Here is a 57,425-nt window from a genome sequence, read left to right on the forward strand (position 1 = left end):
GCGCGTCGACCGGCTCGTCGGTGCTGGCGTCAGTCGAACTCTGCCCGTGAAGTTGATCGTGGCTCCGTGGCGGGCGGCTCCGTGGCGGGCGGCTGGGTGGCAGGCGGCCGGGTGGTGCGCGGCCGGTCGGGGGTCAGCGCGCCGAGCGCGGCGTCTGTCACCCACTCGCGGTAGGCGTCGTGGGACCACCCGCGCTCGCGGACCAGTAGGCCGTAGACATCCGGGGAGAAGATCGTCCAGAGCGTGTCGCGGATGCGCTCGACGTCGTCCGCGGCGGCTGTGCCCAGGCGATCGGCGACGGTCGCCGCGACGATGCCCGCTCCGGTCAGGCGCTGGTGTTCGAGGTCGCGCGCGAGCTCGCCGGCCTGTGGATCGACGTCCGCGGCCCGGCGCAGTGCCGACAGCAGCGGGAAGGCGCGCTGCGCGATCTCCGTCGCGGCCACCGCGAACGCGCCGAGCACCTCGCCGGCCGTGGCGCCGTCGTGGACGGCCCGCATGGCCGGCCGCTCGTGCAGGGCGACCGGTTCGTCGTCGCCCGCGACCGCCTCGTCGACGGCCACCCTGAGAAGGTTGATCTTCGAGGAGAAGTAGGCGAAGACGGTCGGCGTGGAGACTCCGGCAGCCGCGGCTATCTGGGCCATCGAGGTCGCCGCGAAGCCCTGCCGGACGAACAGCTCGGTGGCCGCACCGATCGCCCGGGCGCGGTTCTCCCGGGCCTGGGCCTGGCGGCCGGTGGCGTCGTACCGGCGTCGCGGCTGTCGGCTGACCGTCATTCGCTTACTCTAGCCAGTATTGGATATAGCTTCGATAAAACCAAAGGAGGCGGCTGTGATCAGACTGGCCTACGAGATCTTCGGGGACGGCCCGACGATCCTGCTCGTGCACGGCGGGGCCGAAGACGCGGCGATGCTCGCCCCACAGGCCCTGGCGCTGGCGGCCGCCGCCCACGCGGAGATCATGAAGCCGATCGAGGAGTACACGGCGCGCCGCCCGGGGGACTGGACGGGCGCCTACCACCGGGCGCTCGATGTGCTCTCCGGGGGCACGGCCGATCTGACGGATCCGGCTGTGATCCGCTCGGCGGTCAACGCCGAGGCGTTTGTGCGTGACGACGCCCGGCTGATCACGTCGCACCCCTTCGCCGCGGCGGACCTCCCGCCCGACCGGATCACCGTGGCCGTCGGGGCGGGGACGAGTCCGCTCCACCGGCTGATCGCCGATCGGCTGGCCGAATGGGCCGATCTGCCCGTGACCACCGTGGCGGGCGCCGACGATCACGAGGTCTACCTGTCGCGCCCCGAGGTGCTCGCGACCCACCTTGCGGAGCGGGCGGCGCGCGCCGGCGGTCCGGTGTCGTGACGGTCATGAGGACCACCCGCGCGCCGTGGACCGGGGATGCCGCGAACAGCCTGGCCGCCGGGGACACCCGCACGACACGTCCCCACCCTGGTGGACCGGCCGGCCCGGGACGGGTGCTGTGGGTGCTGTGGCCGCTGGGGCTGGCGTTGACCGGGGCACATGCCGGGGCCGGCGCGCTCGCCACGCCGCTGTTCGTCCCGCTCGACGCGGCCTATCTCGTGCTCGCGGCGGTGCTGGTCGGACGGGCGCTGCGCGCGCGTGCCGGCGCCCACGGCGGGGGACCGGACGCCCCGGCGGTACTGCTGCCCGCGGCCGGTGTCTCGGTCTTCGCCCTGGCCGCCCTCACCGGCATACCGACCGCACAGCATCCCGGCGCGATGCTGGCGAACACCGCCGTCCTCATGCTTGCCGCGGCCCTGATCGCGGTGGGTGTCGTGCTGGCGGCGGCCCGGCTGTGGGATGGGCCCGGGCGCGCGCCGGCCGCGATGGCCTGCGCCGTGCTCCTCCTCGGTGGCGCCGGCTACCTCGCCAACCTGGTCGCGCGGGTGGGGGTGGTGCTGGCCGGGGCGGCACCCGCTCAGGCCCGGGTCGAGACGAGCGCCTGGGAGGCCCGGTCCTACCTGCTGGGACTGCCGGCCGAGCCGTCCGCGGTCGTGCTGCTGCTGGTCTGGCTCGACCTGCTGCAGCTTGGCTACGTCGTGCTCACCCAGGTGGCGGTGGTGCTGCTCGCCGTCAGTCTGGGCCGGCACGGGTGGCTGGACGCGTCGATCGCGCGGGTCGCGGCCGTCGGGGGCTCGGCTCTGGCCGGGGTGACGGTCCTCGCCGTGGGGCTCGCGGTGTCAGGTGGCGCGTTCGACGTGCCGGGCCTGGAACGGGTGAGCGCGCCAGCGGCCTGGACGGCCTATCTCCTGACCGTTCCGTTCATGTCGACGCTACCGGCGTTCCTGGTCGGGGCCGGCCTGCTTGCTCCGAGCCGGGCACCGGAGGCGCGCTAGGTTCGGTGGCGCGACGATGCTGTGCGCGGCGAGCTCCATGACCTCCCTGTCGAAGCTGGTCCAGGTGGTCAGCTCGTTCTAAGAGCGCCCGTCGACGAAACTGAAGCGGCCGTCGCCGACCGTCGCCGCACCCGGGTACAAAATGCCATGGCGGTACTAGCGGAAGTACTCGACGCCGGAGCCCGTCATCCGCCGGGGCAGCGACTCGGGATCGGTTCCCGGCGGGAGCAGGCGGACGCCGGCATGCAGTAGGACCACGCCGGGCCGGCCGACGAGCACCGGATCCAGGAGCACCTCGGCGACCGCCGGCACCTCCTCGGCGAGCCGGGCCAGCCGGTGCAGCACGTCCTCCAGGGCGGCCGTGTCCGCCGCCGGGGTGCCGGCGCCGCCGACCAGCAGCACCGCGCCGCGGATGCCCCGCACCATCTCGGCGGCGTCCCGGTCGGTGATCGGCAGCGCCCGGGCCAGCGGGTCGACCAACAGGTCCGCGACGGCCCCGCCGAGGCGCAGCGACAGCAGCGGCCCGATCGCCGGGTCCTGGGTCATCCGGATCACGGTCGACACCCCGGCCGGCGCCATCGGCTGGACGACCATGTCGCCCGGCCCGACCGCGGCGCGGATCGTGCGCCAGGCCTCCGCGAGCGCGCCGGGCCCTTCGACGCCCAGCCGGACGGCTCCGACGTCCAGCCGCCCGCGGAAGCGTTCGTCGGCGATCTTCAGGGCGACGGGCCAGCCGAGCCGTTCGGCCGTGTCCAGGGCCTGGGCGGCGGTCGTCACCGGCTCACCGGGCCAGACCGCCAGCCCCACCCCGCCCAGGATGTCGCCGACCAGCTCCTGGGGCAGCCACGTCCCGTCCGTCGGGCCGGCGGCCGCCGCGCGGCGCGCGCGGTCCAGGTCGAGCCGGTCGAGAGTGGGGACGGCGCCCTGCTCGCGGCTGCGCCACGCCGCGTGGCCCGCCGCCCGGGCGAGCGCGAGCGCGGCCGACTCCGGGGAGGCGAACGACGGCACGGAGCCGGGTGCGGGCGTCACGGTGCCGTCGCCCGGGGCGGCCAGCGCGGACGGCATCCCGTCGTACCCGAGGTAGGAGGCCACCACGGGCACCCGGCCGGAGCCCGCCACGGCCCGCACGGCCCGCGCGAGCTCCTCGACGGCCGGGTGTGGGGTGATCAGCGCCAGCACGGCGTCGACATCCGCGCTGGCGGCGACCGCGCGCAGCGCGCGCTCGAACCGTTCGGGTGCGGCCATCGCGCCCAGGTCCACCGGGTTGGCCGGCTCCGGGCGGCCGAGCGTGTCGCTCAACGCCTCCGCCGTGGCGGTGGAGAAGGGCGGTACCTCCAGGCCGGCCGTCCGGCAGGCGTCCGTGGCCAGGGCGGCGAGCGCGCTGGACGTCCCCACGACGCCGACGCGTCGCCCGGCGGGCAGCGGCTGGGACGCCAGCAGCGCGGCCAGGTCGAACAGTTGGCTCAACGTGTCCACCCGGATGACCCCGGCGCTGGTGAACAGGGCGTCCAGGGCCGGGTCGGCGGCGCTGCGCCCGCTCTTCAGCGCGATCACCGGCTTGCGTCGACCCACCCGCCGGGCGATCCGGGCGAACTTGCGCGGGTTGCCGAACCCCTGCAGGTGCAGCATGATCACATCGGTGCGCGGGTCCGACTGCCAGTACTGCAGCACGTCGTTGGCCGAGACGTCCGAGCGGTCACCGGTGGAGACGAACGTGGACAGGCCGATCGCGCGCCGCGACGCCTCGGTGAGGAACGTCCCGGCCAGCGCCCCCGACTGGGTGAACGCGCCGACCCGTCCCACCGGCGGGTCGCCGGCCGCGAAGGTGGCGTGCAGGCGGACGGCCGGGTCCGTGTTGATCAGGCCCATCGCGTTCGGGCCGATCAGCCGCATGCCGGACTCCCGGGCCAGCCGGGTGACCTCGGCGAGCCGGGCCCGCCCGTCGGGCCCGGCCTCCGCGAACCCGGCCGAGACGACGATCAGGCCACGGACGTCCTTCTCCGCGCAGGCCCGCACCGCGTCGGCCACGGCCGGCGCCGGGACGGCGATCACGGCGAGGTCGACCGCGTCCGGGATCTCGCGGACGTCCGGGTAGGCGTAGACCGAGGCGACCTGGCGCGCCGCCGGGTTGACCGGGTAGACCGGGCCATGGAAATCGCTGGCCAGCAGCCGGCGGAAGACCTCGTGGCCGGCGCTGCCGGGCTGCCGGCTCGCGCCGACGACCGCGACCGCGCGCGGTGTGAGCAGCCGCGCGATGCTCCGCGCCTCCGCCCGCTGTTCCAGCGCCCGGGAGATGCCCCGGGTGTGCGGAGTCTGCGCCGTCGGGAACACCACCCGCACGCCACCAGCACCGTCCTGACCGGCGCCGTCCTGCCGGGGGGTGTGCGGGCGGGTCTCGGCGCCGGCGAAGCCCGCGGCGTGGAAGACCCGCAGCGCCCGGTCGTCGCCCGCGCGCAGATCGGCGACGAGGTGGCTCACCCCGCGCTCGCGGGCGGCGGCGATCAGGTGCTCGAGCAGCAGCAGTCCGAGCCCACGGCCGCGGTGCGCAGCCTCGACGACCAGGGCGACCACCGCGTCGTCGGAGCCGGCGATCCGTTCGTAGTCCGCCGTGCCGACCAGACGTCCGCGCAGCACGGCCGCGACGGCGAGCCGCCCGCTGTCACCGGTGGTGGGGTGACCGGTGATGGTGGGGTGACCTGCGGCGGCCGGGTCGCCGGCCGCGGTCAGGTGCCCGGCGAGCTCTTCCGGGGAGCGCTGCGCCCACCGCGCGGGCAGGCGCGCGACGTCCGCCGTGGACAGGCCAGACCGCAGCTCGGCCAGGCCCGGCGCGTCGGTGCCCAGCACGGGGCGCAGCTGAACGGGCGCGCCGTCGGCGAGAACGCCGTCCGCCGCCCAGTGCGCCGGGTAGCGAGATTTGACATCCTCCCCGGCCTGACGGCTGGGGATTCCCGCACCTTGCGATACGGGTTCCTGCTTCATCAACGGACGCCTCCTCGCTCTAGGAGCGAGGTGGTCTCACTCCGTCTCCACAGGCAGACACCGCGAGCCCCGCGGCCAGAATGCTCTTCGCAGCGTTGACATCCCGGTCGTGGTGCGCACCGCAGCGGCACTCCCACTCCCGTACGTGCAACGGCAGCCTTTCGATGATCGACCCACAGGCCGAGCAGGTCCTGCTGCTCGGGTAGAAACGGTCGATCGCGATCACCGTGCGGCCATACCAGTCGGCCTTGTACTCCAACATCCGCCGCAGCTCCGACCAGGAAGCGTCGGAGATCGCCCGTGCCAGCGAATGGTTGCGGACCATGGTGCGGACCGCCAGGTCCTCGATGACCACCGTTTGGTTCTCGCGGATGATCCTCGTGGACAGCTTGTGCAGATGATCCCGGCGCCGGTCGGCGATCCGCCCGTGGACACGTGCCACGGTGAGCCGGGCCCTGGCCCGGTTCGCCGAACCCTTCCGTTTGCGGGACAGTTCCCGCTGCGCGCGGGCGAGCCGGGCACGGTCGGCCCGCTCGTGCCGCGGGTTGGTCACCTTCTCGCCCGTCGACAAGGTGACCAGGGACGTGACGCCCGCATCGACCCCCACCTGTTGCGGCGACGGGGGCAGGCTGGTGATGGTCTCCTCGACCAGGATCGAGATGTGGTACTGGCCGCGGGCGTTGCGCGACACCGTCACCTGGGACGGCGCCGCACCCTCGGGCAGCGGACGTGACCAGGCGATGTCCAGCGGCTGGTCCTGTTTCGCGAGCCTGACCTGCCCGTCGCGGAAACCGAAGCAGTTGCGGAAGTAGGTCGCCGAGTCGAGGGTCCTGCCCTTCTTCTTGAAGGACGGGTAACCGGCCCGCTTCTCCCAGAAGTTCACATAGGCGGTCTGCAGATGCCGCAGCGTCGCCTGCAACGGCCCCTTCGACGGCTCGGCCAGCCACGCTGTTTCCGGGTCGCGTTTCCACGCCGTCAGCATCGTGTCCGTCTCGGCATGCGTGACCCGGCGCTGGTCGGAAAACCACGCCCGGTGCCGCTCCGCCAACGCCCGGTTGTACACGTAGCGCGCACAGCCGAACGTTTTCGCCAACTGCTCGGCCTGCTCGGCGTTCGGGTAGAAACGGTACCTGTAGGCCCGCTTCACAACCCGACTCCCCACGACCGGCAGAATACATCATTCGACTGTCACCCTGACGGCGGAGCTGACGCGCTAACCCCGCCCTGAAGGACGGGGCCTGCGCGCTACGTTTCATGGGTCACCCTGTGGACGCTATTCCGCGCCGGACCGCGCCGCCTCGGTCGCCGGCGCCCGGTCCCCGCCACCGGCCCGCGGCGCCCCCGCCGTGGTGCGACGACCCGCCGCGCCCGATGCGAGCCTGTCGCTCGCCCCGTATCGGTCGCCGTCCGGCATCGGACTGCACAATGGTGCAGACCTGGCGGCGGCCGGCGGATGCCGCGGGGGTGTCCGACGAGCAGGTTGTCGACACACGCGGTGGTCGCGGCGGGGTGCGTCCGGACGCGCCGTGCCCGGCATGGGTTGAACCGACGACGGGAGCGTCACATGGCTGGACGGCGGGCGGCGGCCCTGCGGGAACCGCGCAGGTCGGCCGACAGCTACCTCGACTTCGTCCAGGGTCTGGACGAGGCAGCCCTCACCGCCGTCCTGCGGGCCCGCCCGGACGTCCTCGAGGACCCGCCGCGCGGAGTCGGTGAGCTCGTGCGCCGGCTCGGGGACGCGGACTCGATGCTCGCCGCCGTCAACGACCTGGACCGCGACGGGCTCCTGCTGTGCGACGCGGTCATGATGCTGGGCCCGCCCGTCCCGCTGGACCGGCTGGTGATGCTGCTCGGCGGGTCCAGGGACGGGATCCGCGCGGCGCTGCGCCCGGTCACCCGGCGGGCGCTGCTCTGGGAGAGCGACGGCGTCGTCCACGCCTTCGAGCCGTTCCGGCGGCTGTGGGACGACGAGGTCGCGGTGTGGCATCCGGCTGCGGAGCTCATCCCGGCCATCGCCGTCACCGACCTGCGCCGTGCCGCCCGCGGGCTCGTTCCCGGGGCCCGGGTCACCTCGTCCACGACCTGGGAGCGGTCCGCCCGCGTCGTCGGGGAGCTGATGGCCGACCCGGACGGCGTCGCCGCCGCGGTGCAACGGCTGCCCCGGCCGGCCCGCGACCTGCTGGCCGAACTGGTCCGCGACCCGACGGGTCTGATGACCGGCGACGAGCCCGACGACGCCCTCGGTACAGGTGCCCTCGGTACAGGTGCCTTCGGTACGAACGGCTTCGATGGCGGGGCCCGTGGGCGGCTCCCGGCCGGGTCGAACCGGGAGGAAACGGCCGGGATACTTGTCGAGTCCGGGCTGCTCCTGCTCGTCGGCGGTGAGATCGAGGTGCCCCGGGAGGTCGTGACCGTCCTGTGGGCGGCAGACCCGGAGGTCCGGCTGACCGGGCCGCCGAGCCTCGGCCCGGCGGGCGCGGACCGCGCGGACGAGACGTTCGCCGCCGGGATCCAGGCCGCCGCCGGGCACGCCCTGCGGTCGGTGGCGGCGCTGCTCGCCGAGGCGGAGCGGGCGCCCCTCGCCGCGCTGAAGAAGGGCGGCATCGGCACCCGGGAACGCGCCCGGCTGGCCCGGACCCTCGCGCTCGCGGAGGACGAGCTCCCGCTCTGGATCGACGTCGCCCACGCCGCGGGGCTGCTGGCCCGCGAGGAGGGCGGCTACGCGCCGACCGGCGAGTACCCCGGCTGGCGCGGGTCGGACGTCGGACGTCGCTGGGCGGTGCTCGCCCTGGCCTGGTTCCTCCTCGACCAGTCCCCGACACACCGTGAGATCGACAGCGGCCGGGACCAGCCGCCGCCGCTCCCGCTCGCCTCCGGCGCGGGCCGGGTGCGCCGGACGCTGCTCACCACGGCCAGCCCCGGCCGGTCGCTGGCCGCCGCGGGCAGCCACCTCGAGTGGTTCCTGCCGCTGCACGGCTACGACCGGCCCCAGCTGGCGAACAAGCGCCAGGCCGCCGTCCGGGAGGCCGAGCTGCTCGGCGTCGCCGCCGAGGACACCGTCTCCGATCTCGGTGTCGCGGTCTGCGAGGTCCTCGCGGCGGCGCCGCTCGACCCGACCGGGCAGATGCGGGCCCACCAGTACGGTTTCCCGACGCCCACGCTGGCCGGGTTCGTCACCGAAACCCTCGGGCCGCTGGTGGACGAGCTGGCCCGCCGGTGCGGCCCCGCCCTGCCGGGCGACGCGTCCACCATGATCCTGCAGTCCGACCTGACCGCGACCGTGGCCGGCCAGCCCAACCACGCGATCGCCCGCCTGCTCGCCGACGCGGCCGTGTCGGAGTCGCGCGGCGCCGCCGGGATGTGGCGGTTCACCTCCGCGAGCATCCGCGGCGCGCTGGACGTCGGCTGGAGCGCGCAGGAGCTGCTCGACGAGCTGCGCGCCGGCGCGGCGCACGAGGTGCCCCAAGGGCTCGAGTACCTCGTGGCGGACGTCGCCCGCCGCCACGGCCACATCCGCGCGCGGGCGGTGCGGGCCGCGGTCGTCGCGGACGAGGCGACGATCAACGAGATCCTGGCGACCCGGGCGCTGCGGTCGCTGGACCTGCGGCGACTGGCACCGACCGTCGCGGCGTGCGGCGCGGACGCCGAGGACGTGGCCGAACGCCTGCGCGCCGCGGGCATGGCTCCGGTGGTCGAGGACGAGCACGGCACCGTCGTCATCCGCGGGCGGCCGGGCGGCCCGCCGGCCTCGGGCCGCGCCGCCGCCGCGGGGGCGGCTTCGGAGCGTGGCAGCGCGGGGAGCACGGGGAGCGCGGGCGAGTCCGGAACGTGGGCGGCTCCGGCGGATGTGGCGCGGCGCATCCTCGCGAACCGGGCCGGCGCCGGCGACGCCGCCCGGGCCGACCCGCGCGTCGTACGCCAGCTCGGCCGGCTGAACCCGCGGCTCACCCTCGCCGAGCGCCAGCTCCTCGCCGCCGCGCTCGACCACGGCGAGATCGTGACGATCATCTACCGGGACCGGTTCGAACGGCGGACCAGCCGTCTGATCGCCCCGGTGGAGCTGCTCGGCGGGCGTCTCGACTCCTGGTGCCACCTCCGCGAGGCGCGGCGCGAGTTCGCCGTCGCCCGCATCGAGGGGGTCACACCCGGCTGAGCGGGTCAGGGGCGGTGGCGCAGGCTTCCCGCCGGGCGCCCGCCGGCCTCGTCCTCGGACTGGTAGTCGAGGGCGCCGTCCGCCGCGAGGCGCAGCCTCGTCGTGCCGCCGCTCGTGCACACCGGCAGACCCAGCAGGGTGGGGTTGTCGCCCGAGCCCCCGATGTCACGCAGGACCACCTCGGGCCCGGAACCCGCCGCGGTGCTGATGCCCACGAGCTGCTGGTCACCGACGCACCGGATCGGCGCGTCACCTCCCAACGCCCCCAGCCCGACCAGGGTGACCTCGGAGTGGCCGACCGTCTGACCGCTCTCGCCGGGCCGCAGCGTGATCACGACGTCCTGCGCGACCCCCAGCCGCGAGATGATGCGTCCCTCCCAGGTGCCGGCGTACCCGGCCGGCAGGGCCCCCGGCACCGTGGGACCCGACCCGCCCGAGGGCGCCGAACCCGAGCTCGCCGGCGGCCCGCCGACGGTCGGCCTCGAGGTCGGCTGGTCGAGGAGGTCGGTCAGGGAGCCGATCCCGGCGGTGGCCTTGGGGCTCGCGCCGGCGTCCGCGCCGCCGCCGTCCGAGCCGCCGTCCGAGCCGCGCAGGGCGACCAGCAGGACGGCCGTCACGATCACGGCGAGGCACACGACACCCAGGGCGGCCACGGTCACGAGGGCGCGCAGCCCACCGGCCGGCGGGGCGTCGGGCCCGGCCGGGGTGCCCGATGGTGCGGCCGGTGCGCCCGGTGGTGCGGCCCACGATACGTCCGATGGTGCGGCCGCTGCGGCTGGCGGTGCGGCCGGCTCCGGCGGCCATGGCAGTGCCCGGTTGTTATCTTCCGATGTGGCGTGGTCGTTCGTCACGGTGGTGGTGGCGGGAACGTCCAGGTCGAGGAGCGCGACGGCCTGCCGGCTCAGCCCGGTGACCAGGTCCTGCGGCAGCCATCCGGCGGTGATCAGTTCGGCGGCGCCGCCGCCCGGGACGAGCTCCGCGAGCACGTCAAGCGGCCCCGGGCGCTCACCCGCCGCCTTGCGCAGGCAGGCGTCCACGATGCCGCGCAGCTCGGCAGGGACGGCGTCGAGCCGTGGCTCGCCCGCCAGGATGCCGTACATCACCGCGGGCATCCCGCTGCCCGAGAACGGGCCTGATCCCGTCGCGGCGAAGGCGAGCACCGAGCCGAGGGCGAAGACGTCGCTGGCCGGCCCCACCTCCTGCCCGCCGATCTGCTCGGGTGACATGAAGGCCGGCGAGCCGATCGCGGACCCGGAATGGGTGAGCACGGTGGCGTCGAACGCGCGGGAGATCCCGAAGTCGATGACCCGTGGCCCGTCCAGGCCGAGCAGCACGTTCGAGGGCTTGAGATCGCGGTGCACCAGGCCGGCGGCGTGCACGGCGCTCAGCGCCTCGGCGAGGCCGGCACCCAGCGCCCGCGCGGTCGGTACCGGAAGCGGGCCGCGCCGGCGCACCGCCTCCAGCAGGGACGGTCCCGGGACGTACCCGGTGACCAGGTAGGGCTGCTCGGCGTCCGGGTCGGCGTCGATCACCGGCGCGGTCCAGGCGCCGCCGACCCGGCGGGCGGCCTCGACCTCGCGGCGGAACCGGGCGCGGAACGTCGGATCGCCGGCGAACTCCGGCCGGATCACCTTGACGGCGACGGTGCGCCCGCCCGGGCCGCGGGCCAGGTACACCCGGCCCATCCCGCCGGCGCCGAGCAGGCCGAGCAGCCGGTATCCGCCGGTGGTCCGGGGATCATCCGCGCGGAGGGGTTCCATCCGGGACGACTCCTCCCGCCCGTCGCGGACTGCCGGTCGGGGCCGCCGGCCGTCCCGCGCGGCCGGCCCCGTCCCGCCGCCGCGCGACTCAGGCGACCTGGAACGATCGTTTGGGCAGTCCCATCATGTAACCCTCGGCCGGGACGATGAGCGGCGCCTCGGGCCGCGGCGGGTCCGGCTCCGGCCCGGGCCTGCGGTGGCCGATCCCCGGAGTGTCGCAGGTCATCCGGAAGCGGCGGCGGTCCGAACCCGCTGAAGTCGTAGACAAGGGGGCGGCGGACGTCCGCGACGCCGGCCGGCACGCAGGCCCGGCCCGCCGTCCACCGGTCGGTACATCAAGTCGGAAGGCACAGGCAGACAGCTTGAACGCGCACGCAGGTCACGGGTCGGATGGCGCGGGGGGCCGGGGAGCGGGCCACGACCCCGGCCAGGGTGCCGGTCGCGAGCACGACCACGGGAGCGGCCGAGCGGGGGAGACCGCCGCCGAGCCCCGCTGGCTCGACGCCGACGAACGGGCGGCCTGGCGCGGTCTGATCGGTGTGATGACCCGGCTGCCCGCCGCCCTCGACACCCAGCTCCGCCGGGACGCCGGACTGAGCCACTTCGAGTACTCGGTGCTGGTCGGGCTCTCGGAGGCACCGAACCGGACGCTCGCGATGGCTCGGCTCGCCCAGTTCACCTGCGGCTCGCTGTCCAGGCTCTCGCACGCGGTCAAGCGTCTCGAGGACAAGGGCTGGGTGCGCCGCGCCCCGTGCGCGGCCGACGGACGAGTCACGAACGCCACGCTGACCGACACCGGTTTCGCGAAGCTGGCCGACTCCGCTCCCGGCCATGTGGAGACCGTTCGCGACCTGGTCGTCGAGGCGCTCGCGCGCGACCAGCTCGACCAGCTCGCGGCCATCTGCGGCCAGATCCTCGACCGCCTCGACACCGCGCCGCCGCCCCGGCCCCGCTGAACCGCCGGCCCGGGCCGGGTCAGACGCCTGTGGTCGACCCCGGACGGGCGATCATCAGCACCGTGACCACGGCCCACAGCAGGCTGAACATGCCGGTGGTCATCGCGAGCCGCTTCGTCCGTGCGGCGACGGCCGCCGGGTTCGCGTGCCCGGCGCCGGCCGGCCCGGTGGCCCCGCCTGGGGCGATCTCCTCCAGAAGCTGCCGCTGCCACGGGAGGACCACCGCCGCCAGCAGCACCGCGGCCAGCCCCGTCAGGATGATCGAGGTGACGAGCCACGGGTCGCCGAGGACGTCCATGCTCGCGGCGGTGGCGAAACCGAAGATCGGCACGGTGATGCCGATCGCCGCGTAGACGTTGCAGATGCGGTGCAGCGTGCCGACCACTCCCGCCGTCCTGACGTCGCCCGGGTCACGCAGCGCCGCCCGCACCGCCGGCGCGTACATGCTCGCCGCGACCGTCACCGGGCCGATGGCGATGATCGCTACGAGAACGTGGACGCTCAACAGGAATGTGGTCACGGGTCCGTCCTGGGAGTGCGGAGGCAGCCGGAGGATGCGGCAACCGCCACGGTAGGCGCCGAACCGCCGCTTTCGTGAGTGGCAGGAGTGCCATCTACCGACGGATTCCCGCCACGGGGACTCCTCCCCTTCGGCCCTTGACACCCACAGCTGTCGGCGGTGAACAGTTCCTGTTCATGGCGTAATACCCCCGTGAGCTGGGCTCAGGTCAGGGGTGGGACCGGCGGGATCGCCCGTTGGCGGGAAACAGTTGCCTGGTTATCGTCCTGCCATGCACACCGTGGCGGTTCTCGCCCTCGAGGGCGTGGTCCCCTTCGATCTCGCGGTGCCCGTCGACACCTTCGGCCGTGCCCGGCTCCCCGACGGCCGGGCGGCCTATCGGGTGAAGATCTGCGCTGGTAGGAGCATCAGCGGCACCGTCGAGGCCGACGGCGGGGCGTTCTCCCTGCGGGCCCCCTGGGGGCTGGACGCGCTCGCCGAGGCCGACACGATCGTCGTCCCCGGCGTCGGCGAGCAGGCCGGACCCCTGCCCCCGGAGTCCGTCACCGCGCTGCGGGCCGCCGCCGCGCGCGGCACCCGTATCGCCTCCGTCTGCGTCGGCGCGTTCCTGCTCGCGCAGACCGGCCTGCTGGACGGCCTGCGCGCGACCACGCACTGGATCGCCGCCGAGGAGCTCGCCCGCCGTCATCCCGCCGTGCAAGTGGACCCGAACGTGCTGTTCGTCGACAACGGGCAGATCCTGACCTCGGCCGGCGCCGCGGCCGGCCTCGACCTGTGCCTGCACATGATCCGCTCCGACCATGGGGTCGCCGTGGCCGCGGACGTCGCCCGGCTGTCGGTCGTCCCGCTGGCCAGGGAAGGAGGCCAGGCCCAGTTCATCGTCCGCGACCGCCCGCCGCCGGACGGCTCCGTCCTCGAACCACTGCTGCGGTGGATGGAGGCGAACTGCCACCGCCCGTTGACGGTGGACGACCTCGCCGCCCAGGCGATGACGAGCCCACGCACGCTCAACCGCCGCTTCCGCGAACAGACGGGCACGACCCCGTCCCAGTGGCTGCACCGGGTGCGCCTGCGGCAGGCGCAGTACCTGCTTGAGACCACCGGGCACTCGGTGGAGCGGATCGCCGCGCAGGTCGGCTTCGGATCGCCCACCGCCTTCCGGGACGGGTTCCGCCGGCTGGTCGGCACCAGCCCCCAGGCCTACCGCCGGGCCTTCCGTGACGCTGTCACGCCTCCCGGGTAGGGAGCGCGTCGAAGACGGCGGGCCGCTTCTCCGTGCGCGCGGTCAGCGCCTCCGCGAGCCCTGGGCCCTCGAAGGCGATGTCCATCCGGCGGAGCGTGTCGGTCAGCGCGTCGTCCTGAGAACGATCGAGGTCCAGGTAGACCTGTTCCTTGATCATTGCCAGCGAGAACGGCGAGCAGTTCTCGACCAGGTCCTTCGCGTAGGCGACCGCGGCCTCCAGAACGGTCCCGTCGGGGACGACCTGCTGGACGAGCCCGAGCTTCGCAGCCTCCTGGGCGCCGATGGTCCGCCCGGTGAGAAGCAGGTCCAGCGCCGGCTGGAGGCCGATGGCCCGTGGCAGCAGCCAGGAGACGCCGTACTCCGCCGCGAGACCGAGCCGGGAGAACGCGGTCGCGATCTTGGCTGACTCGGCGGCGATCCGGATGTCGCTGCCCATCATGTAGGCGAAACCGATGCCCACCGCGGCGCCGTTCACCGCGGCGATCACCGGCTTGCGCAGGCGCATCGTGAGGGCCGGCAGGTCCTCGCGAGCCGGTACGAACTTCTTGATCGCTTCGGCGCCGTCGCGCAGCACCGCGAGATCGGCTCCGGCGCAGAAGCCCGCGCCGGCACCAGTGACCACGATTGCCCGGACCTGCGGGTCGTCATCCGCCGCACGCAGGGCGGCCGCATAGGCGAGCGCCATCGTGCTGGTCACCGCGTTGCGTGCCTGCGGCCGGTTGAACGTGATGACGCAGACGCCGTCGCGGATCTCGGTCAGGATCTCCTTCTCATCGGTCTCCGCCGTCACCGTGCCCGCCTCCGTCACCGTGCCCGCCTCCGTCATCGTTTGTCGTCGTCCGTGAGCGTAGGCGACCGCGGGCAGGCGATGCGCCCGCTTGTGACATGCCTTGTTCGTGGCGGCCGGGAAACCCCGACCGCCACTTTCTGCTTCTGATCAATTACGTTCCACTCGGTTACCTTCCACCGCGAACCCGGGTGTCACCGCGTGCCTGCGACCGCGCGGACTCGGCGGTGGCGCGTCCGCTGAAGCCGCTCTCGGCCAGCGTGTCCACCCCCTGCTCGTCGGCCCGACCACTGGACCGGAACGCCGCGGCCACCTTCGTCAGACCGGTGACGAGCGCGGCCAGCGCGACCCACAGGACGACGAACGAGTAGGTCGGGTAGTGGTGCGCCGCCGCCCAGAAGGCGATGCCGATCGAGAAGGCACCGATCGCCAGCGGCGCCCACCACGGAGCCCCACCACGCAGGTTCCCGGCAGCCGTGCCGAAGGTCGGGCCACCGCGGTCGACGCGCCGATGCGCGAACGCCGTCGCGATGGCGTGGATGCCCGCGACCAGCAGATACCACGCCACCATGCGGGCCACCACGGTGAGCGTGGGCGCCGGCCATGCGAGCGCGACGATGCCGCCGATGACGAACAGCAGCGCCAGCAACGCATGCGTGGGGCGCCAGTCCGCCGCGGCCGTCATCGCGGCGGCGAGCTCACTGACCGCTGCGACCAGCAGCATGATCCCGAGCAGGATGGCGATCGACTTCCCGGTGGTGAGGCCGAACATCGGTATGGCCAGCGCGAACAGGATCCATCCGATCCCGAGCATCAGCAGCGCGGGACCAGCCTTGGCCGCCAGTCCCGGGCCACCGAGGGCGCCGCTGCCGCCAGCGCCCGTCCGGCCGCCGTGCGCGTGCTCACCACGCAGGTGGTCAGGCTGGTTCTGGTAGGTGCGGTCGGGCGTCCGGGAGCGATCGGCGAAGATCGTCTGGTCGTCCGTACCCGCGTTCGGATGCTCTGCGCTCCCCCTACCCGATGCGGAATCTCCACCTGATCGGGTGGATCGGGTGGAGAAGTCGTCGGGCAGCTCCGGATCGGCGCGCCCGCCGCGTCGTTCACGCCGCGGACCGCCGGCGCCAGTAGATGCACTCATGAAGTCATCCCTCCAGTGGAGTGGTGGTTGTGCCGCCTGTCCTCCTTCGCGCGTGCTCCTCACGTGTCCTCCGGTCTCTCACGTGCCCTGGGTACGGGCATGTCATACCGTGCGTGACGAGATCGGTCCGATCGGTGCACATGACGGACGTGGTGGCAGGATCGGTTGCCTGCGTCGGTCCGCTGGCACCAACCTGATGACCGGCGGCGTGCCCGGGACTGCAACGAGGAGACGCGATGAAGATCGATTTCACTCTGTCTGACGACATCGCCTCGACCTCGACCACTGCCGCCCGCGTCGAGAAGGAGGGGTACGCCGGCACCTGGGTCGGGGAGACCCGGCACGACCCGTTCATGCAGTGTCTTCAGGCCGCGACCGCGACCAGTTCCCTGACGGTCGGGACATCGATCGCGATCGCGTTTGGCCGCACGCCGATGACACTGGCGAATCTGGGATACGACCTGGCGCAGTACAGCGAGGGCCGGTTTGTCCTCGGCCTCGGATCGCAGATCAAGCCGCACATCGAGAAGCGCTTCTCGATGCCGTGGTCGCACCCCGCCGCCCGCATGCGTGAGCTCATCCTGGCGATCCGGGCAATCTGGGACTGCTGGCAGAACGGCACAAAGCTGGACTTCCGCGGTGATTTCTACACCCACACGCTCATGACCCCGTTCTTCACCCCCAAGCCGCACTCCTTCGGCCCGCCCCCGATCTACCTCGCCGGGGTGGGACCCGGCATGACCGAGGTCGCCGGCGAGGTCGCGGACGGGTTCCTCGTCCATCCCTTCAGCACCATGCGCTACGTCGAGGAGGTGACGATTCCCGCACTGCTGCGCGGCCGGGCCAAGGCCGGCAAGACCGACCTGGAGGACTTCACGATCTGCGGGCCTTCCTTCGTCACCATCGGCCGGACCGCACAGGAGATGGACCGCGCGGTGGCCGCCACCAAGAAGCAGATCGCCTTCTACGGCTCCACCCCCGCCTACCGCGCCGTCTTCGACATGCACGGCTGGGGCGAGGTGCAGCCCGAGCTGACGGCCATCTCCAAGCAGGGCCGCTGGGATGACATGGCCGACCTGGTGACCGACGAGATGATGGCCGAGTTCTCCGTCGTAGGCACCCCCGAGGAGGTCGGCCGCGCACTCGGTGAGAAGATCGGCGACGTCTACGCCCGGACAACGCTCTACGACTCGGGCGGCTCCGACCCGGCGCACTGGCCCGCGGTGCTCGACGCGGCCCGCTGACCCGCCCGGCACGCCCCATCGGGAATGGGTAGCCGTCGCCAGGTGTCCTCCTAGGCGAGCCCCGAGTGACAAAGGGGGATGAGGATGGCCTCGAACTGGGAGCTTGTGCCCCCACCGCCTGCGGAGCCGCCACTGCACCCGCGGCGCGGCATACACGAGCCGACCGCAGGCAGCCCCCCGCGCCGTCCCGGTTCGGTGCGGCGAACGATCACACTCGACTCGCTGCGCCCGGACGGCCCGACCGGAAACCTGATCCTGATCGGCCGCGGTCGGGACCTGGCCACCGGCCCCGAGGGCGCCGCCTCCGTGATCGCCGAGGCGATGTTCCGCTTCGAGATCGCCTTCCAGAGCCGTCGCGAAATCCTGCGCGTCGAGACTGCTCCAGAGGTCCCCGAACTGGCCGGCCTCATCGGCGTGAGCTCCACATCCGGCTTCCGTCGTCACCTGGCCGAGATCGTGCCGGAGCTCCGGGCCACCCATCCGCTGCTTGCCGCGTTGTTCGACGATGCCCCGGTGACCTCGCTCGTCTCCGGCTACGCGACAGCTCGCATGGGCCTCGTTCACGGCGATGGACGGATCATGCTGGCGCAGGCCGACCAATGCGCAGGCTGGGCGCGCGGCGCGACGATCATCAACTCGATCGAGGACGGGAACGGCCCACCCATGGTCACCGGCCCACGGGCGCCGTCCCTGCTGGTGCCCGATGATCCGATGGCATGGCATGCGCTGACCGGACTGCCTCCGCACGGCATGCGGCGGGCCCGCCGCCTTGACCTGCTGCCCGCCGGCGTCGACGCACTGCAGGTGGACGTGCTTTTCCGGGACAGCTACCAGTCCGACAGCGGACCTGAGGCCGTCATCCACGAGTACACGGTGAACGCGCTGCTCGACCCGGAGACAATGACGTTCACCGAGATCGAGTCGACTCCGCGCGCGCTGCCGTGGGTCGAGTGCCCGAGCGCGGCCGCGAGCGCCACCCGGCTGGCTGGCGCCGCAGCCGCAGACGTCCGGCAGGTCGTGGGCACAACCTTCCGCGGTACGTCTACCTGCACGCACCTGAACGACACACTGCGATCGCTCGGCGATGTCCCCGCCCTGGCGGCCATGCTGCCAGGGCGCTCGGCACCGTAGGCGTGATCTTGCGGCGAGTGTGTCGATGGGAGAAGGTGGACGGATTCGGACGGGACACAGTTTCTTCGGGAGTCTTTCGTGGGTAGCCGCAGTTTCGAGATAGACGTGGTCGACAAGGTCGCATGGCTCGTTCTCTCCAGGCCGGAAGAACTCAACACGCTTCAACCGGATTTCTGGCGAGATCTCCCCCTGGCCGTTTCGAAGATTGACCAGGACGGAGGCGTCCGGGTGCTCGTGATCTCGTCGACCGGTCGACACTTCACCGCGGGCCTGGACCTGAATGTCTTCGGCGGCACGGAGCTTTTTCCGGACGGAGAGCCGGCTCGTGTCAACATGACCCGCCGCTCGCTTATTCTTCGCATGCAGGGCGCTCTCACTGCGCTGGAACGGGTGCGCTTCCCCGTTCTCGCGGCGGTGCAGGGCGGTTGTGTCGGGGGCGGCCTCGACCTTGTGACGGCCTGCGACATGCGTTATGCCACCGCGGACGCGTTTTTCGTTGTTCAGGAGACAAAGATCGGAATTACCGCCGATCTCGGCACACTGCAGCGACTCCCCAAGATAATTCCGGACGGAGTTGCGCGTGAGCTCGTCTACACCGGTCGTCGACTTCCCGCCGACCGTGCGCTCGCCGTCGGCCTGGTGAACGAGGTCTACCCGGATCAGGAAGCGATGCTGCGCGGTGTACGCGAGGTTGCGGAGGAAATTGCCGCCAACAGCCCAATGGCGGTCTGGGGGAGCAAGGAGATGCTGCTCTACTCGCGCGATCACCCCGTCGCCGACGCCCTGGCACACACGGCAACCTGGCAGGCGGGGGCACTCCAGCCAGTAGACGTTACCGAGTCGATTCAGGCCCGGATGGAGAAGCGCGTCCCGAACTACCCGGATCTCCCGTCGACCTCGGATACCTGACGGCGCCGTCGTCCGAATCCGAGTGTCCTGTCGAAGCCCGTCCTGTACGAGACCGAATCCCTCCTCGTGGTTCGCCTCGGGAGGGTGGGTTGTCCCTGTCGTCGGGTCGGTTGGTGTTGGGTGATGGGTTGGGGTGGTGGTAGGGGTCTGGGTTGATGGTGACGGTGTGGCCGAGGGCGGTGGTCCAGTGGAAGATACCGGGTTCTGGTTGGTGGATTTTCCATTTTCCTTTACGTCGGCGCGGATCTGGTCGGTGGTTCTGTTGTCGGCTGTGGTGTTCTGGGTGGAGATTCGGCGGGCGAGTTGGTCAATGCGCTGGTAGCAGGCATGGGCTTCGTCGGCGGGGAGGAAGGCGGTCAGCCTGCTGGCGTTGTCTTCGCTGGTGAGGATCCGAACCCGGCGTTCGGCTTTTCGTGCTTGGGTGCGTGCGGTGGAACCGTCGGGGTCGAGGGTGTGTACGGCGCGTCGGGTGGCGTCGGTGAAGGCTTCTCTGGTGCGGCGGGGGCCGCCGTGGAGTACGTGTTTTTCGACGGCTGCCACGAGGTCGTCGTCCAGGGGTCGTGTGGCGCGTGCGAGGGTGTGGAGTCGTGGGAGGTCGATGCGGCCTTTTCTCAGTTCGTGGAGTGCGTGGGGGAGGCGGTTGGTGATGGTGCGGGCGTGGGACATGTCGCGGGCGGCGGTGATGGGGGAGACGCTGATCTCGATGGCGACGTCCTCGGGTGCGAGCTCGCTGGGCGCTGCGGTGGTTGTGGTGTTGTCAGGTGAGCAGATCCGGGCGAGTGCGGCGAGGTCCTCGATCATTTCTGCCTGGATCCAGCCCAGGAGCATGGCCTTGCTCTGGTAGTTGTCGAGGTGATGGCGGAATTGTTCGGCAGCCGACCCGCTGCCGGAGATCTGGTTGGCCTCCTCGGTTTGTGTGATGGCGATTTCCTGCGCCGTTGTGAAGGTCGGTCTGGTGTCTCCGGTCAGTTCGGCGTGTGCGGCTGCGAGCACGTTGAGGAGGAGTTTCGGGTGCCGCTTTGGCTGCTCTGTATTCGTCTCCGACGTCTGGGGCGGGGTGTGGCTGGGTGTGTGCATGGGGATGACCGCCTGCCAACGCGAGACCGTTTCGAACGTGCGTTCGATTCTAGGTGAGGTTGGTGCGGTCAGGCAAGCGTGCTCGTTGACGAGACCACAAATGTGTCTCCTGTGCTCGCGGGGAGGTCCCCGGGCTGTGTGAGCGCGCCGGCGAGATGGTTCTCGCCCGTCTCATCGCACCCCGCTATTGGTGCCCCGACCAGGTATTTTTCCCGGCGGAGGGACCGGCCCGGACGCGGTGCGCGAAGGTTGTCGGTCGGCCCGGCAAGGCGGTTGACCGGATTGGGTGGTCCGCGTAGCGTCGTCGCGGACGGTGATTGTCGGCGGGTGTCACCGTCACATTGACGGCAGGGCTAAATGTCGTCGAATCTATAAATGAATTCGAGGGTTATCAAATAAACAGTGCCTGGATGGTTGGGTGGGTTCCGGTGTCGCGGGATTCTCTGCGCCACGTCGGGTTCGTGGGCCGGCCAGAGTTGAGGGCGGAGTGGTCGGTGCGACTTTTCGGGCCGAGTCACACCGCCGTCGCCTGCGATCACACCCGCACTTCGGCCATCCAGGAGATCATGCCCTGGGTGGCCGCGCGGTGATCGCGGCTGGGTCGGCCGATGGCGGCCCAGCCGCGATGCACCCCAGCTGCTGGGAACGGCGACTTACCCGGTCAGCACCGTCCGCCGTTACTGCAGGTCGGTCCGTCCGGCTGCGGCTCGAGGTCCTCGAGGTCCTCGAGGGCGCGGGTCGGGGCGGGCAGATCGTGCCTCACCGTCACACGCGATCCGTCGAAGCTCAGCAGGCCGGAGATCGGGATACTTTCGGGGAGCGGATCCTCGTACGACCAGGCGACGTCCTCCACGACGACGTCCCCGACGATCGCCGACCAGTAGGACGCGGCTCCCTTGTAGGGGCAGTAGGTCGTCGTCGTGCTCGGGCGGAGAAGTCCCATGTCGACCTGCTGGCGGCGAACGTACAGCCGTGGTGCGAGCGCGGACTCGTACAGGGCAACGGTGTCCGAGGTGTCGACGAGGACCGCGTCGCCGACCTCGACGCGCAGGCGCCGAGTCGAGCGAAGGCAGTCGACCCGGTGGTAGGGGTTGCGCGGATGCCCGAGCATCCGTTCCTCTTCTTCCCACCATTCGTCGACAGCGTCCCATGGAACCCGTACGTGTCCTGCGACGGCGGGCTCGGGTTCGGATGCCACAGTCACCTGGACATCCTCGGAGGGGAACGCATAGGTCGGAGGTTGTCCCGGTGCATGAACCAGCAGCACTCGCTCGCTGTCGATCACGGTCCGACCGTCGGAACGGCCGCGTACCCGACGTTGGAAGGGCTCGACGTAGACAAGCGGTGTCGGGAGAGACGCGCTGAAGCGGCCGGCTGGCCGCGTGGACAGGGGGCCTCGTCCAGTCGTGAGACTCATAGCGCGGTCCTGTCGTCGACCGCGCGCCCGTCATTCCTGAAGCCCCGCATCATGGCGTCGACGGTGAACGACGAGATCAGTGCATCGGCCTCGTCGTAGACCCGGCATTCGGAATGGGTCATTCCGTCGCCGGCGAAGGTCGACAGATGGTGATAGCGCATCCAGTGGTCGGCCCGGACATTGGAGTGAAAGGAGATGCCAATCGCGTTGATCCCCATCGACAGCGTGCGATGGGCCTGGTTCTGGCCGACCCCCTCATGCGGGCGCAGGGCGGCGGCGATGGAGATGTGCCCGGTGAACTGGGCGAGCAGCCCGGCCTGTAGGCACGGGTCGTCCGGCACCGTGCGGAACCGGACCCATGTGTCGATGACCGGAGGACCCACGGGCGCGGCCGGGTCGTCGGTGTACGCCGCGTCGACCATGCGGATGTCGCGTCCGGTCACGGACATGTCGTAGGGCTTGCTGTCGTAGGGGCCTGCGGATGGCGGCGGGGCCGCGGAGTGGCGGACGACGTCCGGTGCGGTGACATCGAGCAGCAGGGTGCCGCTGGCGCGCCGCTTTCCGCGCTGGGAGACGTGTACTGCCAGCGTTGTGAAGCTCCGGCCGGAGCTGAGCTCGTCCACCTCGAACTCGAGAGGTTCGCGCGTGTCCGCTGCCCGGTAGAACACCATGTGCGCCGAGACAACCCGCCGCCCGGGCGCGTGGCGGCCGCCGGCCACCACGGCCTGCCCGAGCATCTGGCTGCCTTCGACGACAGGCCGCCGGGGATCAGCAAGGGCCACGCTGACGTATCTGCGGTCGCCGGCCTGGCGGACATTCATGATGTCGATGAGATCTGAGGCGTCGCCCCAGGTGGGGAAGCGTTTGATCGTGCTGTCGCGGGGCTGCTCGCCGGGGAGCTCGTCGACGATCTCCACCCGGACCCGGTCGTGGTCGAAGGCGGCGAAGTCGGTCAGCCACTCCAGGCCGGAAGCCGGCTGGGTGAAGGCCCACAGCGCGTCCCGGCCGTCGACCGTCGTCGTGCTGGCGGGGTCGTGCCAGTCGACGGCGTCGGCGTCGACCTTCCCCTCGAGGGACCACAAGCGTGCCGTGCCCTTCACCGGGCACGACACCGTCCGGCCCTCGTCTCCGAAGGAGTCGAACCGGATGTCGGAGCGTGGAAAGTAAAGGACGGGGACCTGCCCCGGTTCCTGTACCCGGACGGCGGCTGTCGACTCCGCGACCAGGGTGTCACCCCACCACGCTCGGGCGGGGTAGGGGCATGGCTGCCGAGTTAAAGCCGGATCGCTTGCCGACGTCGCGTCGGCCGTTACAGGCTGCACGTCACAGGAAGCTAACACTGTGCCCAGGGTTGGGACGAGGAATCCGGAGTCGAGGGGCATCGGACCCGACTGTTTCGAGCCGTCGGTGGCCGCTCAGTGGGTGCCCGCCGTCGAGGACAGGCGGGTCAGCCACCCGAGGACCAGTGAGTTGAACACCTCGGGGTGCTCCTGATGCAGCCAGTGGCCGCCCGGCAGCACGTGAACCTCGTCGGACGGGCCCGCGGACAAGTCGCGTTCCCATTCGGCCTGGTCGGCGCGCCGTTCCCCGTACACGGACAGCACGGGGCAGGTCCGCTTGGCCAGGTAGTCGTCGCTCTGCTCCCGGCGGCCGAACTGGTCGACATCCAGCCACATGCCGGCGAAGGCCGCCTGGGCCACGTCGACAGGTACGCCCAGCGCGCGTCGTCGGTGCCAGGTCGTCAGGTGCTCGGGGGCGTCGGGGCCAGCCAGCGCCGCGAGATACCTCAGCAGGCGCTTGACCCCGCCCGGCTCGCCGAGGTTCGCCAGCGACCGTGCGGATCTCTCAACGTCAGCTTCGGGCAGGCCGTAGGCGGGCTCCACCGCGACGACGGCGCGGACGAGATCGGGATGTTCCACGGCCAGCGCACTGGCGACCATCGCGCCCAGCGAGTGTCCGACGGCGACCACCCCGCCGTTGCTCGCGGTCACCCCCAACTCGCGAAGCAGGGCCGCGATGTCGGCGGCCAGGATCCGCGGCCGCAGCCCCTTCGAACCGGTGGACCGACCGTGGCCACGCAGATCGACGGCGATCACGCGGTGGCGCCGGAGGAATGCTGGGATCTGGAAGTTCCAGTCGTGCGAGTCGCAACACCAGCCGTGGACGAGCACCAGGGGCGGGGGTGCGCTGGGCGCTCTCGTCCCGTTCAGGCTCACCGGGCCTGGGCTCTCACCGAGGATCGCGGTCCCGTCCCGGGCCGGATCGTCGGTGAAGAACAGCCTGGTCTCGACCCCGAGGTCGAAGTACGGCATCGGTAGCCCCCGTTCGCTAGACGACGTTCGTTGACAATGGACTCGGGTGAGGACGCCGCGTCCGGCCCTGGAGGGCCTGCGCATGGCACGGACGAAGTCCTGCCAGACCGACGATCCGTGTCCGTCCGATGTTCCCGTGATTCCGCGGTTGTCTCGTCCGCGGGGCCTGCGGCGGCGGGCTGGCATCCTGGGGTGCGTGGACGCTGCCCCGAGGGATTCGACTGTCTCGCGTCGAGCCTCTGCCCGCAGGTACCTCATGTGTCCACCGGAGTACTTCGACGTCACCTATGCCATCAACCCGTGGATGCGCCCCGAGGTACCGACGGACCTCGCCCGGGTACACGCCCAGTGGGAGGCGCTGCGGGCCGTGTATCTGGGGCTGGGCCACCAGGTCGAGTTGGTCGAGCCGGTTCCCGGGCTACCGGACATGGTCTACGCGGCCAACGGCGGCCTGGTCGTCGACGGCGTCGCGGTCGGGGCGCGTTTCCGGTACCCGCAGCGGCGGGCCGAGGCTGACCACTACCTCGACTGGTTCCGCGGGGCTGGAATGCGGCGGGTGCACGCCCCGTCGTACGTCAACGAGGGCGAAGGAGATTTCCTGCCGGTCGGCGGCGTTGTCCTGGCCGGGACGGGTTTCCGTACCGAGCCACGTGCGCACGCCGAGGTGGCGGGTGTTCTCGGCCGCAGGGTGCTGACCCTGGAGCTGGTCGATCCACGTTTCTACCATCTCGACACCGCGCTCTGTGTCCTCACCGAGGACCTTGTCGCGTACTACCCGGCGGCATTCAGCGCGCGTAGCAACGCCCTGCTCCAGGAGACGTTTCCGGGGGCTCTCACGGTGTCCGAGCGGGAGGCGGTCGCGTTCGCGCTGAACGCGGTCAGTGATGGGCTGCACGTGGTGATCTCGGCCGATGCTGTCGGGTTCGCGAGCGCTCTGCGTGACCATGGATTCATCCCGGTCGGCGTGGCCACGGATGAGATCCGGCGGGGTGGCGGCGGCGCGAAATGCTGCACGCTGGAACTGCGTCCGGCCGGCTGAGCCTGGCCGACTGAGCTCGGGAGTGCTCACCAAGCGAGACCGCCGCGCCGTTTCGGCGAAGATCGTGCACGTTCCGTGGGCGCGCCGGGCGTGGCAATCAGGACAACTTTCGCCTGATGCGTTGTGGAGGTACTTTCTATCGCGGCATGAAGTACTCTGGAGCGGATCATCGGGACGACGTCGGACAACCTATGACTAAAATTGTTACGATGGTCGCGGCCGTGGACGGCCTGCCGACCATAGAAGAAACAGATGCAATGCTGGTCGAGCTGAACCGGCTTCCACGGGATCCGGTGGTGACCGATCTGATCGACGAGCTGCTGGATTTCCGGTCGCTCCTCGCCGCCGCCGTCTGAGCGGCTGCTCCGAAGCGACCGGAACCCGGCTACGCCGGACGGTGTTTCCGCCCTACCGGGCAGGTGACGCCGTCCGGTGAGACCTCATCGGGTCACTGCTGCGCCCCGAACGGCTGGCCCTGCTGCTGGCTGCCCTGGCCGCCCTGGCCGAACTGGTTGTACTGGCTGGAACCGAGCCGGTCGCGCGAGGCGCCGCCCAGGGCCGAGCCGGCTCCGACAAGCTCCTGGATACGGTTCTCGACGTACCGCTCGCTGTGGTTCGTCTTGTCCGCGATCCGCGCAACGAGGTCGTTGACGCTGGTCGACGCGTCCAGGTCGGCGGTGCTCACCTGACCGAACTGGTCCAGGATGCGGTAGCGGATCTGGCGCCAGTTCTGCCGAAGCTGCTGCTCCACCTGCTGTGCCTGCTGCTGCTCCATGGTTCGGGAGACTCCTTTCAGTCGGGCTTTTTATTTCCCGCTAGGCGGCGCCCATGACGCTACCCCAGAAGCGCTTCCCGGCAAAGTCGAGGACTAATTATGTGGGCTGGTGGCAGGGTGGGTGTGGCGTCCATCTCCGTCGGGCGAATCCTGAATTTCGAGCTGTTCTAAATAGTTCGGATTCTGCGGTCTGGTCGGCGGGTCGCGGGATGTTCGACGGCTTTGTTGCGGCGCGGGCGCGTGCGTCGGCATTGCCGCTCGCCGCCGATCGCGGGAGCGCCGGTCGCGGATGGGGCGGCGGGCGGGCGAACCCGGCGCGATCCCGCACACCGACCGGCGCGGGCGAAACTGCCCGGGCGAAACTGCCCGGGCGGAACGGTCCCGGCTGAACGATCCGGGTGGAACGCGGGCCGGCAGAGTGGTCAGGGGGCTGGACAGCGTGCGGCGACAGCCATATCTTCACTAATTGACTGAACAAAGTGGGGTTACTGACGGTGGTCGAAGGGCGGTGGCTTCCCATGCCCCCAGCAGGCTCAGTCCCGCTGTCGGTGCTCGACCTGGCCCCCCTCCCCTCGGGATCCTCGGCGGCCGACGCGCTGCGCAACACGCTCGATCTGGCCCGGCAGGCCGAGCGGTTCGGCTACGCCCGCTACTGGCTCGCCGAGCATCACCTGACCCCGGGGGTCGCCTCCGCCGCACCCGCCGTTCTGATCGCCCTGGTCGCAGCGGCGACGGAGAGGATCAGGGTCGGCTCCGGGGCGGTCCAGACCGGGCATGACACGGCGGTGGTCGTCGCCGAGCAGTTCGGCACGATCGCGCACCTTCACCCCGGGCGGGTCGACCTGGGGCTTGGTCGATCCAACCTGGGCCGCTTGGTCGACCGGGCCGCCAAGCCCACGCCGAACGGCACAGTGCAGCCCCTGAACGGCACAGCGCAGCCCCTGAACGGCACAGCGCAGCCCCTGAACGGCACAGCGCAGCCGCCGCCTCGACCCTCGGCGCGGGTGGTCGACGGCCTGCTCCTCCCTGAGTCGCCGGCGGTCACCTTCGACGTGGAGCGCCTCGGCCGGCAGTTGCGGCTGGTCGGTTTCCGGGACGGACCCGAGGAGGACTACACCGCGCTGGTCCGCGACATCCAGGCGTTCGTCGGTGGTACCTACCGTGCGCCTGACGGTACGGCGCTGTCCGCGCCGGCCGCGGAGGGCGCAGATCTGGAGATCTGGATCCTGGCGGCGACCGCGGGCGGGAGCGCGCTCACGGCCGCGGCCCTCGGCCTGCCGCTCGGCGCGAATTACCACATCGTCCCGTCCACGGTGCTCGAGACGATCGCGGCGTACCGGGCCGCGTTCCGGCCCGGCGTGCTGAACGAGCCGCGGGTGATGGTCTCCGCCGACGTCGTCGTCGCGTCGGACGACGAGACCGCCCGCCGGCTCGCCAGCGGCTACGGTCCGTGGGTGGCCAGCATCCGCGCGGGCGGTGGCGCCATCCCGTACCCGAGCCCCGGGGAGGTGGCGGCGCGCGGGCTGAGCGACGCCGAGCGGGCACTGGTCGCCGACCGGGTGGACACCCAGTTCGTCGGCTCGCCCGAGACGGTCGTGCGGGGGCTGCGGGTCCTGCGGGACGCCACCGGCGCCGACGAGCTGCTGATCACCACGATCACCCACGATCACGCCGATCGCGTGCGGTCCTACGAGCTGCTCGCCGAGGCCTGGTCCCGGTCGAGCGCGGTGGGCTGACATCGATGACCGGTCCCACCGCCCCGGGCGAGCTGCGGCTCGCCGTCGCGCTCGACGGCTGCGGCTGGCACCCCGCCGCCTGGCGGGAGCCCGACGCCCGTCCCCGCGAGCTGTTCTCCGGCCGTTACTGGACGGAGCTCGTCCAGGAGGCCGAGCGTGGCCGGCTCGACTTCGTGACGATCGAGGACACGCTGGCGCTGCAGTCGTCCCGGTATGACGGCCCGGACGGCCGGGTCGACCAGGTCCGCGGCCGGCTCGACGCTGTCCTGGTGGCGGCCCGCGCCGCGCCGCGCACGCGGGCCATCGGCCTCGTCCCGACGGTGGTCGTGACGCACACCGAGCCGTTCCACGTGGCCAAGGCCGTCGCCACTCTCGACCATGTCAGTTCCGGGCGGGCCGGGGTGCGGGTCAGGGTCCGCGCGGGGCGGGACGAGGCCGCCCATTTCGGCCGTCGTGACCTGCCGCCGGCGCGGCCCGCGGACCTGTTCGACGAGGCCGCGGACTACGTCGAGGTCATGCGCCGGCTGTGGGACAGCTGGGAGGACGACGCCGAGATCCGCAACGTGGCCACGGGGCGGTTCATCGACCGCGACAAGCTGCACCACATCGACTTCGCGGGCCGGTGGTTCAGCGTGCGGGGTCCGTCGATCGTGCCGCGCCCGCCGCAGGGGCAGCCGCTGGTCACCGCGCTCGCGCACGCGGCCGTCCCGTACCGTTTCGCCGCGGGTTCGGTGGACCTCGTCCACGTGACACCGCGCGACGCCGCCGACGCGGCGCGGATCCTGCGCGACCTGCGGGCCGAGCAGGCCGCGGCCGGGCGGCTCGCGGAGTCCCTGCGGGTGTTCGCCGACCTGGTGGTGTTCCTCGACGAGGCTGAGGGCCGGGCCGCCGCGCGCAGGGCCCGCCTGGACGAGCTCGCGGGCCGGGAGTTCCGGTCGGACGCCGCCGTCTTCGCCGGCACGCCGGCCGGCCTCGCCGACGTCCTCGAGGAGTGGGCGGGGGCGGGTATCGACGGATTTCAGCTGCGCCCGGCGGGGGTTCCCACCGATCTGACCGCGATCACCCGCGGGCTGGTGCCGGAGCTCCGGCGTCGTGGCCTGGTTCCGCCCGAGTACGGCGCGGGCACGCTGCGAGGCCTGCTCGGGTTCCCCCGGGCGGCCAACCGCTACGCCGCCGCCCCACCCGAACCCGCCGCCACCTGACGCGTCCGTCCTGACCGGGAGGAACCGGATGAGCAGTCCGACCAGGCAGATCCACCTCGCCGCGCACTTCCCGGGCGTGAACAACACGACCGTGTGGAGCGACCCGCGCTCGGGCAGCCACATCGCGTTCGAGTCGTTCGTCCATTTCGCCCGGACGGCGGAACGGGCGAAGTTCGACTTCCTGTTCCTGGCGGAGGGGCTGCGGCTGCGGGAGCAGCGCGGGCGCATCCACGACCTGGACGTCGTCGGGCGTCCAGACACGTTCACCGTGCTCGCGGCGCTGGCGGCGGTGACCGACCGGCTGGGTCTGGCCGGGACCATCAACTCGACGTTCAACGAGCCGTACGAGGTGGCCCGCCAGTTCGCCAGTCTCGACCATCTCTCCGACGGGCGCGCCGCGTGGAACGTCGTCACCTCCTGGGACGCGTTCACCGGGGAGAACTTCCGCCGCGGTGGCTTCCTGGCCGAGGAGCAGCGCTACGAGCGCGCCGAGCTGTTCCTGCGGACGGCCAGCGAGCTGTTCGACTCCTGGCGGGGGGACGAGATCGTCGCGGACAAGGAGTCCGGCGTCTTCCTGGCCGATGCCAAGGCGGGGGCGTTCGAGCACCACGACGCCCACTTCGACATCAGCGGGCAGTTCACGGTGCCGCGCAGCCCGCAGGGCCGGCCGGTGATCTTCCAGGCCGGTGACTCCGACGCGGGCCGGGAGTTCGCCGCCCGGTCCGCTGACGCGATCTTCAGCCGGCACAGCACGTTCGACGCCGGGCAGGCGTTCCACGCGGACGTCAAGCGCCGCCTCGCCCGCTACGGCCGCGCGCCCGAGGATCTCCTCGTCCTGCCGGCGGCGACGTTCGTCCTGGGCGACACCGACGCGCAGGCGCGGGAACGGGCCGAGGAGGTCCGCCGCCAGCAGGTCAGCGGCGCCACCGCGATCCAGTTCCTCGAGCAGGTGTGGAACCGCGACCTCGGTGACCACGATCCGGACGGGCCGCTGCCCGAGGTCGACCCCCAGCCCGGGGAGAACACCGTCGCCCAGGGCAGGGCGAGCGTGCGGATGTACGAGGACCGGCTGGCCACCGCCCGCCGCTGGCGCGAGATCGCCGAGGCGGGGAAGCTCACCACCCGCGAGCTGGTCATCGAGGTCAGCGGGCGGCAGGCGTTCGTCGGCAGCCCGGCGACCGTCGCGGACACGATCAACCGGTTCGTACAGGCCCGCGCGGCGGACGGGTTCATCCTCGTCCCGCACATCACCCCCGCCGGCCTGGACGAGTTCGTGGACACGGTCGTCCCGCTGCTCCAGGAACGCGGCGTGTTCCGGGCCGACTACACGGGGACGACGCTGCGCGACCATCTCGGTCTCGCCCCGGTACCAGGATGGCCGGTTCACGCGGTCTGAGGCTTTCCTGCGGCAGACCCGGGTAGTGGCCAACAGAGGACGGTCGCTGCCCGAGATCGAGGCCGACCTCGCCGACCTCGGGATGGCGGTGGATCCGGTCACAGGCCGCGACCGGGCGAGAGGATCCCGGTCGGGTCGAACAGGCGCCGCAGCCGCTGCTGCAGGGAGTGGTTCGCCGTCCCGAGCTCCGCGCCGAGCCAGCGGCGCTTGAGCGCGCCGATCCCGTGCTCGCCGGTCACGGTGCCGCCCAGGTCGAGTGCGGTCTGGAAGATCAGGTCGGCGGCCTTCCGCGCCTCGGCCGGGATCTCGTCCGTCTCCCCGGCGGGGCCGCCCGCGCCGCCCGTGCGGTCCACGACGATGATCGGGTGCAGGTTGCCGTCGGCCGCGTGGGCGATGGTGAAGATCTGGACACCGGTATCGGCGCCGATCTCGGCGATCCGGGCCGCCGCCCGCGCCAGCCGCGACCGGGGGACGGCGATGTCCTCGATCAGCACCCGGCCGATCCGTTCGAGGGCCGGCAGCGCCGCCCGGCGCGCCGCCAGCAGCTCCGCCGCCGCCGGGTCCGTGGTGTCCGCGGAGCGGCGCACCGCGCGGGCGCGGCCGCGCAGCACCGCCTCGACGGCGTCGGCCTCGTCGCCGGCTCCGGCGCCGTCGGTCTGGACGAGCAGGAAGGCCTGTCCCGAGGTGGCGAGGTCGCTGCCCGTCGCCGCGTCCACGGCCCGCATGGTCGGCCCGTCGAGCAGCTCCGCCATGGCCACCACGATCCCGGTGGCCATGATCTCGGTGACCGCGTCCACGGCGGCGCCGAAGGAGTCGAAGAACGCCGCCAGGGTGACCGTGCGTCGCGGCGCGGGCCGCAGCCGCAGGGTGGCTCCGACGACGACGCCGAGCGTGCCCTCCGAGCCGACGAACAGCCCGGTCAGGTCGTAGCCGGCGACGCCTTTGACGGTGCGCCGCCCGGTGCTGACCAGCTCGCCGTCGGCGAGGACCACGTCCAGGCCGAGCACGGACTCCCGGGTCACGCCGTACTTGGCGCACCGCAGGCCGCCCGCGTTGGTGGCGATGTTCCCGCCGACGGTGGAGATCGCGGAGCTGGCCGGGTCGGGGGAGTAGGTCAGGCCCACCGCCCGCGCGGCCCGGTCCAGGTCGTCGGTGATCACCCCGGGCTCGACGACGGCGACCGCGTCCGCCACCGACAGCTCGCGGATGCGGTTCATGCCGCCGAGGTCGAGGATCACGGCCCCGTCCGGGGCCGCGGCGCCGCCGGCCAGACCTGTTCCGGCGCCCCGTACCGTCACCGGGACCCCCCGGGCGACCGCCTCGCGCAGCACCGCCCGCACGTCGTCGACGGTGTGCGCGAACGCGACGCCGAGCGGCCGCCCCGGCGGATGCCATCCGGAGCGGTCGAGCCGGTGGGCGTCGACGACCGCGTCGTCCTGGCTCCACCGCCCGCCCGGCAGTACGGCCGTGAACGCCTCTCCTGCCGTGAGCCGCCGGTCCGTCATGGCCCGGTGGCGACGGGCCGCTGCGGGTCCGAGGACCAGGCGGACCACGAGCCCGGGTAGAGCGCGGCCTCGATGCCGGCGGCGGCCAGCGCCGCGATCTCGTGCGCCGCGGTCACCCCGGAGCCGCAGTAGACACCGACCGGTTCGCCCGCGCCGGTCGTCCCCAGTGCGGCGAAGCGCTCCCGCAGCCGTTCCGGGGAGAGGAACCGGCCGTGCTCGTCCAGGTTGTCGCCGGTGGACGCGCTGACCGCGCCGGGGATGTGGCCGGCGCGCGGGTCGACCGGTTCGATCTCGCCGCGGAAGCGCTCCGCGGCGCGGGCGTCCAGCAGCACGCCGTCGCGGGCGACCCGGGCCGCCTCGTCCGCGTCGAGGGTGGGCAGGTGACCGGCGTCGAGGACGACGTCACCCGGCTCGGGGACGACGTCGCCGGTCGCCAGCTCGAATCCGGCCTCCCGCCAGGCGCCGAGCGCGCCGTCGAGGATGCGGACGTCCGTCAGACCGGCCCAGCGCAGCAGCCACCAGGCCCGCGCGGCGGCCAGCCCGCCGTTGTCGTCGTACACGACGACTCCCCGGCCGGTCGCCACCCCCCAGCGTCGGGCCGCCCGCTGCAGGTCCTCGACGGCGGGCAGCGGATGGCGTCCCGCGGTCCCGCCCGGCGGGGCGGCCAGCTCGGTGTCCAGGTCGACGTACACCGCGCCCGGCAGGTGGCCGGCCAGGTAGTGGTCCCGCCCGTGCGGGTCGCCCAGCGCCCAGCGGACGTCGAGCAGCACCGGCGCGCGGGCCGTCGTGAGCTCGTCGTGCAGTCGCTTCGCGTCGACGAGGACGTCACCGGCGCGCGGCGCGGAGGCGAGCAGTTCGGCGATGTCGCTCTCGCCCAGGCCACCCGGCCCCAGCCCGCCCCGGGCGGCGAGGGCGATGTGTCGCTGCACGCCCGCGTTCAGCGGGGCGGACGTCCCGTGCAGGCGGGCGAGCAGCGCGATCTCGCCGTTGAGGAAGTCCGATTCCACCGAGGCACCGCGGGCCAGGCTCTGCCACGTCGAGCTGCCCTGGCGCGGATGGCCGGGGATGTCGTGCAGGACGAAGCCGGACAGGTCCAGCCCGGTGTCGCCGGAGAGCAGGTCGGTCACCTCGACCCCGGCGTTGGTCAGCACCTCGCGGGCCTCGGTGACGAGGGCCGCGCCCAGCGTCTCGCGGGCCTTGCCGGGCGGGTAGACCGCGTCGAGGTTGTAGGCGAGGTTCCCGAGCAGTTTCCCGGCCTTCCACCGTTCGACGTCCGGGACGACCTTCACGCCGAACTGCGCGCGGCGCAGGTCGGCGGCGATCCGCGTCGCCGCCGCACTCTCGCCCCGCGGTGCGCGCCCCAGGTAGAAGGCGCCGGCCAGGGGAGCGGCCGGCGAGACCACCTCGCCGGGCGTCGAGTAGGACGAGGGGATGATCACGACCGCGTCGATGACGGTGTCGAACCTGCGCAGCGCGGTGCGGGCGTTCTCCACCCCGTTCTGCAGGAGCAGGATGGGCAGCTGCTCGGCGGCGGTGCCACCCGGGCGTACCGGCTGCCACGCCCACTGGGCGACCAGGGCCTCGGTGTCCTGGGACTTGGTGGCCAGGACCAGCACGTCGCCGGGGAGCAGGTCGATCTCGTCCGGACCGCCGACGGTGGGGAGGGGGAGGCGCCGGTCGGAGTCGGGCCGGATGTAACGCAGGCCGCCGGCGCGCAGCGCCTCCAGGTTCGCCCCGCGGGCGACCAGGACGGCGTCGATGCCCGCGCCGTGCAGCTGGGCGGCGACGGTTGCCCCGACGGCACCCGCTCCGATGATGACGTATCTGCTGGTCATTCCGTCTCCTCAGGTCGAGGTGCCGCGAGCGCGGCGGCGAATCGCTGGCCGGGGATCGCGCCGAGCAGTTCCCGGGTGTGGTCCTGAGCCGGTGCGGCGAAGACGTCGGCGGCGGGGCCCTGCTCGACGACCCGTCCGGCGCGCAGCACCGCCACGTGGTGCGCGAGCCGGGCGACGACGGCCAGGTCGTGCGAGATGAAGAAGTAGCTCACGCCCAGGTCCTGCTGCAGCTGGCTGAGCAGCCGCAGGATCTGGTCCTGCACCGACACGTCGAGCGCCGAGACCGGCTCGTCGAGGAACACCAGTTCGGGTGCCAGCGCGAGCGCCCGGGCGATCGCCACCCGCTGGCGCTGGCCGCCGGAGAGCTCGGTCGGGCGGCGGTCGCGGAAGTCCCGCGGCAGCGCCACCTGGTCGAGCAGTTCGCTCACCCGCGCCTGGCGGCTCGCCCGGGTGCCCACCCGGAACGACACGAGCGGTTCGGCGATCGACTCGGCGACGGTGAAGCGCGGGTCGAGGGAGGAGAACGGGTTCTGGTGGACGAGCTGGAACCGCCGCCGCAGCGGGCGCAGCGCGGACCAGCCGGCCTCGGTGATGTCCGTGCCGTCGAGCAGGACCCGACCGGTCGTCGGGGCCTCCAGCCGCATCGCGATCCGCAGCGCGGTGGTCTTGCCGGATCCGGACTCGCCGACGAGGCCGAGGGTCTGCCCGCGGCGCACGGTCAGGCTCACGTCCTCCAGCGCCCGGAAGGTGCGCGCGCCCCCTCTCGTCCGGGGCAGGGTGAAGTCCTTGGTGACCCCGTCGAGGCGCAGGATCTCCGGCGCGGTCCGCGGCGACACCGAGGTCGTGGGTGATGATCAGCAGGGCGGTGCGGGTCTCGCTGACCAGCCGGGCGAGATGGTCGAGGATCCGGCGCTGGACGGTCACGTCGAGTGCACTGGTCGGCTCGTCGGCGACGATCAGCCGCGGACGGCCCGCCAGCGCGATGGCGATCAGCACCCGCTGGCGCATGCCGCCGGAGAGCTGGTGCGGGTACTGCCGCGCGCGCAGGACGGGTTCGTCGAGGCCGGCGCGTTCGAGTGCCTCGACCACCGCGGCGGACAGCAGCCGGCGGTCGACGCCGCGTCGGCGCGCCGCCTCGGCGACCTGTCCGCCGACGCGCATCGTCGGGTTCAGCCCCACCATCGGGTCCTGGGGGATGAGACCGACGACCGGGCCGCGCAGTGCCCGCAGAGTGCGCTCGCCGGCCCGGGTGACGTCGGCGCCGCCGATCCGGATCGTGCCCGCGGTGATCCGCCCGTTGGCGGGCAGCAGGCCGAGGACGGCGTTGGCCGTGGTGGTCTTGCCCGATCCCGACTCACCCACCATCGCGACGGTCTCACCGGGGGCGATGACGAGGTCGAGGTCGGTCACCGCGGGATGGGCGACACCGGAGCGGTCGAGGTAGGCGACGCCCAGCCCGGCCAGCTCCACGACGAACCCGCCGTCCGTGCCTGCCACCGGTACCGGCGTTGGGGTCGGGTCGGGGTGGGCGGGTTCACTGCCACCGTCGCACCTCCTCCAGGGTCCGGGCGATGTGGTTCAGGCTGAACACGACCAGCCCGACGAACAGGCCCGGCAGCAGCGACAGCCAGGGGCTGGTGATGAGGTAGTTGCGCCCGCTGGATATCAGCGTGCCCCATTCGGCGGCGGGAGGCGCCGCCCCGAAACCGAGGAAGCTCAGCGCGGAGATCGCCAGCACCGCGGTGCCGAAGTCGAGGACGGCGAGTACGGCCACCGGACCCCACGAGTTCGGCAGCACGTGCCGCAGCAGCACCCGCCCCCAGGACGCCCCGCCGGTCCGGGCGGCCTCCACGTAGGCCTGACCGCGGACCCGGAAGACCTCTGCTCTGGTGGTGCGGGCGAAACCGGGTGCGATGCCGACACCGACCGCGATCGCGACGGGCAGGGTGCCGAACCCGATCGCGGTGACGATCGACAGCGCGAGCAGCAGCGCCGGGATCGCGAGCAGCACGTCGACGAGGCGCATGAGCACGCTGTCGACCCAGCCACCGGCGAACCCGGCGACGACCCCGATCGCCAGACCCGCCACGGCGGCGACGAGCACCGCGCCGCCGGTGGCCCTGATCGTGAGCGTCGAGCCGTGCACGACCCTGGAGAACAGGTCGCGGCCGAGTTCGTCGGTGCCGAAGAGGTGGTCCAGCCCCGGGCCGCGCAGCTTCTCGGCCGGCGAGGTGGCCGTCGGGCTGTGCCAGGTGAACAGGCCCGGCAGCAGCCCCGAGACGACGACCAGCACGACGAACACCAGCGCCAGCAGGAATCCGGGCCGGCGCAGGTAGGGCCGTGCCGCCTGGAACAGCGCGGCGCGGCGCACGGCGGCGGACGACCCGGACCGGCTCCCACCGGCGACGAGAGTGTTGTCAGTCATCGGTACCGCCTAGACGACCCGCGGCGTGTGCGCCACCCGCGGGTCGAGCAACGAGTAGAGCAGGTCGACGAGCAGGTTCACAGCGACGAAGATCGCGGCCGCGACGATGACGACCGCCTGGACCACCGGCACGTCCTGGGCGAGGACCGACTGCTGCGCCAGCCGGCCCACCCCGTCCCGGGAGAACACCGTCTCGACCACCACGGAGGAGGTGACCGTGTAGCCGACGAGCAGGCCGAACAGGGTCAGGCCCGGCAGCAGCGCGTTGCGGAACGCGTGCCGGAGCTGGATGCCCGCGCGGCTGAGCCCCTTCGCCCGGGCCGTCACGATGTAGGGCTCCTGCCAGATGTCGCCGAGGCTCTTGATGAGCACCTGGGCGAGGATCGACGCCCCGGGCAGCGCCATCGTGATCCCGGGCAGGACCAGGGTGCGCCAGCCGTCGGTGCCGGTCGCCGGGAACCAGCCGAGGGAGAAGGCGAACACCTGGATGGCGAGCAGCCCGACGAAGAACGTCGGCAGCGACACCCCGACGGCCGGCAGCCGGGTCAGCAGCGACCGCGCTGGGCGCCACTGGACGTAGGTCGCCAGGTAGGCCAGGCCCACCCCACCGACCAGCACGATCGCGATCGAGAACGCGGTGAGCGCCAGGGTCGAGGGGAGCTGGTCGGCCAGCAGGCTGCTCACCGTGACGTTCTGGGTGAGCGAGTCCCCGAAGTCCAGGCGCAGGGCCCCCCACATCCCCTGGAAGTACTGGGTGATCACGGGATCGTCCAGCCCGTACCGGGCCTTGAGCGCCGCGAGCTGCTCGGGTGGGACCTGGTCGGCCTCCACGCCGCCGGCGGACAGCTGCAGGGCGATCGGATCGCTGGGCAGGACGTGCAGGATGACGAAGGTGACCGTGTAGGCCGCCCAGAGCACCACCAGTGCCTGGGCGACCCGTCCGGCGAGATATCTCGGCATCGTCGTGGCCGACGCTAGCTGGTCAGCCAGAGGTCGTTGGCCCGCAGGAAGCCCTCCGACGTCCAGGCGAAACCGTGCACGGTGTCGGACAGCCCGACCACCTGCAGCCGGTCGTAGAGCGGGAACACGACTCCCTCGTCGATCAGCAGCGTCTGCAGCTCCTCGTAGGCGGCGCCGCGCTCCTCCGGGTCGGCGGTGGTCAGCCCGCGGGCGAACAGTTCGCTGATCTTCGTCGCGGTCTGCGGCTCCTCGCCGTACCTGGAGGCGTAGTGCGGTGCCGCCGCGCTGTCGAGCATGGCGCCCAGGACGCTGGGGTCGCCCCGGGTCAGGTAGCCGGGCGTCAGGTCGTAGTCACCGGCGGTCGCCTGTGGGATGGCCTGTGCCTGCGTGACGACCTTGATCTGCAGGTCGATGCCGACCTTCTTGAGCTGGTCCTGCAGCAGCTGGTCACCGGCGCTCGCCGCGGGGGTGAGGTAGGTGAGGGTCAGCTTGCGGTCGCCGGAGTGGCGGTAGCCGTCCGAGCCGGGCTTCCAGCCGGCCTCGTCCAGCAGCTTCGCCGCGCCGTCCGGGTCGTGGCCGAGCTTCGCCGAGAGGTTCGCCGCGTACGGGGTCGTCGCGTCGTAGGGGCCCTGGACGACCGGGTAGCCCTCCCAGAAGACGGTGGAGGCGTAGCTCCCGCGGTCGATCGCCTTGTTCAGCGCCTGGCGCACCAACGGGTCGGACAGCGGGCGGTCACCGGTGATGTTGGGGAACAGCAGGCCGGAGATCCCGGGCAGGGAGCGGGTCTCGATGGTGCCGCCCGCGGCCTTGACGACCTCCTGGTCGGCGGAGCTGATCGGCAGCCGCGGCCAGGCGATGTCGATGGCCTTGCTGGTCAGGCTGCCGACCCGGACGCTGTCCTCGGCGATGTAGCTGACCTCGATGCCGTCGACGTGGGCCGCGCCGGTGTTCTCGACCAGCTCGCTGGGCCAGGCGTAGCCGTCCCGCCGGTGCAGCTTGATCTCCTTGCCGGCGGTGTAGCTGTCGAGCTCGAACAGGCCCGAGCCCACCACCTTCCCGGTGCAGCGGTCCTCGGGGGTCTCCTTGTATGTCTGCGGCGAGAGGATCGCCAGGGTCGTGGTGGACGTCGCCTGCAGGAAGGCGGCGTTCGGCGTCGAGAGCTTCACGGTGACGGTGTGCGGGTCGACCACCGTCGTCGACTCGTAGCCGGCCAGGAGGGAGAGCCCGAGCGGCGACCTGGCGCCCAGCTCGTGCACCCCGTCGTAGGCGGTCTTGACCGCGTTCGCGTCGAGCGGGGTGCCGTCGCTGAACGTCACGCCGTCGCGCAGGACGAAGGTGTACTCGGTGGCGTCCGGGTTCACCTTCCAGCTCTTCGCCAGCCAGGGCACGATCTTCCCGGTCTCGGGGTCCTGGTCGGTGAGCGAGTCGGCGAAGTTCCGGTTGATGCTGCGGGTCTCGATCACGTAGACCTGGTTCGGGTCGAAGCAGCTCTGCAGGCTGCTCCAGAACGCGATCTTCAGGGTGCCGCCCGGTACCGGGGTCCCGGTGTCCGTGCCGCCGCCGTCTCCACCGGACCCGCCGCCCCCGCACGCCGCCAGGGTGGCGGAGGCGAGGACGGCTGCCGCGGTGAGTCGCCGCGTGGATCGGCGGCGGCGCGAGGTGCTCATGGTCAGGGTGCTCCTCTAGCGATGAGCTCAGGTAGTGGTGATCTCAGGACGTTGGGGATCCTCGGAACCTGTGCAGGGCGGGAGGAACCGGTCGGCGTGACCGGACGGTCGTTCAGCGCGCGAGCGCGTGGCGGCCGGCGACCAGCAGCGCGGTGTCCTCCTGCGGCGGGTGGACCCGGGCGCACAGCACGTCCCGAAGGTGGCGCTCGAGTGGGTTGTGCCTGGTCAGCGCGGGATTGCCGATCGCGGCGACGGCTGTCTGCACCGCCGTGACGGCGGCCCGGACGATGAGCGGCTTCGCGAGCACCAGACGCTGCGGGGGGATCGACTCACCGGCGTCGATGCGGCGGCCCAGCCCGAAGGCGAGCTCCTCGGCCAGGACGAGCTGGGCCTCGATCTCCCCGGCCACGGCCTGGATGCGTTCGGTGGTGGCGATCGGACGTCCCAGCCCGGTCGGGACGCGCTCCTGGGCGAACCGGGCGAAGAAGTCCCGCGCGGCCCGGGCGACCCCGACGTACAGGGCGGACGCTCCCAGCGCCACGCCGGCGAACGCCGCGTCGCCCCGGTGCTCCGACGCCGGCGCCCCCTGGAAGTTCTCGGCCGGGATCTCCACGTCGGTGTAGATCGCGTCGTGGGTGCTGCTGGCCCGCAGGCCGAGATGGTCCCAGGTGCGCTCGATCCTGATCCCGGGGGAGTCCCCGGGGACGATCGCGTGGCCCTGCAGCGGATCGGCGTCGTCGGTCGCCGCCCACACCAGGTGGTAGCTCAGCCCCTCCGAACCCGTCGCATAGCCCTTGTGCCCGTTGAGGACCCAGCCGGACGCCGTCCGCCGGATCGTCGTGGCCGGCAGCCCGCCGCGGACCGGCGCGCCCAGCTCGTGCTCGGCGCGGATCGCGTTGATCAGCACCGGCTGCTCGAGGGAGTCGCGGACGACCTTGCGGTAGAGCTCGTCGGGCCACCACGGGTCCTTGCTCTGCAGGGCGTGCTGGAACACGGTCATCGCGGTGATCAGGGCGACGGACGGGTCGCCCTGCCCCAACGCCCCGAACACCCGGATGCTGTCGACGGAGCTCAGGTCGGCGCCGCCGTAGCGCGGGGCGATGCCGAGGCGCAGCAGGCCCGCGTCGTGGACCACCCGAAGGCCCCGCCAGGGGAACTCGGCCGAGCGGTCGTGTTCCTCCGCGGTGGCGGCGAGCTGGGCGGTCACCGCGGCGAGGGCGTCGTCGGTGACGTCCACCGGCGGGAGTGCCGACCGCGCGTCGACGGTCGGCGTCGTCGTACCGAGCTCGATGGTCATGGCGTTCCTCCGCGGCGCGGGACGGGCATCGTCGGCGTGGACGTGGGAGTCGTCATGCCCAGCTCGTCCACTCGGCGATCCGGGGGAGCGCGGCGGCCGGGGCGGCGAGCCCGGCCGGGCCACTCTCCGTCTGGGGAAGGGCCCGAAGCCGCTCGAGGAACAGGACGATGACGGCCGCGGCGGTGCGGTGCGTGGCGTCGTTGAGCGCGTCGTGTCGGCCGCAGGCGATGGTCACGAACTCCGCGGACGGCGCCTTCGCGACGCTCGCCCTGGCCGCCCGCACCGGGCTGACCAGGTCGGCGTCACCATGGACGGCGAGCACCGGCACCCGTACCAGGCCCAGGTCGGCGGCGGCGAGCCAGCCGGCGGGCACCGGGTCCAGCAGCGCGCCGCGCCGAACCCGCGGGTCGTTGCTCAGCCGCGACTGGTGGGTGGGGCAGGCGGTGCGCTCGGCCAGCTCGTTCTCCCAGGAGTCCGCCCGGGCCGGCCCGTTGTCCCCGGCGCCGCTGTCCGCCGGCTCGCCGGCGGTGGGCAGGCCGGCCAGGATGACGCCGTCGACCTCGTTGCGCGCGCCGGTTCCGGTCGCCGCGAGGGCCGCGACGAACGCGGCACCGGCGTCGGAGCCGGCGAGTACCCGCGGGCCGGGCAGGTCCGGGTCGTCGAGCAGCTCGCGGACGCGGGCCCGGGCCCCGTCCTCGTCGCTGGTCGCGTCGGCGACCACCCTGACCTTGTACCCGTCGGCCGCGATCCGGGTGCCGAACCGCTCGTAGACACCAGGGTGCTCGCCGCGGCCGGCGACCAGGATCACCGTGCCGCGCGGGGCCACGGGCTGCGGGTTGTCCCACCCGGCCACCGCGTTGGCCGGGGCGTCCTGGACGACTTGGAAGGAGGTCATCGCTGAAGTCCTGTCGTGTGCGGTCGGGTGGCCGCCACGGACGTCGATCCGCGGGCGGCGCGTGGCGTGGTGAGTTGGGGCATGCCCCGCCCACGCAGCCGGATCTGACGGCGCGGGGTGGATACCGGGGCGCCGGCCTGTGCCCCGAGGGGTACGTCAGGCGACCGCGGCCGCGGGGCCTCGGTGCCGGGCCGAGAGGCAGGAACCGGCCCGCCGGGACCGGCCCGGTCTGCCGCCGTCCCGACCTCGCGGCGCGGACGCGCGGGCGGTCAGTGAGCGCGACAGCAGGCCGAGGCGAGGGTTCCGTAGTCGACGAAACGTCGGCGGGTGAGGACCCGCGGCGCTGCCGCGACGCCCGCCGGGTGCCGGCCGGTGGCACTCGCTCGTCCCGGCGCGCTCCCGCCCACATTCCCCAGCATGTGCATCAGGATGGTTGGAAAATCGGGCAGTGTAAAGCCGCCCCGAGTGATCAAACTGATCGCAAAACGTGATAGATCACATAGAATGGCTGCCGTGTCCAACACGCTGGATCTGACGGCGCTGCGCAGTCTCGTGGCCATCGCCGACTGCGGTGGATTCCGCCGCGCGGCCGAGGCGTTGTGCATCTCCCAGTCGGCGGTGAGCCAGCACGTGCGCCGGCTGGAGAAGGTGGTGGGCCGGCCCCTGGTCGAGCTGGTCGGCCGCGGCTCCCGGTTCACCCCCGACGGCGAGCTGCTGCTCTCCGCCGGGCGGCGCATCCTCGCCACCCACGACGACGCGCTGGAGCTGCTCGGAGTGGGCGCGTCCGTCCTACAGCGCCTGATCACCGTCGGCTCGACCGAGCACGCCGCCGACCACCTGATCCCCCGGGTGATGGCCGTGCTCACCGAGCAGTTCCCGGACGTCGAGGTCAGGTTCCGCCTCGACCGCGGCGTCCGGCTCGCCCACGCCCTCGACCGCGGTACGCTGGACGTCGCCGTCCTGGTCGGGACGGGCGGCAGCCCCGCGGGGCGCCCGGCCGGGCTGCTCCCGCTGGCGTGGTACTCGGCCCCCGGCTGGCTCGTCCCGCCGCCGGACCGCCCGCTGCCCCTGGTCGCGGTCGACGACCCGTGCACGATCCGCACCCAGGCCCTGACGACCCTCGCCCGCGCCGGCCGGGTCGCGTCGGTCGTCGGCGAGTCCGGCTACCTGGCCGGGGTTCTGCACGCGGCGCGGGCCGGCGTCGGAGTCGCCCTGCTGGCGGACGTCGGCCCGCCGCCGCAGGGCCTCGAGCGGCGGGCCGACCTTCCCGCGGTCGACCCCGAGCCCATGCAGGTCCGGCTGCGCCGCGGAGCCTCCCCACGGCTGGCCAGCCTCATCGCCGACGCGGTCGCATGCACCCTCGCCGCCGGCCGCGCCCCCGCCTGACCACCCCCGCGGGCCGCTCACGGTCGCAGCGGGATGGCGAATCTGCCAGGTCGAGGTGGCCGGGGTGGTGGAAGTGACTGCTAGGAAACCGGTTCCAGGACGAAGACGGGGATCACCCGGTCGGTCTTTTTCTGGTAGTCCGCATAATCGGGCCAGACCGCTATGGCGCGTTCCCACCACAGCGCCTTCTCGTCACCGGTCACCTCGCGGGCGATCATGTCCTGGTTGACCGTGCCGTCCCGTAGCTCGACCCGGGGGTGGGCGAGGACGTTGTGGTACCAGACGGGATGCTTGGGCGCACCGCCGAGCGAGGCGATGATGGCATAGCGGCCGTCGTGCTCGACCCGCATCACCGGGCTCTTTCGGATCTTGCCCGACTTCGCGCCCAGGGTGGTGACGATGACCACGGGCACACCGCGCAGCTCGGTGCCCTTGGTCCCGCCGGAGCTCTCGTACTCCTCGACCTGCTTGCGTACCCATTCGGCGGGACTCGGTTCGTATTCACCAGTGAGAGGCATGCCGCGAGTCAACACCGGTGGGCCCGGCGCCATGCCCGAGGGGGCGGGTGTCGTCCACCGGCGATGCCGGTTCCGGGTCCGGACGGCGCACGAGGCGCCTAACGTCGTTCCGACCGGCGAACGAGCATGGGGGCTTGCCGAGGCATGAGCGACAGCACGGGCACAAGCGACAGCGCGGGCACAGGTGAAAACGCGGGCGCGAGCGGCGAGGCTGGCATGGTCTCGAAGTGGGTCGACCTGGACGGCCCCGTGCACTACGCGGAGTTCGGCGCGCCCGGAACCATCGGCGGGAGCCCGCCGGTGGTGTGCGTCCACGGCCTCGGCGGGTCGTACACCAACTGGCTCGCGCTGGCACCCCTGCTCGCCTCGACGTCCCGCGTGCTCGCGCCCGACCTCGCCGGCCACGGCCGCACCCCGCTCGGCAACCGCGGTGCCGACGTGTCGGCGAACCACCTCCTGCTGGACCGCTTCCTGGCCGAGGTCGTGGGGGAGCCGGTGATCCTCGTCGGGAACTCGATGGGCGCTCTGATCAGCATGCTGCAGGCGGTCCGTCGCCCGGAGTCGGTGTGCGGGCTGGTCCTGCTGGATCCCGCGCTGCCGCTGCGCCGCGGCGGCTGGCCGGAGCCGCTGGTCGTCGCGTCGTTCGCCGCCGTGGTCCTCCCGGGACTCGGGGCGTGGGCGCTCGCCCGGCGCCGCGCCCGGGTCGGCCCCGCCGGCATCGTGGCCCAGACCCTGCGCCTCTGCGCGACGGATCCCGCCCGGATCCCGTCCGTCGCGGTCGAGGCACTGGTCGACCTCGGCCACGAGCGGGCGGGCATGGACGGGGCCGAGCGCGCCTATGTCGCCGCCGCCCGGTCCGTGGTGCGCCGGGTCGTCCGCGGCGGCCCGCTGCGGCGGCTGATCCGCCAGGTGGACGTCCCGACGCTGCTCGTGCACGGGTCGGACGACCGGCTCATCCCGGTGGCGCTGGCCCGGGACGCCGCCGGCCTGCGTCCCGACTGGCGGCTGGCGGTCGTCGCCGGCTGCGGGCACCTGCCCCAGCTCGAGGACGCGGCCGGGACGGCCGAGCTCCTGACGGGATGGTGGGAGCAGACGGGGGACGCCAACGGCGGCGCGCGGAAAGCAGTGGTGTGAGGCCGCGGAACTGACGGGCCGAGGATCGGGTCTGGCCGGCCGAGGGGCTGTCGTGTGGGTTTTCTCGCATCGCCCCGGCTGTTCCGCCCGACGCCGCCGGGCCCGGTGACGTGATGCCGGTCGCATCTTCCCCTGTGGCGACTGGTAATCAGCGCCTCGAGCCGGGCCCGGTGACCTGTCGCAATCACTGTCTCGATCGCTTTGAAGCAACGGAGAGACAATCATCGGATCTTCCGGATGACACGGCGGGTCACCATCGGCCCGCGTGGAAGCGTGGCGGGAAATTCGGCGGGATGTGCTGGTGCGCAGACATGGCGGTGCCAGGCCCTGAGTCGCACGCCCGTGTGCGGCCGGTGGCCTCCCCGTCTCTGCCACAGAACGTGACTGTCGGGGGGTCGAGAAGATGCGATCATTGTTCGTATGTAGTCTTTGACTACAGAAAGTCTTCTGCTTCACATGGAGAGATTCATTAAGGGCTATGGTTGGCCATAAATTGTTCTGACGAAGTTGGTTCATCGCTTCCCGCTGTGTGCCGGCCACCTTGCTCCGGTGTGCTTCGGTAGGTCACCTAGCCGGCCGGTCGGCTAGGCGGCCAGGCCCGTCCGGGGGCAGTCCAGTGGTCGGTATGTTCGCCATGTCATCCGTTCGGCCTTTGTGTTCCGGATCGGTGCTTCGTCCTGATCGATACCTGTTTCGGGTGTTGATCGGCGGCGGCATGGTTGTCGCCGGAACACGAGTGACCCGGTTCAGTCGCCTGTGGGCGGCGCGGGCGTGCCTGGGCATGCGGCCACCGATTGTCGCCATGTCGCCGAATGTCGTGGAATCTGGAAGGTGGCTTTGTGCTGGTATTTCGTACGAGGTTGCTCGCCGCGGCGCTCGTGACGGCCGCCCTGGCGGCGGCCTGCGGCTCCAGCGAGTCCTCCGGCGTGGACGCGGCGGCGTCGCCCTGCGCTCCCGGAGTCACGGACGACGAGGTCAACGTCGGTATTATCTACCCGGACACCGGTGTGCTCTCGGCACAGTTCACCGGCTACCGGTTCGGCGTCGAGGCCCGGTTCGCCGAGGCGAACGCCGCCGGTGGCGTCGGCGGCCGGCAGATCTCGACGATCTGGCGGGACGACGAGTTCGACTCCGCCGGCAACCTGCAGGCGGCCCGCGAGCTTCTCCGCGAGAATGTGTTCGCGGTTCTCGAGTACACCGCGCATTCCGAACAGTCCGCGCCGCTGTTGCACGACAAGGGAATTCCGGTGGTGGGCGTCGCGGACCAGGCCGCGTGGGCCGACAACGACAACATGTTCCCGCTCGCGTATCAGGTCGACGACACCGACGCGACCAGCACTCTCGGAGATTTCGTCCGGGCCCAGGGCGGCACCCGCGCGGCCCTCATCACGACGACGATCACCGAGTCGTCGGTCATGTACGCCCAGAACGCCCGCCGGAGCCTGGAGGCTGCCGGCATCCCGGTCGTCTTCGCGGACACGAACGCCACGGTGAGCTCACCGGAGGCCGTGCAGCGGATCGTCGGCAGCGGCGCCGACACGCTGATCTCGCTCGCCTCGCTCGACCTCTACTCCGGCGCGGTGACGGCGGCGGCCGCGGCGAACAGGCCGTTCAAGGTGGCGCTCTCGCCCATCACCTACGACGCACACCTGCTCAACACGCCGATCGCGCGCGCTCTGGCCGGCACCTACTCGACCGTGGGCTTCAGCGCGATCGAGCGGAACCTGCCCGCGCACCGCGCCTACCTGGCCGCGATGACCACCTACGCGCCGGAGATCCAGCCGCCGACGCAGCTGAGCTCCATCTACGGCTACATCACCGCGGACCTGTTCCTGCGGGGCCTGCAGGCGCAGCAGGGCTGCCCCACCCGCGAGTCGTACATCCGCGGGCTGCGCGGGGTGACCGACTACGACGCGGGCGGGCTGCTCAACCAGGCGGTCGACCTGTCCGCCGGCAAGCGCACGGTCGACCTGTGCACGGACTTCGTCCGGGTCTCCGCCGCCGGGAACGCCTTCGAGCCCGTTGGCGCGAAGCCGCTGTGCGGCCAGGTGATCAGCGGCGCGGCCCAGGGAGGCGCCGGGGCGTCCGTGCCAGCCCGGGGGCGGTGACTCCCGCGGCGACGGTGAGCCACTGCCGGTGAGCTCGTTCCGGTCAGCTCGTTCCGGTCAGTGCGGCCCAGGCGGCGCGTAGCGCCGGGAGTAGCGGCAGCGTGAGCGCCTGGCTCGCCGACACCCAGCGCCAGCCGGCGGTCTCCCAGTTGGCGGCCGCCGGCTCGAACGTGTCCACCACGTTCAGGACCAGCGTCGTGTAGGACCACTCGCCGTGGTCGTCGACGTACTCGTGGGCCGGGGTGGCCTCACGGGAGACGCCGGCGGGCAGCGGCCCGAGCTCCTCCTCGGCCTCCCGCAGCGCCCCGGCCAGGGCGGACTCCCCGGGATGCAGCGCCCCGCCGGGCAGTGCCCAGGTACCGCCCTGGTGCGACCGGGGATGGCGCAGGACGAGCAGGTACCGCGGATCGCCGTCGGCGGCGGCACGCAGCAGTACTCCCGCGGCGCCGAGCGCGCCCCAGTGCTCGCAGCCGCGCGAGCAGAAGACAAAGCGTTCCATCGGCCAAGCTTGCCTCGTCAGCGCCCGCCTCGTCGGCGCACGCCGGGCAGGCGCAGGCGGCGGGGGCGGGCCGGGACGTCCGACGGCCCGTCGGTCAGGCCGGCGCCGCGCCGGCGGCGGCGGAACACCACGGCACCGGCGGCCGGCAGATCGACCCGCACGCTGTCGCCCCGTGGGGACAGCGACCGGCGCGAGCCGCCCGTCCGTCCGCCGAACCGTGGCGCGTCGGTGTCCAGCACCGGCTTCCACCGCCGGCCGGCCAGCGACGGATGCGACAGCCCGAACCTGGGCAGCGGATCGTTGTTCAGGCTGACCACGACCAGGATCTCCTCGCCGCGGTCCCAGCGGCGGAACGCCAGCACCCGCGCGGTGTCGTCGGCGCCGACCAGTTCGACCGTGCGCGAGCGCAGCGCCGGGCTGCCCAGCCGCAGCGTGACGAGCGCCCGATAGCAGGCGAACAGCTCGGCGCCCTCGCCCGCGCGCAGCCCGGCGAGGTCCTCCTTGGCCTCGGCGAACCCGTCGTGGGTGTAGGCCCGCCGGGCTCCCACCTCGTCGCCCATGAGGAACATCGGCGTGCCGGGCGAAAGCAGGGTCAGCGCCGCGGCGCAGCGCAGCCGCGCGAACGCGAACCAGGCCGTGTCGCCGTGCAGCGGCGCGTGGTCGACGGCGACGAGGATATTGCGGGCCGAGTGCTCGGAGTTGCCGGCCTCGTCGTGGCTTTCGGTGTAGACGACCGTGTGGTCCGCGGCGGCGGTGAACGCCTTGGCGAACAGGCTCATGGCCAGCGGGCCGGCGGGGTCGCGCCCCGCGGTGTGCAGCAGCTTGGCGTACTCCGGTCCCTCGCCCTTGTCGCCGACGAGGTGGTGGTAGAAGTCGACGTACCAGTGGGCGTCGAAGCCGAGCCCGCCGGACTCGGCGGGGCGGGTGACCTCCGCCCAGCCGGAGTGGTCCTCGGCGATGAGGATCACGTCCGGGTCCACCAGGCGCAGCGTCTGGCACAGCTCCCGCAGGAACTTGCGGCCGGCGATGTTCGCCGCCGCAACGGGCCGCCCGTCGGCATGCAGGCTGTTGTAGGCGTGGATGGACGTCGTCTGGTCCACCCGCAGCCCGTCGATGTGGAACTCGTCGAGCAGCGCCACCGCGCTCGCGACGAACAGCGCACGTACGTTCTCGTCGGAGTAGCGCGGCGCCCAGCCCGAGGAGACGTTGTCGAGGTATCCGCCGTCCGGGTGCGGGTGGTCGTCCTCGGCGCCCTCGTACCAGTAGTAGATGTTGCGGCTCGGCGCGGTGCTGTCGTACTGCCAGGCGGAACGCTGCGCGTTCGGCGTGTAGTGGTTGTAGACGACGTCCATCAGGACGGCCACGCCCCGCTGGTGGCAGGCCCGCACGAACCGGCGCAGCGCCACCCGCCCGCCCGCGCTCTGCTTCACCGCCAGGAAGTGCGAGCTGCCGTAACCCCAGGACCTCGTCCCGGCGAACTCGAACATGGGCAGCAGCTCGACGGCGTTCACCCCGAGGTCGATGAGGTGGTCGACGAACGCGAGCGCGTCGGCGAACGTGCCGGCCCCGGTGTGCCCGAAGCCCAGCGCGCCCACGTGCAGCTCGTAGATGACCAGGTCCTCGACCCGCCGGGGGACGGGTCGGGCCGGGTCGAACTCGTCGGCCCAGAACCGCTCGTCGTCCCGGGTGTCGACGACGACCGAGCAGCTCACCGAGCCGTCAAGGTCCTCGGCCGGGCCGTCGTGGTGGGCGCCGCAGGGGTCGACGTCCCCGGTGCCGCACTGCTGCGCCGAGTACATGTCCGAGCGCCAGGCGACGGACCCGTCGTCGCGGGTGACGCGGTAGAGGTAGCGCCGTCCGACCCAGTCGGCGAAGCCGGGTGCGGCCGCCTCCCACCAGCCGCCGCCGACCTGGCGCATCGGCAGCCTGGTGATCAGCTCGTCCTCACCGTGGCCGTCGTCGGCGATGTAGCCGCCGGGCCCGGCGAAGGCCACCTCGACGGCGAGCGCGTGCGGCGCCCAGACCCGGAACCGGATCCGTTCCCGGGCGTCCGAGCTGACGGCGGCGCCTGAGCCGCTGTGGCCGCTGGGGCCGCCTGAGCCGCCGCCCGTGCTGACCGTGCTGACCGGGCTGCCCAGGTCTCTCGAGCCGACGGGCAGGACGCGCCGGGCGCCGTTGTGCCGGTGGGCGGCCAGGCGGAACTCCGCGCGCACCACCGGCCCGCACCCCGGGCCGACCTCGAACCGCCGGACCTGCTCCGTCGCCCCGGGATCCGGGACCTCTGCGGGGATCCCCCACACCTGCGAGCCGTCGGGACGGGTCAGCCAGACGCCCCAGTCGAAGGTCCGGGAGACGCTCGCGTCCACCGTGACGGTGGCCCGGTAGGCGGCGCAGCCGTCCTCGGCGGTGAACTCCTCCATCGGCGTGGACGACCAGCTCCCCGCCTGCAGCCCGTGCTCGTCCCAGCTCCCGACCAGCCGGGCCCCGTTCGCGATCCGCCGGCCGACGCCGGTGTGGTAGACGACGTCCACGCGGACGGCGCCGGTGGCGGGTGACGGGCCCACATGCCGGTCGGCGCCATGCTCTGTCGTCACGTCGTCCCATCGGTAGACCTCGGCCGGCGCTCGCGGCCTGCCATGTCTGCCCAAGAATGTCACGTTTCGTGCCGTCAACGGCGTGGCGGGTTCACCCGTCCGGATGACGCGGCGCCATCTGGTGACCGGGCCGGGGGACGCTGGCCGGAGCGCCCGCCGGTGCGCCCGCCGGGGTCCGCCCGCGCAGGTGGGCGGCGATCGCGACGCTGGTCACCGCCGCCCACGCGCACCACAGCGAGGTCACCGCCTCGGTCGAGACCCAGGCGAGGACGGCGACCGCGAGCAGGTTCGCCGCGCCGAACCAGCGCAGGAACGGCCGCCCGGAGAGCAGCAGCACCCCGCAGGTGCTCACCAGGTAGAGCGCGATCGGCACCGAGCCCATCCACAGGTGCACCGTGTAGGTGATGTGGCGTTCGTCGGCGTGGGCCCGGACCGGGCCGGTGACCAGCGCGAACGCCAGCCAGCCGGCGCACACCGCGCCCGCCGCGAGCGCCGCCGCCCCGGCGCGGCGGCGGGCGGGCACCCGCTCCAGCGCCAGCACCGCCACCGGGACGTACAAGGGAAGGATCACGAACGCGAACGCGAGGTACACCGCGGTCGCCGCCGTCAGCGCCGCCGCGTTCGTCTCGGTGCCACCGAGCTCACCGCGCACGCCCCACCAGACGAACGCCTCCGTCAGCGTGTGCGCCGCGAACAACACGGGGAGTGCCGCCATCGGCCAGGCGGCGCGCTTGGGGACGTGGCGCAGGGCGTCCACCCCCACCGCTCCGATGATCGCCGCCGCCGCCACGTCCGCCTCGGGTGAGAAGCACATCGGGCCTCCGCTCATCCGGTCCGGCCGGCAGGCCGGTGTTTGTCCGCTCTTGAACGGCTATTACCAGGTCCGGCCCGCCGCTGTCCCGGGAACGGCTTCGCGCGCACGCGTCGGCGCTGTTCCCCGTGGAGATCCACGGGGAACAGCGCCGACGGCTGGTGCTGATCAGATCGACGTCACGTCACGTGACGCCTGGTTGGCGCGGTCGCTACTCGCCCAGGGCCGCGGCCGAGTCGAGCGGGGCGCCGGAACCGGACGTCCCGCCCGCCACGTAGACGCGGCCGTCGCCACCGGTGGCCGCGCCGTGGCCGGAGCGCGCGGTGAGGGCGCTGCTCGCACCCGCGGACCAGCGGTCGCCGTCCGGGGTGAACACCTGGGTGGAGCCGACGGTGTCGCCGTCGCTGTCCCGCCCGCCGACGACGTAGACCCGGCCGTCCGGCCCGGTCGCGCCCGCGGCCTCGGAGACACCCGTCGGCAGGTCGGCCACCTTCGCCCAGGAGCCGTCCGCCGAACCCGAGCCCGGCGTGTAGGCGTAGGCGTCGGACGACGCGGAGCTGCCGTCGCTGCCGCCCGCGGCGAGAATCCGCCCGTCCGGCAGGCCGACCAGCACCGGTGCACCGGCACCGGACGGCGGCGCACCGCCCGTCGTCCAGTCACCGGAGTCGGGGTCGTAGACCGCCAGGGTCGTCGCGTCGAGGACGTAGATCTTCCCGTCGGTGCCGCGGGTGGCGCTCGGCGTGCCCATCGGGCGGGGCAGCGACGGGCCCTCCGTCCAGTCACCGCTCGACGGCGTGTACACCTCGACGGTGTCGGTCGGGGTGCCGCCGCCGGTCTGGCCGCCGATCGCGTAGATCCGGCCGTCGGTGTCGGTCGCGGCGGCCAGGTGGTCGCGCGCGGTCGGCAGGGCCGGGGCGTTCGACCAGGCGTCCCGCTTCGGGTCGTAGACCTGGACGGTGTCAACCGGGGCGCCGGCCACAGTCGCACCGCCGGTCGTCCCGCCGCCCGTCGCGCCGGTCGGCGTGGCGGTCGGCGTGCCGCCGCCGGCCGGCGAGGTCGGCGTGGCGGTCGGCGTGCGGGACGTCGTGGGTGTCGTTGGCGTGCTCGGGGTCGTCGGCGTCGTCGTGGGCGACACACCCCCGTTGTTGAAGGCGGCCGGGGTCAGCCGCACCCCCGGGCTCGGCGTCGAACCGCCCTCGTCGCCGGGTGACCCGGTCGCGGTCGGCGTGGCGGTCGGCGTCGCGGTCGGCGTCGCGGTCGGTGTCGGGGTCGGCGTCGCGGTCGGTGTCGGGGTGGCTGTCCGGCTGGGGGTCGCCGAGCCGCTGGGCGTCGACGTCGCCGGTGAGCGGGTGGTGGGCGTCGCGGTCGGCGTCGCGGGCACGCCCCCGCCGACCCCACCACCGCCCGCGGTGGTCGCCTCGCCGCCGAGGAGGTAGATCCGGCCGTCGCATCCCGTGGTGGCCGCGACATGGGCGAGCGGCGCCGGAAGGTCGGCGGCGGTCTCCCAGGTGCGCAGCGGGCCGGCGATGTGGGGCAGCGGCGGGCAGGCGCCGGCCGCGCCCGCGGACGGCTGTGGGGACGTGCTGGCCGGGCTTGTGGGACTGGGCGTACCGGTCGTGGGCGTACCGGTCGGCAGGGCCTCGGCGCCCGGCGCGAGCAGCGCCGGTGTCGCCAGAGCCGCCGCCAGCGCGGTGCTCAGGACCAACGCGCGTGAGGCGCATCTGCGGGACGTTCGTGACCAACTCATGGGTTCCCCCTCCGCGGCCCCGGCTGGGACCGGACCACTGGGTGGACGGGCGTGGGCGACCACCACCGCGAGTGCTGGCGCGCGGCGGCGGTCGGTGCTCGAGGGTCTCGGTCGAGGTCTGGGTCGAGGCCATGCCGGTGGTAGCGATGGGCACGCACTGTCTTCCCGCTGCTTCGCAGAGTAGTCATCGCTGTGGGTGACATCGCTGGGTCACCCGGCCGAGGTGTCCATGGCAGCGGTGCCGTCGGTCGCCCGGCTGCCGGCCCTCACCTGCTTCGCCGCACCTAACCGGGCCGGGCCGTCGCCGGGTCCAGACGCTCCGCGGCCGTCACCGGGTGTCGGTGACCTGACCAGGGCAGGGCCGGCGCACACCCGTAGTCTTGCTCCGCGGGACGCCGTCCGGCCGTCGCCGGACCGGCATGGCGGTGGCCCGCCCACGTACCGGCGCCGGGTGGCGCCGGTGCCCGCGTCGCGATCCGCGGGCCGGCCTCGGGACGGGTCGGCACGCGGCGGAGCAGCAGGGGATCGGGGCGAAGCCATGGTGAGCGACCGCAGTCTGAAGACCTTGAACGCCACGCACAGGCGCCTGATGAGACTGACCCGCGGCCGGCTCGGATGGCGGGCCGGCGGCATGCCCGTCCTGGAGCTCACCACGACCGGGCGGCGCAGCGGCCGGGCACACACCGTCATGCTCACCTCCCCGCTGCGGGATGGCGACGCCATCGTCCTGGTGGCGTCGCGGGCCGGCGACGACCGACATCCCGACTGGTACCTGAACATCTGCGCCACCGCGGACGTCGAGGTCCGGGTCAGGGGCGGGTCGTGGCGGCCGATGCGCGCGCGGGTGGCGACACCGCCGGAACGGGAGCGGCTGTGGCCCCGCGTGGTGGCGGACAGCCGCTGGTACGAGAGCTATCAGGCCAAGTCGAAGCGGGTGATCCCGCTCGTCCTGCTCGAGCCGCGCTGATGCGGCCCGGCGCCCGGGACGCGGGCTGGAGCCTGGCCGACGTGCCGGACCAGCGGGGACGGACCGCCGTCGTCACCGGTGCGAACAGCGGCATCGGCTTCGAGGCGGCGAAGGTGCTCGCCGAGCGCGGCGCGACCGTCATCCTGGCCTGCCGCGAGCCGGCCCGGGCCGAGCAGGCCGCGGCACGCATCCGAACCGCCGCGCCGCGGGCGGACGTCCACGTCGAGCCGCTCGACCTGATCTCGATGACCTCCGTGCGCGCGGCCGCCGAACGGATCCGGGCCGCCCACCCGCGGCTTGACCTGCTCGTCAACAACGCCGGGGTGATGCTGCCCCCACCCGGCCCGAGCGGCGACGGGCTCGGCGGCGACGGCATCGAGCCGACGTTCGGGGTCAACCACCTGGGGCACTTCGCGCTGACGGGCCTGCTGCTCGACCGCATCCTGGCGACTCCGCACTCGCGGATCGTCACGGTCAGCAGCCTCGCCCACCTGGTCGGCCGCCTCGACCTCGAGCAGCTGCGCCGCCTCCCGCCGCGCGCTGACCGACCGGGGGACATCCGACCGGTGGTCGTGCCCGACCAGCGCGCCGGGTCGCCGTCCGGGCCGCGTGCACCCGCGCGCGGGGAGCGTGACAGCGCCGCCCTGGACAGCGCCGCCCTGGACAGCGCCGCCAGGGACGGCGGGCGCCCGGCCCACCAGCGGCTGCGGCGCTCGCCGGGCATGCCTGGCATGGGTCGGCGGCTGCCCCGGCAGCGCCTGCCGTATCCGACATCCAAGCTGGCGAACCTGATGTTCACCTTCGAGTTACAGCGCCGGCTCGCGGCCACCGGCGCGTCGACGATCGCGGTGGCCGCGCACCCGGGAATCGCCCGGACCGGGCTCACCCGCAACCTCATGCCCCCGGCGCGGGTGTTCATGGGCCTGCGCCTGGCGCCGCTGATGTCGTGGCTGGTCCAGGACCCGGAGATCGGCGCGCTCGCCACCGTCCGAGCCGCCCTCGACCCTGCGGCGCGCGCCGGTGACTACTACGGGCCGGCGGGCCTCTTCCACAGCACGGGCCTGCCCGTCGCCGTGCGCTCCAGTGCCCGCTCGCGCGACACCCACCTGCAGCACCGGCTGTGGGTGGAGTCCGAGCGGCTCACCGGGGTCAGCTACGACTTCCACCGCAGTCTCGAACGGCCGTCGCCGTCGCGGGCCTGACGGGCCTCAAAGGCCGAGGCTGAGGTCGCCGAGGATCAGTATCGACCCGACGAACACCACGAGAGCGCCGACCGCGGCCCCGACCGCGCCGACGAGGTCGAACGTCCCGATCCGGTGGTGCCACCGGCGGTACGGCGGTTGATCAACCAAGGGTTCTTCGTGAAGTTGTTCGTCGGTGGTGACGGCGGCGTGGAGCGGGCGACACGGGCCGAGCTGTTCGCGGCGTTGCTGGCGGAGGTCGGCGGTGGAGGTGATTGCCGCGTTGCGGAGCGAGGCGTCCGGCAATGTGGTGGCCGAGGAAGTACTGGATACCTCGGGCGAGCGGTCTGTCGGCCCTGGGGCTCGGGCCGGCGTGCGGCCTTCGGAGGTGTTCGAACGTATGTGCGATGGCGGCGTGGAAAGTCCGTGGTCACCAGGGATTCCCGAGGATGGGAATGGTGTACGAAATGATCTTATGGTACCCCGGGTGGGATTCGAACCCACACTGTCGGTGGTTTGAGCACCGTCTCTCTGCCGTTGGAGTACCGGGGCCTGCCTGGTCCGCGCGGGGAGAACCGATGCGGAACCTCTCGTGGACGACTCTAGCCGGGTAGGGTGCGATTCGACCTCCCGGCCCGGTCAGATTACGGGCCGGCCGGTCGCAGCCCGCGTCAGCCACCCGAACGTGACGACCGCACAATCCAGGAGTTCAACTCGATGAGCCAGCCTTCCTCGACGCCGCGTCGGGTGTTGATCGCTGAGGACGAAGCGTTGATCCGGCTGGACCTCAGGGAGATGCTCCAGGAAGAGGGCTACGAGGTCGTCGGTGAGGCGGGGGACGGCGAGACCGCTGTGGCCCTCGCGGGGAAGCTGCGCCCCGACCTCGTGATCCTGGACGTCAAGATGCCGAAGATGGACGGCATCGACGCGGGCGCGCGGATCGCCAAGGAGCGCATCGCCCCGGTGGTCATCCTCACCGCGTTCAGTCAGCGCGAGCTCGTGGAGCGTGCGCGCGAGGCGGGGGCCATGGCGTACGTGGTCAAGCCGTTCCAGAAGAAGGACCTGCTCCCGACCATCGAGATGGCGATGAGCCGGTTCACCGAGATCGTCAGCCTCGAGGCCGAGGTCGAGGATCTGCAGGGGCGCCTGGAGGCTCGCAAGATCATTGAGCGGGCGAAGGGCGTACTGCAGACCGAGCACGGGATGACCGAGCCGGACGCGTTCCGCTGGATCCAGCGGACGTCGATGAACCAGCGCCGGACGATGCGCGCCGTCGCGGAGGCTGTGCTCTCCGGTGAGGCGCTGCCCAGCTCGTGAGCCCGCGCGACCCGGACCCGGGCCCGGACCCGGCCACCAGGCCGGAGCGGGCCACCGGTTCGGACGCGGCTACCGGTCCGGAGCCGGCAACGGGTCCCGCCCAGGTCACCGATCCGGATTCGGGCCCGGAGCCCGCGGCGGGCCGGAATCCAGCAGGCGGTTCAGCGCCCGCGGCGGGCTCGGAGCCGGCGCGGCCGGCTGCCGGGGTGACACTCGCCGGGTGGGTGCGTCCGGTGTCGCGGGCGGTGCCGTCCGCCGCGCGCCGGCTGGACCACTGGGCCCGCAGGTCGACGCGTGACACCCGGGGGCGGGTCGTTCTCGCCGCGGTGCTGGTGCTGGTGCTCGCTGTCCCCACCGGGCTCGGCCTGGGGCTCGCCGCGGTGCTGGACGGTGCTGGTTCTGGAACGTCGGCGACGAAGGTCGCCACGATCGGCGTGATGGCGCCCCTGTCGGGGGGCTCGGCCGACGCGGGCGTGAGTGTGCGCGACGCGGTCACCCTCGCGGTCGAGGAGGCCAACCGGCAGGGGGCCGTCCCGGGCTGGAAGCTCGAGGTGGCCGCCCACGACGACCTCGCCCGCCCCGACGGCGGCGCGGCCGGGGCGGATCTGTTCGCCGACGACAGCCGGGTGATCGGGGTCGTCGGCCCGCTCAGCTCCAGCGTGGCGATGGTGTCCCTGGACAGGCTGAGCAGCGTGGGCATCCCGGTGATCTCGCCGTCCAACGCGGAGCCGACGCTGACGGCGCCGGAGAGCGCGTCGAACACCCGCCCGTATCCCACGTACTTCCGGCTCAGCGGCACCGACGAACTGCTCGCCCAGGTGACGGCCGACTATGCCGTGAACACGCTGGGGCGCTCGCGGATCAGTGTCGTCGACGGCGGCCCGGACTACGGCACGATCACGCTCGCGGAGCGGTTCGCCCGGCACGCGCGGGCCGCGGGGGCGACCGTGCCGACGGTGCACCGGGTCGACGGCGCGTCGACCGCCGGCGAGCAGGTCCGCGAGACGGCGAAGGCCATCCAGGACGAGGCACCCGATCTGGTGTACCTGGCGACGGGTGCCGGCTTCGCCGGCGAGCTGCGTGGAGCGCTCGCGGACGAGGGGGTGGCCGTCCAGGTGATGGGCGCGGACGGCCTGCTCGACCGCGACTACGTGGAGCGCTCGGACTCCGCGGCGGACGGTGACGTCGTCGCGGACCTGTCGGTGCCGCTGTCACGCCTCCCGGCGGCCGGGGCGTTCGTGGCGGCCTACTCGGAGCGGTTCGGCGGGCCGACGGTGGGCGCGGACGGGCTCCTGCCCGACGGGACGTCCATTGAGCCGGAGCCGGAGCCGGAACCAGAGCCGGCGCCGACGGCTTCCGGCGCTCCGGGTCACGCCACGGCCACGTCCGCGTCCGTGGACCCGAGCCACACGTCCGGTTCCGCGTCCGCGGCCGACGAGGCGGGCGCGAGCAGATCCGGCGCGAGCGAGGCCGGTACGGCGAGCCCCTCGGAGCGTGAGCTGGAGGTGCGCCGCGCCCGGGACGCCGCCCTGGCGGATCTGCGGGAGGCGGCGATCCCGCCGGTGGCGGCCTACGCCTACGACGCCGCGCGGGCGCTGATCCGGGCGGCGGCGGCGGTCCTGCCCGGCCGGACGGAGGTGGACATGGCGACCCGCCAGGCGCTGGTCCGCGCGGTCGGTGCCGGGGACTTCGCCGGAGTCACCGGCCAGGTCGCCTTCGACACGAAGGGCGACGTCATCGATCCGCGCGTGGTGCTGTACTCGGTGCTCGGTGGAAACTTCGTCCCGTTGCAGGTCGACTCGCCCTGATTGCTTCCCGCGACGTCTGGGTGCCAAAGCACGTCTAGTACCACGTGAAGTCACGACACTCTTACTTTCAGCTTTCATCGCTCGGGTGGAGCCGCTAGGTTTCCGCTGCGCGGAGCGCGCCCGCGCGCCGGTGGAAAGCAGCGGAAGGACGTGGCATGACGGGCAGCCCACGCACCCCTCGACCCAGGACCAGACGGGCCGGGGTCCTGCGGCCGGTCGCCGGGGTGGTCGCGGGCCTGGCGATGGTCGGCGCGGCGTTGACCGCCTGCGGCGGTGGTGACTCGAACGAGGCCGGTACCAAGGAGTTCCTCATCGGCTTCCAGGGGCCGCTGTCCGGGGAGAACCAGCAGCTCGGCATCAACGCCTACAACGGCGTGCTGACCGCCGTCGACCTGGCCAACCGCACCGGCGGCCTGCCGTTCACCCTGCGGATCGTCGCCTCCGACGACCAGGGCGTGCCCGAGCAGGGGCCGACCGCCGCCCAGAAGCTCATCGACAACCCGGACGTCGTCGCGGTCGTCGGCCCGGTGTTCTCCGCGCCGACGAAGGCCAGCGAGCCGCTGTACAGCCAGACAGGCCTGCTGTCGGTCAGCCCGTCGGCGACCGCCCCGGCGCTCACCGACCTCGGGTTCACCAGCTTCTA

45 protein-coding genes, 1 tRNA gene and 2 pseudogenes (1 of these 48 only partly in view) are annotated in these 57,425 nt (G+C 72.7%); 21 read left to right on the forward strand and 27 right to left on the reverse strand.

The genetic code is table 11. The features are described from left to right. Positions 1-29 precede the first annotated feature (29 nt). Complete coding sequence (locus AC559T_RS26575) at positions 30-773, reverse strand: TetR/AcrR family transcriptional regulator (protein WP_498870464.1); 744 nt, start codon at positions 771-773, stop codon at positions 30-32. A 55-nt stretch (positions 774-828) separates the two neighbouring features. On the opposite strand from AC559T_RS26575, the gene AC559T_RS26580 reads away from it, so the two are divergent. Continuing rightward, a complete protein-coding gene (locus tag AC559T_RS26580; RefSeq protein WP_498870465.1) occupies positions 829-1,359 on the forward strand; it encodes a hypothetical protein in 531 nt (176 codons plus the stop codon). A gap of 5 nt (positions 1,360-1,364) precedes the next feature. Then, positions 1,365-2,354: a hypothetical protein gene (locus AC559T_RS26585; protein ID WP_498870466.1), complete on the forward strand. Its 990-nt coding sequence runs from the start codon at positions 1,365-1,367 to the stop codon at positions 2,352-2,354. A gap of 156 nt (positions 2,355-2,510) precedes the next feature. On the opposite strand, the gene AC559T_RS26590 is transcribed toward AC559T_RS26585, so the two are convergent. Together AC559T_RS26590 and AC559T_RS26595 are read right to left on the reverse strand one after the other, a co-directional pair. Next, positions 2,511-5,333, reverse strand: coding sequence for an acetate--CoA ligase family protein (locus AC559T_RS26590; protein WP_498870467.1), 2,823 nt, complete (start codon positions 5,331-5,333; stop codon positions 2,511-2,513). A gap of 19 nt (positions 5,334-5,352) precedes the next feature. Then, on the reverse strand, positions 5,353-6,480 hold the full coding sequence (locus AC559T_RS26595) for an RNA-guided endonuclease InsQ/TnpB family protein (protein ID WP_498870468.1): 1,128 nt from the start codon (positions 6,478-6,480) through the stop codon (positions 5,353-5,355). 417 nt (positions 6,481-6,897) lie between these two features. Here AC559T_RS26595 and AC559T_RS26600 point away from each other — a divergent pair, with 417 nt between their 5' ends. Next, positions 6,898-9,486: a helicase C-terminal domain-containing protein gene (locus tag AC559T_RS26600; protein WP_498870469.1), complete on the forward strand. Its 2,589-nt coding sequence runs from the start codon at positions 6,898-6,900 to the stop codon at positions 9,484-9,486. A gap of 5 nt (positions 9,487-9,491) precedes the next feature. Here the strand turns inward: AC559T_RS26600 and AC559T_RS26605 are convergent, their stop codons facing one another. Next, positions 9,492-11,246, reverse strand: coding sequence for a serine/threonine-protein kinase (locus AC559T_RS26605; protein ID WP_498870470.1), 1,755 nt, complete (start codon positions 11,244-11,246; stop codon positions 9,492-9,494). Positions 11,247-11,608: 362 nt separating this feature from the next. On the opposite strand from AC559T_RS26605, the gene AC559T_RS26610 reads away from it, so the two are divergent. After that, positions 11,609-12,202 (forward strand): MarR family winged helix-turn-helix transcriptional regulator, encoded by a 594-nt coding sequence (locus AC559T_RS26610; RefSeq protein WP_071065567.1) that lies wholly within the window; start codon positions 11,609-11,611, stop codon positions 12,200-12,202. 19 nt (positions 12,203-12,221) lie between these two features. Here the strand turns inward: AC559T_RS26610 and AC559T_RS26615 are convergent, their stop codons facing one another. Continuing rightward, a complete protein-coding gene (locus AC559T_RS26615) occupies positions 12,222-12,722 on the reverse strand; it encodes a hypothetical protein (RefSeq protein ID WP_498870471.1) in 501 nt (166 codons plus the stop codon). A gap of 271 nt (positions 12,723-12,993) precedes the next feature. On the opposite strand from AC559T_RS26615, the gene AC559T_RS26620 reads away from it, so the two are divergent. Beyond that, positions 12,994-13,965: a GlxA family transcriptional regulator gene (locus AC559T_RS26620; protein WP_071065565.1), complete on the forward strand. Its 972-nt coding sequence runs from the start codon at positions 12,994-12,996 to the stop codon at positions 13,963-13,965. Here AC559T_RS26620 and AC559T_RS26625 read toward each other — a convergent pair. Together AC559T_RS26625 and AC559T_RS26630 are read right to left on the reverse strand one after the other, a co-directional pair. Further along, the gene (locus tag AC559T_RS26625; RefSeq protein ID WP_235013766.1) at positions 13,949-14,791 is read right to left on the reverse strand and encodes an enoyl-CoA hydratase-related protein; all 843 of its coding nucleotides are present in this window, start codon (positions 14,789-14,791) and stop codon (positions 13,949-13,951) included. The two genes, AC559T_RS26620 and AC559T_RS26625, sit on opposite strands and share 17 nt — an antisense overlap. Positions 14,792-14,921: 130 nt before the next feature. Further along, complete coding sequence (locus AC559T_RS26630; protein WP_498870472.1) at positions 14,922-15,890, reverse strand: HdeD family acid-resistance protein; 969 nt, start codon at positions 15,888-15,890, stop codon at positions 14,922-14,924. Between the two features lie 236 nt (positions 15,891-16,126). Between AC559T_RS26630 and AC559T_RS26635 the strand changes: the two genes are divergently transcribed. The 3 genes from AC559T_RS26635 (at position 16,127) to AC559T_RS26645 (ending at position 19,174) form a co-directional block, all read left to right on the forward strand. After that, positions 16,127-17,134 (forward strand): LLM class F420-dependent oxidoreductase, encoded by a 1,008-nt coding sequence (locus tag AC559T_RS26635; protein WP_498870473.1) that lies wholly within the window; start codon positions 16,127-16,129, stop codon positions 17,132-17,134. A gap of 195 nt (positions 17,135-17,329) precedes the next feature. Continuing rightward, positions 17,330-18,265 (forward strand): DUF2889 domain-containing protein, encoded by a 936-nt coding sequence (locus AC559T_RS26640; RefSeq protein WP_498870474.1) that lies wholly within the window; start codon positions 17,330-17,332, stop codon positions 18,263-18,265. Between the two features lie 78 nt (positions 18,266-18,343). After that, positions 18,344-19,174 (forward strand): crotonase/enoyl-CoA hydratase family protein, encoded by an 831-nt coding sequence (locus tag AC559T_RS26645; RefSeq protein WP_498870475.1) that lies wholly within the window; start codon positions 18,344-18,346, stop codon positions 19,172-19,174. A 294-nt stretch (positions 19,175-19,468) separates the two neighbouring features. Here the strand turns inward: AC559T_RS26645 and AC559T_RS26650 are convergent. From AC559T_RS26650 to AC559T_RS26665, 4 genes and pseudogenes are all read right to left on the reverse strand, one after another. Next, positions 19,469-20,251, reverse strand: a pseudogene (locus AC559T_RS26650) (DUF222 domain-containing protein); the annotation flags it as partial. Between the two features lie 661 nt (positions 20,252-20,912). Further along, positions 20,913-21,668: a DUF427 domain-containing protein gene (locus AC559T_RS26655; protein ID WP_112105354.1), complete on the reverse strand. Its 756-nt coding sequence runs from the start codon at positions 21,666-21,668 to the stop codon at positions 20,913-20,915. Then, positions 21,665-22,990: a DUF427 domain-containing protein gene (locus tag AC559T_RS26660; protein WP_498870476.1), complete on the reverse strand. Its 1,326-nt coding sequence runs from the start codon at positions 22,988-22,990 to the stop codon at positions 21,665-21,667. Before AC559T_RS26660 ends, AC559T_RS26655 begins: the two co-directional genes overlap by 4 nt. A 93-nt stretch (positions 22,991-23,083) precedes the next feature. Beyond that, complete coding sequence (locus tag AC559T_RS26665; RefSeq protein WP_498870477.1) at positions 23,084-23,980, reverse strand: alpha/beta fold hydrolase; 897 nt, start codon at positions 23,978-23,980, stop codon at positions 23,084-23,086. A gap of 82 nt (positions 23,981-24,062) precedes the next feature. Between AC559T_RS26665 and ddaH the strand changes: the two genes are divergently transcribed. Further along, positions 24,063-25,019 carry a dimethylargininase gene (gene ddaH / locus AC559T_RS26670; RefSeq protein ID WP_498870510.1) on the forward strand — a complete coding sequence of 319 codons (957 nt, stop codon included), beginning with the start codon at positions 24,063-24,065 and terminating at the stop codon, positions 25,017-25,019. A gap of 209 nt (positions 25,020-25,228) precedes the next feature. Further along, positions 25,229-25,375, forward strand: a complete 147-nt coding sequence (locus AC559T_RS26675; RefSeq protein ID WP_165938603.1) for a hypothetical protein — start codon at positions 25,229-25,231, stop codon at positions 25,373-25,375. Between the two features lie 92 nt (positions 25,376-25,467). On the opposite strand, the gene AC559T_RS26680 is transcribed toward AC559T_RS26675, so the two are convergent. Next, positions 25,468-25,794 carry a hypothetical protein gene (locus AC559T_RS26680; protein WP_112105358.1) on the reverse strand — a complete coding sequence of 109 codons (327 nt, stop codon included), beginning with the start codon at positions 25,792-25,794 and terminating at the stop codon, positions 25,468-25,470. A 518-nt stretch (positions 25,795-26,312) separates the two neighbouring features. On the opposite strand from AC559T_RS26680, the gene AC559T_RS26685 reads away from it, so the two are divergent. From AC559T_RS26685 to AC559T_RS26695, 3 genes are read left to right on the forward strand one after another with little or no spacing between them, the layout of a single operon-like run. Then, a complete protein-coding gene (locus tag AC559T_RS26685) occupies positions 26,313-27,530 on the forward strand; it encodes an LLM class flavin-dependent oxidoreductase (RefSeq protein WP_498870478.1) in 1,218 nt (405 codons plus the stop codon). Positions 27,531-27,535: 5 nt separating this feature from the next. Next, positions 27,536-28,732, forward strand: a complete 1,197-nt coding sequence (locus tag AC559T_RS26690; protein ID WP_498870479.1) for an LLM class flavin-dependent oxidoreductase — start codon at positions 27,536-27,538, stop codon at positions 28,730-28,732. 28 nt (positions 28,733-28,760) lie between these two features. Further along, positions 28,761-30,128 (forward strand): NtaA/DmoA family FMN-dependent monooxygenase, encoded by a 1,368-nt coding sequence (locus tag AC559T_RS26695; protein ID WP_498870480.1) that lies wholly within the window; start codon positions 28,761-28,763, stop codon positions 30,126-30,128. A 98-nt stretch (positions 30,129-30,226) separates the two neighbouring features. On the opposite strand, the gene AC559T_RS26700 is transcribed toward AC559T_RS26695, so the two are convergent. The 8 genes and pseudogenes from AC559T_RS26700 to AC559T_RS26735 all read right to left on the reverse strand — a co-directional run bounded on the left by AC559T_RS26700 (position 30,227) and on the right by AC559T_RS26735 (position 40,712). Further along, positions 30,227-31,633, reverse strand: coding sequence for an FAD-binding oxidoreductase (locus tag AC559T_RS26700; RefSeq protein WP_498870481.1), 1,407 nt, complete (start codon positions 31,631-31,633; stop codon positions 30,227-30,229). After that, complete coding sequence (locus AC559T_RS26705) at positions 31,630-33,468, reverse strand: rhodanese-like domain-containing protein (protein ID WP_498870482.1); 1,839 nt, start codon at positions 33,466-33,468, stop codon at positions 31,630-31,632. The genes AC559T_RS26700 and AC559T_RS26705 overlap by 4 nt, the downstream gene beginning before the upstream one ends. Continuing rightward, positions 33,465-34,965 (reverse strand): annotated as a pseudogene (locus AC559T_RS26710) (ATP-binding cassette domain-containing protein). Before AC559T_RS26710 ends, AC559T_RS26705 begins: the two are co-directional and overlap by 4 nt. Positions 34,966-35,002: 37 nt before the next feature. Beyond that, positions 35,003-35,893, reverse strand: a complete 891-nt coding sequence (locus tag AC559T_RS26715; RefSeq protein WP_131625968.1) for an ABC transporter permease — start codon at positions 35,891-35,893, stop codon at positions 35,003-35,005. Between the two features lie 9 nt (positions 35,894-35,902). Next, positions 35,903-36,853 (reverse strand): ABC transporter permease, encoded by a 951-nt coding sequence (locus AC559T_RS26720; RefSeq protein WP_112105365.1) that lies wholly within the window; start codon positions 36,851-36,853, stop codon positions 35,903-35,905. A gap of 14 nt (positions 36,854-36,867) precedes the next feature. After that, positions 36,868-38,520 carry an ABC transporter substrate-binding protein gene (locus AC559T_RS26725; protein ID WP_498870483.1) on the reverse strand — a complete coding sequence of 551 codons (1,653 nt, stop codon included), beginning with the start codon at positions 38,518-38,520 and terminating at the stop codon, positions 36,868-36,870. Positions 38,521-38,632: 112 nt separating this feature from the next. Further along, positions 38,633-39,817, reverse strand: coding sequence for an acyl-CoA dehydrogenase family protein (locus tag AC559T_RS26730; protein WP_112105367.1), 1,185 nt, complete (start codon positions 39,815-39,817; stop codon positions 38,633-38,635). 52 nt (positions 39,818-39,869) lie between these two features. Then, the gene (locus AC559T_RS26735; protein ID WP_498870484.1) at positions 39,870-40,712 is read right to left on the reverse strand and encodes an alpha/beta hydrolase; all 843 of its coding nucleotides are present in this window, start codon (positions 40,710-40,712) and stop codon (positions 39,870-39,872) included. Between the two features lie 504 nt (positions 40,713-41,216). Between AC559T_RS26735 and AC559T_RS26740 the strand changes: the two genes are divergently transcribed. After that, the gene (locus tag AC559T_RS26740) at positions 41,217-42,098 is read left to right on the forward strand and encodes a LysR family transcriptional regulator (RefSeq protein WP_112105369.1); all 882 of its coding nucleotides are present in this window, start codon (positions 41,217-41,219) and stop codon (positions 42,096-42,098) included. An 80-nt stretch (positions 42,099-42,178) separates the two neighbouring features. On the opposite strand, the gene AC559T_RS26745 is transcribed toward AC559T_RS26740, so the two are convergent. Next, positions 42,179-42,616 (reverse strand): nitroreductase family deazaflavin-dependent oxidoreductase, encoded by a 438-nt coding sequence (locus AC559T_RS26745; protein WP_071065547.1) that lies wholly within the window; start codon positions 42,614-42,616, stop codon positions 42,179-42,181. A 216-nt stretch (positions 42,617-42,832) separates the two neighbouring features. On the opposite strand from AC559T_RS26745, the gene AC559T_RS26750 reads away from it, so the two are divergent. Both AC559T_RS26750 and AC559T_RS26755 read left to right on the forward strand, forming a co-directional pair. Next, complete coding sequence (locus tag AC559T_RS26750; protein WP_498870485.1) at positions 42,833-43,750, forward strand: alpha/beta fold hydrolase; 918 nt, start codon at positions 42,833-42,835, stop codon at positions 43,748-43,750. Positions 43,751-44,589: 839 nt separating this feature from the next. Continuing rightward, on the forward strand, positions 44,590-45,858 hold the full coding sequence (locus AC559T_RS26755) for an ABC transporter substrate-binding protein (protein WP_131625884.1): 1,269 nt from the start codon (positions 44,590-44,592) through the stop codon (positions 45,856-45,858). A gap of 43 nt (positions 45,859-45,901) precedes the next feature. On the opposite strand, the gene AC559T_RS26760 is transcribed toward AC559T_RS26755, so the two are convergent. The 4 genes from AC559T_RS26760 to AC559T_RS26775 all read right to left on the reverse strand — a co-directional run bounded on the left by AC559T_RS26760 (position 45,902) and on the right by AC559T_RS26775 (position 51,509). After that, a complete protein-coding gene (locus AC559T_RS26760) occupies positions 45,902-46,357 on the reverse strand; it encodes an NUDIX domain-containing protein (RefSeq protein WP_498870486.1) in 456 nt (151 codons plus the stop codon). Positions 46,358-46,374: 17 nt separating this feature from the next. Continuing rightward, positions 46,375-48,951, reverse strand: coding sequence for an alpha-amylase family glycosyl hydrolase (locus AC559T_RS26765; protein ID WP_112105371.1), 2,577 nt, complete (start codon positions 48,949-48,951; stop codon positions 46,375-46,377). A 91-nt stretch (positions 48,952-49,042) separates the two neighbouring features. Next, complete coding sequence (locus AC559T_RS26770; protein WP_498870487.1) at positions 49,043-49,765, reverse strand: DUF6629 family protein; 723 nt, start codon at positions 49,763-49,765, stop codon at positions 49,043-49,045. A gap of 208 nt (positions 49,766-49,973) precedes the next feature. Next, positions 49,974-51,509 (reverse strand): Kelch repeat-containing protein, encoded by a 1,536-nt coding sequence (locus AC559T_RS26775; protein ID WP_498870488.1) that lies wholly within the window; start codon positions 51,507-51,509, stop codon positions 49,974-49,976. Positions 51,510-52,098: 589 nt separating this feature from the next. Between AC559T_RS26775 and AC559T_RS26780 the strand changes: the two genes are divergently transcribed. Then, positions 52,099-52,476: a nitroreductase/quinone reductase family protein gene (locus AC559T_RS26780; RefSeq protein WP_083391226.1), complete on the forward strand. Its 378-nt coding sequence runs from the start codon at positions 52,099-52,101 to the stop codon at positions 52,474-52,476. Beyond that, complete coding sequence (locus tag AC559T_RS26785) at positions 52,476-53,678, forward strand: SDR family NAD(P)-dependent oxidoreductase (RefSeq protein ID WP_498870489.1); 1,203 nt, start codon at positions 52,476-52,478, stop codon at positions 53,676-53,678. Before AC559T_RS26780 ends, AC559T_RS26785 begins: the two co-directional genes overlap by 1 nt. Positions 53,679-53,684: 6 nt before the next feature. Here the strand turns inward: AC559T_RS26785 and AC559T_RS26790 are convergent, their stop codons facing one another. Together AC559T_RS26790 and AC559T_RS26795 are read right to left on the reverse strand one after the other, a co-directional pair. Beyond that, positions 53,685-53,828, reverse strand: coding sequence for a hypothetical protein (locus AC559T_RS26790; protein ID WP_498870490.1), 144 nt, complete (start codon positions 53,826-53,828; stop codon positions 53,685-53,687). 305 nt (positions 53,829-54,133) lie between these two features. Next, positions 54,134-54,209: transfer RNA gene (locus AC559T_RS26795), tRNA-Leu, on the reverse strand. Between the two features lie 165 nt (positions 54,210-54,374). On the opposite strand from AC559T_RS26795, the gene AC559T_RS26800 reads away from it, so the two are divergent. From AC559T_RS26800 to AC559T_RS26810, 3 genes are all read left to right on the forward strand, one after another. Next, a complete protein-coding gene (locus tag AC559T_RS26800; protein WP_020459639.1) occupies positions 54,375-54,974 on the forward strand; it encodes an ANTAR domain-containing response regulator in 600 nt (199 codons plus the stop codon). Next, the gene (locus AC559T_RS26805; RefSeq protein ID WP_498870491.1) at positions 54,971-56,782 is read left to right on the forward strand and encodes a branched-chain amino acid ABC transporter substrate-binding protein; all 1,812 of its coding nucleotides are present in this window, start codon (positions 54,971-54,973) and stop codon (positions 56,780-56,782) included. Before AC559T_RS26800 ends, AC559T_RS26805 begins: the two co-directional genes overlap by 4 nt. 155 nt (positions 56,783-56,937) lie before the next feature. After that, positions 56,938-57,425 carry the beginning of a branched-chain amino acid ABC transporter substrate-binding protein gene (locus AC559T_RS26810; RefSeq protein WP_020459641.1) on the forward strand. It continues 724 nt past the right edge of the window, so 488 of the gene's 1,212 nt are visible here — the first part of the coding sequence; it begins with the start codon at positions 56,938-56,940; the stop codon falls past the right edge of the window.

The sequence above is a fragment of the Frankia sp. Hr75.2 genome (assembly GCF_949319125.1).
In the GTDB taxonomy this organism is placed as follows: domain Bacteria; phylum Actinomycetota; class Actinomycetes; order Frankiales; family Frankiaceae; genus Parafrankia; species Parafrankia soli.

Coding starts and splice junctions, on each gene's coding strand:
- AC559T_RS26730 (WP_112105367.1), bottom strand. CDS start 39,817: ATGACCATCGAGCTCGGTACGACGACGCCGACCGTCGACGCGCGGTCG.
- AC559T_RS26635 (WP_498870473.1), top strand. CDS start 16,127: ATGAAGATCGATTTCACTCTGTCTGACGACATCGCCTCGACCTCGACC.
- AC559T_RS26620 (WP_071065565.1), top strand. CDS start 12,994: ATGCACACCGTGGCGGTTCTCGCCCTCGAGGGCGTGGTCCCCTTCGAT.
- AC559T_RS26600 (WP_498870469.1), top strand. CDS start 6,898: ATGGCTGGACGGCGGGCGGCGGCCCTGCGGGAACCGCGCAGGTCGGCC.
- AC559T_RS26590 (WP_498870467.1), bottom strand. CDS start 5,333: ATGAAGCAGGAACCCGTATCGCAAGGTGCGGGAATCCCCAGCCGTCAG.
- AC559T_RS26655 (WP_112105354.1), bottom strand. CDS start 21,668: ATGAGTCTCACGACTGGACGAGGCCCCCTGTCCACGCGGCCAGCCGGC.
- ddaH (WP_498870510.1), top strand. CDS start 24,063: ATGGCACGGACGAAGTCCTGCCAGACCGACGATCCGTGTCCGTCCGAT.
- AC559T_RS26770 (WP_498870487.1), bottom strand. CDS start 49,765: ATGTGCTTCTCACCCGAGGCGGACGTGGCGGCGGCGGCGATCATCGGA.
- AC559T_RS26775 (WP_498870488.1), bottom strand. CDS start 51,509: ATGAGTTGGTCACGAACGTCCCGCAGATGCGCCTCACGCGCGTTGGTC.
- AC559T_RS26720 (WP_112105365.1), bottom strand. CDS start 36,853: ATGCCGAGATATCTCGCCGGACGGGTCGCCCAGGCACTGGTGGTGCTC.
- AC559T_RS26680 (WP_112105358.1), bottom strand. CDS start 25,794: ATGGAGCAGCAGCAGGCACAGCAGGTGGAGCAGCAGCTTCGGCAGAAC.
- AC559T_RS26780 (WP_083391226.1), top strand. CDS start 52,099: ATGAGACTGACCCGCGGCCGGCTCGGATGGCGGGCCGGCGGCATGCCC.
- AC559T_RS26745 (WP_071065547.1), bottom strand. CDS start 42,616: ATGCCTCTCACTGGTGAATACGAACCGAGTCCCGCCGAATGGGTACGC.
- AC559T_RS26750 (WP_498870485.1), top strand. CDS start 42,833: ATGGTCTCGAAGTGGGTCGACCTGGACGGCCCCGTGCACTACGCGGAG.
- AC559T_RS26800 (WP_020459639.1), top strand. CDS start 54,375: ATGAGCCAGCCTTCCTCGACGCCGCGTCGGGTGTTGATCGCTGAGGAC.
- AC559T_RS26735 (WP_498870484.1), bottom strand. CDS start 40,712: ATGACCTCCTTCCAAGTCGTCCAGGACGCCCCGGCCAACGCGGTGGCC.
- AC559T_RS26675 (WP_165938603.1), top strand. CDS start 25,229: ATGGTCGCGGCCGTGGACGGCCTGCCGACCATAGAAGAAACAGATGCA.
- AC559T_RS26605 (WP_498870470.1), bottom strand. CDS start 11,246: ATGGAACCCCTCCGCGCGGATGATCCCCGGACCACCGGCGGATACCGG.
- AC559T_RS26630 (WP_498870472.1), bottom strand. CDS start 15,890: ATGAGTGCATCTACTGGCGCCGGCGGTCCGCGGCGTGAACGACGCGGC.
- AC559T_RS26785 (WP_498870489.1), top strand. CDS start 52,476: ATGCGGCCCGGCGCCCGGGACGCGGGCTGGAGCCTGGCCGACGTGCCG.
- AC559T_RS26705 (WP_498870482.1), bottom strand. CDS start 33,468: ATGACCAGCAGATACGTCATCATCGGAGCGGGTGCCGTCGGGGCAACC.
- AC559T_RS26685 (WP_498870478.1), top strand. CDS start 26,313: ATGCCCCCAGCAGGCTCAGTCCCGCTGTCGGTGCTCGACCTGGCCCCC.
- AC559T_RS26585 (WP_498870466.1), top strand. CDS start 1,365: ATGAGGACCACCCGCGCGCCGTGGACCGGGGATGCCGCGAACAGCCTG.
- AC559T_RS26575 (WP_498870464.1), bottom strand. CDS start 773: ATGACGGTCAGCCGACAGCCGCGACGCCGGTACGACGCCACCGGCCGC.
- AC559T_RS26760 (WP_498870486.1), bottom strand. CDS start 46,357: ATGGAACGCTTTGTCTTCTGCTCGCGCGGCTGCGAGCACTGGGGCGCG.
- AC559T_RS26715 (WP_131625968.1), bottom strand. CDS start 35,893: ATGACTGACAACACTCTCGTCGCCGGTGGGAGCCGGTCCGGGTCGTCC.
- AC559T_RS26700 (WP_498870481.1), bottom strand. CDS start 31,633: ATGACGGACCGGCGGCTCACGGCAGGAGAGGCGTTCACGGCCGTACTG.
- AC559T_RS26740 (WP_112105369.1), top strand. CDS start 41,217: ATGGCTGCCGTGTCCAACACGCTGGATCTGACGGCGCTGCGCAGTCTC.
- AC559T_RS26725 (WP_498870483.1), bottom strand. CDS start 38,520: ATGAGCACCTCGCGCCGCCGCCGATCCACGCGGCGACTCACCGCGGCA.
- AC559T_RS26690 (WP_498870479.1), top strand. CDS start 27,536: ATGACCGGTCCCACCGCCCCGGGCGAGCTGCGGCTCGCCGTCGCGCTC.
- AC559T_RS26695 (WP_498870480.1), top strand. CDS start 28,761: ATGAGCAGTCCGACCAGGCAGATCCACCTCGCCGCGCACTTCCCGGGC.
- AC559T_RS26625 (WP_235013766.1), bottom strand. CDS start 14,791: ATGACGGAGGCGGGCACGGTGACGGAGGCGGGCACGGTGACGGCGGAG.
- AC559T_RS26665 (WP_498870477.1), bottom strand. CDS start 23,980: ATGCCGTACTTCGACCTCGGGGTCGAGACCAGGCTGTTCTTCACCGAC.